Source organism: Chryseobacterium cheonjiense (genome assembly GCF_012927265.1).
Lineage (GTDB): Bacteria > Bacteroidota > Bacteroidia > Flavobacteriales > Weeksellaceae > Chryseobacterium > Chryseobacterium cheonjiense.
Genome location: NZ_JABBGF010000004.1, coordinates 57,672 through 115,342 on the forward strand (window position 1 = coordinate 57,672; position 57,671 = coordinate 115,342).

Genomic DNA, 57,671 nt, shown 5'->3' on the forward strand with positions numbered 1-57,671 from the left:
TGTGGCGGACAGTGCAATTCGTTCGGGCAGAAATGAATGGCCTGATCTTCAATTTTCACCAATTCCGTTCCGCATTCCGGGCAATGTCTGATGTATTCTATTTCTTTGCTTTCGGCAGTTCTTTTTTCTTTATTTACGCCTACGATTTTAGGAATAATTTCACCTCCTTTTTCTACATACACGAAATCATGTTCATGAAGGTCGAGTTTTTTAATGATATCTTCATTGTGGAGAGAAGCTCTTTTAACAATGGTTCCTGCCAACAATACGGGCTTAAGATTGGCAACGGGAGTAATGGCGCCGGTTCTTCCCACCTGATAAGTAACGGTCTGTAATTCTGTTTCTACTTTTTCCGCTTTGAATTTATAAGCCATCGCCCAACGTGGAGATTTTGCCGTGTAGCCAAGCTGTCGCTGTTGTTTTAGGGAATTTACTTTTAAAACGATCCCGTCGATTTCAAAAGGAAGATTGTGTCTTTCAATGTCCCAGTATGTAATAAATTCTTTTACCTCAGCAAGTGTTTTACAAAGTTTAGCCTGTTGTGATGTTTTGAAACCCCAGGATTTTGCTTTTTCCAAAAGTTCCCAGTGCGATTCGGCAGGGATTTCTTCGGAAATGTATTGATATAACACTGAGGAAAGTCCGCGTTTTCTTACCTCGCCGCTGTCCTGCATTTTAAGACTTCCGCTGGCGGTATTTCTTGGGTTCATGAAGGGATCCAGGCCGTCTTCTTCACGCTGCTTATTGATTTTATCGAAATTTTTCCGTGTTAAATAAATTTCGCCACGCATGAAAAATTGAGCAGGAAAATCACCTTTCAGCTTTAATGGAATATCTGAAATAGTACGGACATTCGCTGTAATCTCATCACCCTGAAAGCCGTCGCCCCGTGTTACAGCCTGAAAAAGTTTTCCATTCTCATACAAAATAGAAATAGAAGCTCCGTCGTATTTCAGCTCGGCTACAAATTCTACAGGTTCGTCAATCGCTTTAATAATTCTTTTTTCCCAGTCTTCCAGATCGTCGAAATCATAGGAATTGTCGAGAGAATACATTCTGAATTTATGCTGAACGGTAGGAAACACTTTTGTAATTCCGCCGCCTACCCTCATGGTGGGAGAGTTTTCGTCATAGAATTCAGGGTATTTTGCTTCCAGATCGCGTAGTTCTTCCAGCAGCATATCAAAATCATAGTCTGTGATCGTAGGAGTATCAAGAAGATAATAGTCTTCGTTATGCTGGTGAAGTTCCTTCCGGAGATCTTCTATTTTTTGCTGTATGTTTTCGGACATCGGGTTTTTATCTTTTAGCAAAAATAATTAAATACAATTTAAAAAAATAAGAGATTTACACATTCCGGGAAAATTAAAAAGGCTTAACATATTTCAACGGTTTGACTATCTATCAGATAAATTTTGCGTTTATAATTATTTAACATCGTGTTCCTAAATAATTAAAAAAATGTTAAAACTCCCTTAAACAGACTGTTCTCAAAGTCAGGATACATTTGCATGCAGCTAATTTGAAAAAATGAGAAAAGTAAAGATTGTATTGGGATTATTATTCCTGAGTTTCGGGACACTGGCATATGCGCAGACTACACAGGCCTCTATTGTAGGAAAAGTGACCGGGGCCGGAAGAGCGCCACAGGAAAAAATAAAAGTGACGATTATTAATGAATCGACGGGTTTCAAAACAGAAACGGAAACCAACTCAAAGGGAGAGTATATATTTAAAGAAATCCCTCTGGGAGGTCCTTACACGGTAATAGTGAATGAGGAGAAAAGAGAAGGCTATAATGTAAACTTTGGCGATCAGGTAACAGTAAATATGGATCTAGCGAACGAGAAATCCATTGAGGAAGTTATAGTCACAGGAAATCTTAAAAATAAAATCGGAAATTTAGGAGCTGCTACGGCAATTACCACCAAAAATATCGGAATATTGCCTGTTAACGGAAGAAACTTTACCAATTTGGCTGAGCTCTCACCTTTAAGCGGTAAAAACGGAAGTATTTCCGGACAGCTGAGCTCTTCTACCAATTTTACCATTGACGGGATGACCGCTAAAAACCCGACTTCTGCAGGGGCTACCACAAGCCGTAGTGGCGCGCCGTTTTCAATCTCGATTGAGGCGGTTCGTGAGTTTAAAGTAACAACCAACCAGTATGATGTAACACTGGGAAGGAGCGGCGGGGGAACCATAAGTGCTGTTACAAAGTCAGGAACCAACCAGTTTTCAGGAAGTGCATGGGAATATCTGAGAACGAACTGGCTTTCCAGCAAATACGACATCAGAGGAAATGAGATCCATAATGATTTTTCTACTTCTCAGTTCGGTTTTTCGCTTGGCGGACCGATTATCAAGAATAAACTTCATTTCTTCGTGGCTTGGGATCATCAGCTTGACTCACGACCGCTGCAGATTGCAGATATCAAATCGCATGACGATGAATTGAGGCTTAACACCACTACTGCTACTTTAAATAAGTTCTTAGATATTGCCAGAGCAAAATATGGTGTAGCAAATACCCCTCAGTTCGGAAGCTTCGACAAAGTAAGGAATTCTGATGCGGCATTTTTACGTCTGGACTGGCAGATTAACGACAAAAACTTATTGACATTAAGAAATAACTTTACCTACGATTTAAATAAAAACGGTCTAGGAGACAATACGGCAATCAATGCTTTTGAATCTTATGGAAATGATAAAAACCTGGATAACAGTTTATTATTAACATTAAGAACCAACCTGAAACCTAACATGACCAATGAATTAAAGGCTCAATACCTTTACACCGCTCAGGACAGTTACCAAAATGATGAATTAGGACACGCTCTTCCCAGAGCCATTGTTGAAAATATTGTTTCCAATATTGATGGTAAAGACAAAGCGACGAATATCCAGATTGGGGGACACCGTTTCGGGCAGGAAAGTTTCAGAAATAATGTTTTCCAGATTGTAGACAATTTATATTACAATACGGATAAGATTAAATATACTTTCGGAGCAGATTTGATGTACACGAATGCAAAATCTATTTATGGAAGTGAGGTGAACGGAAGATTCCATTTCAGGGAAAATCCTGCTGCGAATGGCGGAGATAATTTGTTTAATTTTAATAATCTCATTGCTTACAGATTTTACAGAGAAGTTCCTTTAATGGAAGATCCTTCGGTGAAATCCAATATTTACAATTTAGGGGTTTACGGACAGATTCAAACCAAAATTGCCAGAGGCTTGGATTTAATGGCAGGGTTACGATTGGATTACGGAGGGTATCCAAAGGCAAAACTTAATCAGAAGTTGTTTGATGAAATGGGAATCCGTACGGATAATCAGATCCAATCATTCATTATCCAGCCGAGATTCCAGTTTGATTGGAATATCAATGAAGGGAATAAAAATTTCTTAAAATTCGGAGCCGGTATTTTCTCGTCTGATATTAATAATTATATGATTATCAATAATCTTGTATTCGATGGAAAGCATTTGGCTACAGTGGATGTCAATCCTTCCCAGATTGGCTTAACGCCTGATTTCAACAGCTACAGAAATGATTACGGAACTGTTCCTACATTATCTCAGTATCAGCTTCCTACCATCAACTATACAGGAAAAGATGCGAAAATCCCTGTCGTTTATAAAGCAAATATTTCTTATACTCATTTCTTTAACGAAAGATTTAGGGCAGGAGTTGCGGCTTATATGGCTTTAGGGAGAAACAACTATTTCTATTATGACAGAAATATGGCCGCCAATCCATATTTCACTTTGGATAATGAAGGTGGAAGAGGAGTTTATGTTCCTGCTGCTTCAATTGCTGCCAATGGAACAATGAACTGGAAAGAAGGAAGAATCAACAAAAACTTTGGAAGAGTTCTTGAGCTGGTAAGCGATGGAAAGGTAAATCAATTCTCATTTGTGGCAGACACAAGTTACCGTTACTGGAGAGATGGGGAAATCACGGCAAGTTATACATGGGCGGATATTAAAGATAACACTTCTTATAACGGAAACGTAGCGAATTCAGCGACTTTATCCACTCCGGTTGCGGGTGATCCCCGGGATCTGAGAATGACCTATTCTGATAACCAATTCAGAAATAAAGTGGTCATCTACGGTAATTCACCGACGATTGCAGGATTTACTTTAGGGATTCGTTATGCAGGAATGGGAGGAACCCGTTTTTCTTTAACAGCAGGAGGAAACGTAAACGGGGATTTCGTTGACACCAATGATCTGGCCTATATTTTCCCGAATCTTACCCAGGCTTTGATTGACAATCCGGAAGTAGGAACGGCTTTAAAGAACTATATCACCGATTATAATAACAAGATCGCGGAAAGAAACGGCGGGAAAAACGGATTCTACGGAGTTTGGGATATTCGTGTGGCCAAGAAGATCAAATTTGAAAAGATTGGCGGATTTGAACTTTCGGTGGATATTTTCAACGTAGCCAACCTACTTAACAAAGAGAAAGGGATCAATAAATCTTACGGAAATACAGCTCTTTACAGAATCACAGGATTTGATCAGGCTACAAAGCAGCTTAAATACAGTCTCAATACAAGTGGTCTTGAACCGTTATCCGGAAATCCTTATCAGATTCAGATAGGAGCAAAATATACGTTCTAGAATATTGCAAAATGTGAATGGTCAATTGTGAATTTTTATCATTTAAATAAAATCATTTTAATGATTGACTTACAAAGCAAAATTGACCATTCGCTTTAATTTATTACCTTTATCTCAAAGTTGAAAGACTTTTAGTTTTACTATTTAATTTATATTATGAAAAAAGTTATCTTAGGGTTAGCAGTTGTAAGCACCGTTTTCATGAAGGCACAAACCCAGATTATCGCACACAGAGGATATTGGCAAACCCAGCCTCCGACTACAGAAAATTCTCTGAAATCACTTGAAAATGCTCAGAATCTGAAAATTTATGGTTCCGAATTCGATGTACGGATGACCAAAGACGGAATTTTGGTTGTAAATCACGATGAGCATCACGCAAAAATGGAAATTTCCGAAACAGATTTTAAAGAGCTGAAAAAAGTAAAGCTTTCCAACGGTGAAAACTTTCCTACATTAAAAGATTATCTTAAACAGGGAAAGAAGGATAAAGTCCTAAAGCTTATCGTTGAAATAAAACCCGATAAAACTGAGGAAAAAGAAAATGAGCTTACGGCAAAAACCATCAAAATGATTAAAGACATGAAGCTGGATGGGCAATGTGAATTTATCTCCTTCAGCTTAAACATCTGCAAAGAAATCAAAAAACTGGAACCGAAATTTAAAGTTCAGTATCTGAAAGGAGAACTTTCACCACAGCAGATCAAGGAAGAGGGACTAGACGGAATGGATTACCATTTCAGCGTGTTCCAAAAGAATCCAACTTGGATCGCCGAAGCAAAATCCTTAGGTTTAATAACAAATGCATGGACGGTAAATGATGCTGCAGTTTCTGATGAACTGAAAAAACAGGGCATTGGTTTTATTACCACCAACATTCCGGATCAGCTGAAATAAATAAGCTATAATAATACTGTAAAGTCTGTCTTTTGAGGCAGACTTTTTTTTATTTCCTTTTACGATTAATTACAAAAGCTCAATATTTATGGCAGATATGGTGTAATGTTATTTTATCAGGAAAAGACAATAAAGTTATGCAAATACTCTCGGAATACCGTATTAAAAATACTTAATCAGTTTAAACGGTTAGGAACCAAAGCTGTATAGATATTCGTTAAAGATAAATTAATATAGTGTTTAATAATTCTTTAATAAATGTTAAAATCAAGTTAAAACCATAACCGTAATGTCGGTTTAATTTTGCGCAAACAAAAAGGATATGCGTAAAGAGACACAAAAAGTACTGATATTATCACTATTGGGATTGGTGAGTGTAAATCTGGCGGCTCAGCAAAAAGCAAAAAGAGACACCATTAAAAACATTGACGAAGTAGTGGTAACAGCATTAGGTATCAAAAGGCAGGACAGGTCTTTAGGATATGTAGCGGAAACCATTAAATCTGATGAGTTGTTAAAAACTCAGAACAATAACTGGTCGCAGGCTCTTGAAGGTAAGGTTGCAGGACTTAAGATACAGACAGCAGGAGCGGGGCCATTGGGAAGCTCTATCATTAAACTACGAGGAGATATTTCCATGAATCCTGATCAGAATAATGCGCTTATCGTAGTAGACGGCGTGCCTCTGAACAATAATACTACAGGAACGGGTTTTTCGGCATACGGAGCAGGAGCCAAAGCAGATTTACCTATTGATTACGGAAACGGGATCAATACCATTAATCCTGAAGATATAGAATCTATTACTGTTCTTAAAGGATCTACAGCATCTGCCTTATACGGTTCAAGAGGAGCCGGCGGTGCAATTATGATCACAACGAAATCCGGAAAAAGCAAAAAAGGAAAAGTTCAGGTAAGCTTAAATTCATATTCAAGCTACGATACGGTGCTTAAATGGCCCGATTATCAATATGAATACGGTCAGGGAACATTACAAAAAGATACACAGGGTAACTTCTTCTACTCTTACGGTGCCTCTGCAGACGGAATCAACACCGGTTCTACCAGCAGTGCATTCGGTCCGAAATTCGCCGGGCAGTATTACTTCCAGTATGATCCGGATCTGGAAGGGCAGAGTGCCGAAAGAAAACTCTGGCAGCCTTACAAAGATAATATCAAAGGATTCTGGGAGACAGGAACCACTTTTTCGAACAATATTTCGGTAGAAGCATCCAATGAGAATACATCTTTCAGGTCATCTTTAACGTATTTAAAAAACGAATGGATGATGCCAAACACCGGTTTCGACAGGTTCAACGCTGCTTTTTCAGTGGATCATAATTTAAGTGAAAAATTAAAAATCGGGATCAAGTTAAACTACAGCAAAACAAAAAGTGACAATCTTCCTGCTACCGGATACAGTAACCAGTCGATTTCCTACTTCATGATTTTCCAGAATCCGAATGTAGATCTGTCATGGTACAGACCGATTTGGAAAAAAGGCAAGGAACAGGTTGATCAGGTACATCCGTTCAGTTCATTTATTGATAATCCTTATCTCATTGCTTATGAAATGCTGAATGGGGTCGATAAAAATTTTATCACCGGAAATGTTAACCTCAACTATAAGATTACCAAAAATCTGGATGTGATGGTACGATCCGGTATGGAGCTGAACAACGAACTCCGTACGCAGAAAAGACCGTGGAGTTCGGCCAACTATCTTCAGGGAATGTACAGGGAGCAGCACATCAGGTTGATGGATTTGAATAATGATGTTTTGTTCACCTACAGAAATTCATTCAACGATTTTGACTTCAGCGCTTCTGCCGGGGGAAATATCCGTTACACGGAATATATCATGAATGATTATATTGCAGAGGGACTTCTGAAACCGGGAGTATATACCTTGCCAAACGGTATTTCAAACATTTCAAAATTCGCAAGACCTAATGACAAACAGGTAAACAGTGCCTATGCTTTAGCAACATTAAGCTATAAAAATAAAATATTCCTGGATCTTACTGCAAGAAATGACTGGAGCAGCACCCTTCCGAAAGAAAACAGATCTTATTTCTATCCTTCAGCGGCGACTTCATTTATTCTTTCAGATATTTTTAACTTATCTTCTAATACTTTAAATTACTGGAAATTAAGAGCTTCCTGGTCTAAAGTGGGAAATGATACCGATCCTTACCAGCTTATCCAGTACTATAATAACAGTGATTTTGCAGGATCTGTAGAATCTCCGTCTCTGTATCCGAATCCGAACCTGAGACCGAATATGATCACCAATATTGAAGGCGGAATGGATTTTACCATTCTTAAAAACAGAATCAATTATACCATCACGGCTTATCAGAATAACTCTAAAGATCAGATTATCAGAATTCCTACTTTATGGGAAACAGGATACAGCACCAAAGTAATCAATGCCGGTGAAGTAAGAAACAGAGGCCTTGAAATGACATTGAACGCTTATGCCGTGAAAAATAAAAAATTCTCCTGGAGTATTAATGCCAACTGGTCTATGAACAGGAATAAAATTCTCTCCCTGCCGGAGGAATTCAACGGCGAACCGTATACCATGGGAAGTGTGGGAGGCGTAGTTTACTTCAATGCTTTCGTAGGAGGCTCACTGGGAGATATGTATGGCTACGGACTGATGTATGCTCCGGACGGACAGGTTATTTATAATTCAACGGATGGTCTTACTGCGAAACCAACCCAAATGAAAAAAATCGGCAATGCCTATCCAAAATGGAGAGCAGGAATCCAGAATGAATTCAGATATAAGGGGATTACCGTAAGTTTCTCATTTGACGGACAGTACAAAGGAATGGCTTATTCCCAGTCGCATCACAAAATGACAGAACAGGGGAAACTGGAACATACTTTATTCGGAAGAGAAAATCCGGGCGGTATGATCGTGGGTGAAGGGGTCGTGCAGAATGCGGACGGATCTTTCTCTCCAAATACCAAGCCTATTTTATTGTCGTCATATTACGCCGATTATTACAGAAGAGCCAACGTAGAAACCAATACTTTCGATACTTCTTTCATTAAACTTAGAGACGCAAGAATTGCCTATACTTTCTCTAAAAATGTTACTGATCAGCTTAAAATATCGGAACTCACACTCGCCTTATTCGGAAGAAACCTCTGGATGTGGACGAAGTTCCCGCTGTTTGATCCTGAAGTGGCAACCTTAAATGATAATCAGATCACTCCGGGAGTGGAAATGGGACAATTGCCGACAGCAAGAACGGTTGGTATTCAGCTTAATGTTAAATTTTAAAATCTTAAACATGAAAAAATTATTCTTACATACATTATTAATTGCAGCCATCGGTTCAGCCACAGTATCGTGCAGCAGAAGCCTTGATGAGGTAAATACCGACAACAGCAGGATCAGCGAACCTGTCGCATCAAAATTACTGGTGCCGATAGAATACAATATGGCAGCTGTGAATTATATGAGAGCCAATGATTTCACATTTGATCTTATGCAGATTTCCCTTGACTTTCCGAACGAAGGAAATACCCTCAGCAGATACAACATTACCGAAAATACCGGAGCAGGATTCTGGAACAACAGTTACAAATGGATCAAGCAGGTAAAAGACATGAAAATGGCCGCCGAAAGGGATAATGATCCCAATTATACAGCTATTGCCATGGTTCTTAATGCATGGATCTACTCCAATCTCACAGATACTTACGGCGACGTGCCGTTTTCCGAAGCGTCAAGTCTTGATGATGGCAATGCACAGCCGAAATTTGATAAGCAGAAAGATATTTATGTAAAGCTGTTGGATGATTTAAAGACTGCAAACACACTGTTCGTTACCACAAAAACGCTTACCGGTCCCGATATTTTTTATAAGGCTGAAAGTGATGCGAACGGAATTGTAAACTGGAAGAAATTCTGTAACTCGCTTTCATTGCGTTTGTTAACAAGGATTTTAAGCAAAAACGGAGAAGTAAATGTTACCGAGAGAATTCAGGAAATCATCAGTGACCCTGTTAAATTCCCTATTTTCCAGAATAACAGCGAAACAGCAAAGGTAAATGTGACAGGAGTAGCACCGCTTCTTCCTCCGATTACAAGACCGCAGGATTTTACTACGGGTAGAGTGGCTTCTGCATTTTTCGTAGAAACTTTAAAAGCCAATAATGACCCGAGAATGGCCATGTTTTTCGGACAGGCCAAAAGTATTCCCGGAAATGCCAACATCGGATACAAAGGAGCTCCGTCAGGATATGCATATGGTACCACTTTCGATTACCAGCCTTCCAATATGAACCAGAATCTTGCAAAAGCACCATTGAACATTTTGGTATATCCCTATGCCGAGTTGCAATTTACTCTTGCCGAACTGGCTTTTAAAGGAATCATCCCGGGAAATGCGCAAACTTATTATGAAAATGGAGTAAAAGCAGCAATCGAACAGTGGGGAGCAACAGTACCTGCCAATTATTTCACCAATCCGAATGTGGCCTACAATGGAACACTGGAAAGAATTATGCTTCAGAAATATGTCGCCTTGTTTTTTGTAGATCAGCAGCAGTGGTTCGAGAAAAAAAGAACCGGTTTCCCGATACTTCCGAACAACGGAGGATTGCTCAATAATGGTGTCCTGCCTTCAAGATTAATGTACCCGCCAAATCCGAGAATATTGAATACATCAAATTACCAGTCGGCAGTTCAGCAGATGGGAGGCGACAATATCAACGTAAAAGTCTGGTGGAATAAACCGTAAAGCTTATCAGTAGGGTCGGGCTTTAGCCCGATCTTTAAAAAAATAGTCAAAATTGGCTTTAGCCAAACTCAAATTTAAATATCAATCAAATGAATATAAAATTTTTAGTGCCGTGCCTGCTTATTTCAGCGATGGCATTCTCACAGGCTTCTGTTTCAGGATATGTATATGAAGACAGCAATAGAAATCAGAAAAAAGAAAACAGAGAAAAAGGAATTGAAGGAGTAGCCGTTTCCAACGGAATCCAGGTAATTCTTACAGATAAAAACGGAAGATACAGTCTTCCCATCCAGGAAGGTCAGTCGATTTTTGTGATCAAGCCTTCCGGATATATGACACCGGTAAATGCCAATAATTTACCTCAATATTATTATCAGTACAAGCCGAAGGGTTCACCTGCAGATTTTAAATACAAAGGATCTGCCCCAACAGGAGAACTTCCGAAGGAGATCAATTTTGCCTTACATAAACAAAACGAAAGCAAAAATTTTGACATCCTTGTTTTCGGTGATCCTCAGCCTTATACCGAGAAGCAATTGGATTATTTTAAAAGAGCCATTGTAAACGAAGTAAAAAGCACCAAGAAAAATGCGGTGTTGGGAATCAGTCTTGGGGATTTGGTAGGAGATAACCTTAGCCTCCAGAAACCTTATGCCGATGTAATGAAGGAAATCGGATTGCCTTGGTACAATGTGATGGGAAATCATGATATGAACTACGAAGCCAAAGAAGATCTTCTTTCTGATGAAACTTTTGAATCGAATTTCGGACCGGCAAATTATTCATTCAATTACGGAAATGTTCACTTTATTATTCTGGATGATATTTTGTACCCCGATCCGAGAGACGGGAAAGGATATTGGGGAGGTTTCCGTGAAGATCAGATGCAATTCATTGAAAATGATCTGAAATTGGTTGATAAAAACAAATTAATTGTTGTGTCCTTCCATATTCCATTAGAACACAAAAATGAAGATAATTTCAGAAATGCTGATCGTCAGAAATTATTTGATTTTTTAACACCATTTAAAAATACTTTGGTTCTATCGGCGCACACCCACATCCAGCAGCAGCTTTTTTACGGGAAAGAAGCGGGATGGAACGGTACGAAAGACCTTCACGAATACAACGTAGGAACTACCTGCGGCGACTGGTGGTCCGGAACATCGGACGATTTAGGCTTACCAACGTCTACGATGAGAGACGGAACCGCCAAAGGATATTCTTTTATCAGCTTTAAAGACAATGAATACAAGGTTAAATATAAAACTGCCGGAAAACCGGAAGATTATCAGATCAACATGTATGTTCCGAAAGTGATCCCTTTTCCTTCAAAAACATCTGCAAAAGTATTGGCCAATTTCTTCATGGGAAGCAAAAAAGATAAAGTTGAATACAGAATAGACGGCGATAAGTGGGAAGAAATGCAGTATGATGAAACAGTAGATCCTAGTTTTGCCATGTCGGTTTTCAAATGGGACACCACCAAAAATATTTTTCCGGGAAGAAGACCTTCCAACCCGGAAATATCAAAACATATCTGGACGGGCGATTTTTCCAAAAAACTTACTCTGGGAAAACACAAAGTTGAGGTGAGAGCAACGGATATGTATGGAAACCAGTTTTCAGCTTCAGAAGAATTTGAAGTACAGAATCAGATTCTTATCCCTTAATTTTTTTTTATTACTATACTTTCAAAGAAGCCGGCCCTTTTGGGTCGGTTTTAATTTTTGAAAATTAATTTTAACCTAACCTTCAAGGTTTTGGAAACCTTGAAGGTTATAATCTTATATATTTAACATAAAACATTTATTATATCAATCATTACAATAAGCCACTCTGTTTCTCTTTCCAAATCATCTTTCGTAAATTTGCATAACGAATAAAATAAATTCTTAAAAAATGAATATTAACGGAAAAAATGCCATCATTACCGGTGGAGGTAGAGGATTAGGTAAAGCAGTAGCTCTTGCGCTTGCCGCCGAAGGTGTGAATATCGGAATCACAGGAAGAAATGAAGAAAACCTGAAAATGACGGTTGACGAAATCCGTAAATTGGGAGTAAAAGCTGGATACGCCGTTTTCAGCATCGACAACGAAATACATGTAAAGGCAGGAATAGAATCTTTGGCAGAACAATTGGGCGGAATTGATATCCTGATCAACAATGCAGGAATCGGTGATTTCGGATCTATTGAAGAAATGCCTTCCGAAACCTGGGAACAGGTTATTAAAACCAATCTTTTCGGGGTATACTATGCAGCAAAAGCTGTATATCCTTTTATGAAATCAAAAGGAGAAGGCGATATCATTAACGTCGCCTCAACAGCGGGCTTAAAAGGAGGACCGAATATGTCGGCTTATGCCGCTTCAAAAGCAGCCGTTGTTTCCCTTTCGCAGTCGATGATGGCAGAATGGAGAAAACAGAATATCCGTGTCGTTACTCTTACGCCAAGCACAATTGCTTCGGATATGTCGATTCAGGGAGGTCTTACAGACGGAAATCCGGAAAAAGTATTGCAGCCGGAAGATTTTGCAGAATGGGTAAGGGATATTTTAAAAATGAACAGAAGAGCATTGATCGCAAACGGTTCGATTTTCTCTACAAATCCTTAAACAGTTGAAATTTAAAGTTTAATGTTTTAGGTTTAAAGTTTTTTTACTTAATCAAAAATAATTATAAGCGGACTAAGGTTCGCTTTTTTTTATGACAAGGTTGTCATTCTGAATGGGTTTTATGAACGTCGTTCAGTTTTTGCACATGAAAATATTCTCAACAATTTCAAAGATCTTTGTGTTTCTTCGGGTTAAAAAACAAAAGAACAATATTTCAATAAAATCAAAAAAGTAGTTTTATTTTTGCAACAAATTATTCACATGCAAAATTATTTAGAATTCAATTTCAAAATTTCTCCGCTTCAGCCTTGGAACGAAATATTAATGGCAGAACTTATTGAGATCGGTTTCGACAGCTTTACGGAAGAAATTGACGGGATTTTGGGATATATTCAGAAAGAATTATTTAATGAAGATGATCTGAAGGCATTGCCGCTTTTTCAGAATGAAGAGGTAAAAATAGAATATACGTTTCAGGAAATGCCGAATATCAACTGGAATGAAGAATGGGAAAAAAACTTTGAGCCGATCAATATTGATGATAAAGTACTGATCCGCGCCGAATTTCATGAATCGGTTCCGGGAATGCATGAAATTGTTATTCAGCCTAAAATGTCCTTCGGAACAGGGCATCATCCCACCACGCATCTCATGATCCAGCAGATGATGGATATGGATTTTAAAGATAAAAAAGTTCTCGATATGGGTTGCGGAACATCGGTTCTGGCCATTTATGCAAAACAGATCGGAGCCGGGGACACAAAAGCAATCGATATTGATGAATGGTCGGTAGAGAATTCAAAAGAAAATGCAGCAAGAAATAATGTGGGGCTGGATATCGAACTGGGAACGGCAGAAAATTTAGGCCAAGAAAATTATGATATTATTCTGGCTAATATCAACAGGAATATTTTGATTTCAGACATCCCGACTTATGTTTCGGTATTGAATGACGGCGGAAAATTATTGCTTTCCGGATTATGCTTCTTTGACGTAGATGATATTCTGGAAGTTTGCAGAGAAAACGGTCTGGAGCTTAAAAAACAGCTTCAGCGCGAAGAATGGGTAAGTTTATTGCTTGAAAAATAAACATCACAAATAGTATTATGAAATTCTTTTTTACTGCTCTTTTTTTATTTGTCCTTCAGATTTTTCATGCTCAGGAAGAAAATGATACATATGCAAACGGAGTTTTTGAGTTTGAAGAAAATAAGGTGCAGAAAATATTTACCGACTGGACGAGAATCAGGCAGTCTCCCAATGTCGATTCATCCGTTTTGGATTCTCTGCAGGCCAATCAGGAAGTTGTAATTCTTAAAAAAGAAAATTCTGTTTTGAAATTGGGTGAAAGATCAGCTAACTGGTATAAAATCTCCTACCAGAAAAACGGGAAAACTTCCGAAGGATATCTCTGGGGAGGAAATCTTTGTATCGGTTACCGAAATAAAAACGGATATGATTTTTTATTTGGTTTAGCGAAAACATTAAATAAGAAAAATCCTGGTTTCGAAGGTTCGATCCAACAGAATTATGCTTCTGTAAAGGTTTTGGAAGGAAGTATTCTTTTGGATGAAATTTCTTTCGAAACAGGCTCCGGAGAAAGCCTGAACTATGGAAATTTTGTCACCGAAAGCAACCATAAGCTTAAAAATGTTGAGCTGACCTTAAAAGCAACTGTTTCCGGTGAGGCATGCGGAATTCCGAGTTATGAACAATATATTCTGTTTACGAATAAAAAATTAGTTTCATTACCGCAATTAATGAATGTGGGTGATGCCGATGTGTATTATCATTCCGAAGAATTCATTTTTCCAAACGATAAAGCAGGAATTCCCAATGCTTTCATTTTTAAAATGGAGGAAATGGAAAAAGATGACAATGACCGTGAAAAGAAGAAGCATGCATCAGCAATTTATCTCTGGAACGGTAGTTCTTACAGAAAGAAATAATTATCTGTTTCCTAACAATACTTTTTTCAGATCTCCGGCTTCTTTAAAAAGCAAATACAGAATGTAAGACGCAAATACCATGATACCGATAATTGCGGCAGCAACTCCTAAAATAATGGATCCTGCTGAAAATTTATTTCTCCACATGATCCATAATCCGGAAAGGATAAGGTAGCAGGTAAAGTCAAGATTGAACTGGGCGTTCCATCCCGGAGTAAGAATATTTCCAAAGAATACACTAAACAGATCTGCTCCTTCTTTCTGGAAAGCCAGAACAGAGAATATCATTAATAAAATGATTTGGGAAAGCAATAATAATTTGAACACAAAATATTTTTTCATAAGATAAGAATTTAAGATTGAGCTGGCTTCCAAAGCGGGCCTGTAGCGATAATGAGAACAGTAATATTAATGAATACATTGCTGGTGTTTCCCGAAGCTGCAGAACCGGTGCTGTCCAATAAAAACCATGCGATGAGACCTGCCAGTACAGCCTTTCTTACTTCATTCGGCGCCTTGTCATACACCCATTTTCGCAGAAACCATATACATACTCCCCATCCGAACAGAAACCCTCCGGTAAGTGCAGATAAGAAACGTGTGGTAGAAGCGTCATAATTTTGTATGCCGTCCACAGGAAGGCTTAGTAAATCTAATGTCCATCTTGCGGGTTCTGAGGTTTCCGGCATAGATCCCAGAAAGAAAACCGGACCAAATGAACCGACTGTAATTGCTGTTATTTTAAGATAAAACTTATGGAATTGTTCCGTCATCTGTTAATTTTTATGCAAAATTAATCAGCAGGCTGTTAGGATTTTAGACGCTTCCGTACAATATTATTCGAAATTTTTGGCAATTTTTGCAAGATTTTCAAAATAGGAAGTCAGCCAGCTTGTCGTAAGATTTTCCTGATTAATGCGGAGGAAAAAATTCTCCAGGGCGAGTTCAAACAAGCCTTCCATCTGTCTGATGCTCAAAGCAAGATTAAGATCTTCTGACCAGATCCTTACGAAGTCTGTTCCAATAATCTGATTGGATTTGTCAAGCACTGTTTTATAATTTTCCCGATCCTGATTGAAACGCAGCTGTCTGTTGAATAATAAGTCGATCTTATGCTCGGTTAAAATATTTATTAATTCAGGATTGATTTTTTTTACAGCCTTTTCTTTATCTGCAATAATCCTGCACTGAAAAATATGAAATGCAAAAAGCTGATCCAAAAATAACTCGGTATCAGCAAAATGATGGTAAAATGAAGATTTGCTTACTCCCGTTATTTTGGCAAGCTTCTCTATCTTAAGTCCGTTTTCGCCATGTATTGCGAAGTTTTTATAACCTTCAAGAATCCAAATCTGTTTTCCCGGATTGCTATTTTTCGTATCAATATATTTTTCTGTCATTCAACTTTTGAACAAATGTCCGTCATTCAAATGTCATTGATTTTACTGACGGGCATTGGTATTAATTCAATGTGTAATGTACGGTAATTTTTGTATTCAACAATTTGGAAACCGGGCAGTTTGCTTCGGCATCTTTTACCAGTTCGTCGAATTTTGCAGGATCTATGCCTGTAACTTTTGCGAAAAGCGTAAGGTTGGATTGTGTAATGCTGCCGTCTTCCAGTACAATCTCGCATTCGGTTTTTAGCTCATCTGCCGCAAGACCTGCTGCCTGAATGTTAAAAGCCAGTTTCATGCTGAAGCATCCTGCATGTGCCGCTGCAATAAGTTCTTCAGGATTAGTGCCGATGCCATCTGCAAAACGGGAATTAAAGCCATATTGTGTATCATTTAATACGGTGCTTTGGGTGCTTAAACTTCCTTTTCCTTCCTTACCTGTTCCGCTCCATACTGCGGTTGATTTTCTTTTAATCTGCATACTATTCGTGTTTTTTATTTATATTTTTAATTAAATTAATTTATTTTGAAGCAAACCTCGAAATGATGATTCCCACGACAGCTACCATGTAAAACTGTCCTGCCATTCCGAAAAATGCTACAACCAGCCTGCTCATATCCGTTATCGGATAAATGTCACCAAAGCCAATACTGGTAAGCGTTATGAAGCTAAAATAAGATAATTCGTTATATACCTGAGAAATACTGTTTTGCGTAATCCCATGAAAAGATCCGCGAAAATTAAGCTCTATAAAAAGATAGGAAAACAGTGCGACCAGGCTTAGTATCATATAGCCACAAAAGGATCCTATAATCACGTTAATACGAATTTCCCTTGCCTTGGTAATCTGTCGCATCACTTCTATAAAAATAAACACATAATATAGAATAAAAAATACGGTAAGGAATTCGATAAACCATAAATTTTGGCTGAGAAATAAAAATCCTATGGGCATCAGAATGCTGATTAAACTAAAAATATTCTTGAGAACATTAATTCTTTTGCTTCTTTCTTTAAAGATTCCAAAGCACGCTGCTGCAATGAGAATCATATTGACCGGCCAGACATATTTCAGGAAAATCGTATTGTCGGGAAAAAGAATTTTATCAAAAAGCAAAAAAAGTAGGGCAGTTAACAAAAATTCAAACCTGTAATCACTGAGTCTCTGATGTATTCTTTTACTGTGCATTTATATAGCTCTCTATGGATCATACTGTTCACTATGACTGTCAAAAACCATAATAAAAACAGTGTTAATCAACTCTGTAATTGATAAATTTTAATGAATTACTCGCCTAATGCGGCTATAACGATTTTCGCTGTTTCACTGCCGCTGAAATTTTGTTGTCCGGTTACCAGATTCCCGTCTCTTACTGCAAAACCTTTCCATAAACCAGCTTGGATGTAATTGGCACCGATTGCTTTCATTTCATCTTCAATTCTCCAGGGCATAAGATGCTGATCTCTTGACAGGAGATTATAATCCCATACGGCATTATCTGCAAAATCTTCTTCCACATTGGCAAATCCGGTCATAGTTTTGCCTTTGGCTAAATATTCTCCATTACTAAGTTTCGCGTATTTAAGGATGGCAACACCGTGACATAGTGCTGCTGCTATTTTGCCGGCTTCGTAAAACGATACAAATTTCTGATGGAGGTCTGTTGCTTCCGCAAAGTTAAACATAGGAGCCTGTCCCCCGGCTACAACAATAGCATCAAATTTCGAAACGTCGATGTCAGAAACTTTTTTGGTATTTTCAACCAGGCTTTTTAAAGAAGGTGTGTGAATAAATCCCTGACTTATAAGGTCTGTTGAAGAATAACCGCTAGGATCATTAGGATCGCTCATAGAATCGGCTTCACATCTGCCTCCATTGGGAGAGAAGATCTCTATATGATAGCCTTTCTCTGAAAATTCATAATAGGGGTGGGTAAGCTCACTCCACCAAAAGCCAACCGGCCAACCGGTAGTTGTTGAAATGGCTGGATTGGCAATTACGATAGCAATTTTTTTCGGGTTCTCAGAACGAACCGCGTTCGTGTTTTTTAGGCTCATTTTGTTTTTTTACAGATACAAATTAATTACATATCTGCAATAAAACCAACAAGTGGTTCTTTTTGTAATAAGCTAACATTTTTGTAAGTAACAAGATTTAAAGCCTTTTCAATTTTTATAATTTTAATAATGTAATGGAATTGGCAAAATTTCTTTTATAATTAAGGATTGAAAATTAATCGGATACTGAAATTTCTCGTTCTCTTTGATATGCTTGCATCTTAGAATCATACTTTTCACTGTAAACAACAATCCAGTCTTTGGCATTAGAGGTAAATCCTCTATGATCGGAAAGATGTTTTCGTACTCTTTCTTGTAAGTTTTCACAAGAATGTCCGATATAATATTTATTTAGTGATTGAGAAAAAGGATATAACAATAACACATGGGAACTAATATAAACAAAAAACCTCATAACGAAAGCTATGAGGTTTTGTGAGCGCGAAAGGATTCGAACCTTTGACCGTCTGCTTAGAAGGCAGATGCTCTATCCAGCTGAGCTACGCACCCTAAAAAATAAAATTTAAAGTCGGGGCGGCAGGATTCGAACCTGCGACCTCCTGGTCCCAAACCAGGCGCGATGACCGGACTACGCTACGCCCCGATGAGATCATCTAAAACAGGTATATTACCTTGTTTTTTGTGGGTGCAAATATAGAGTCTTTTTTTGAATTATAAAAATAAAATCAGAATAATTTTTTAACAAAATCATTCCAGCAAATTTACATGATTAATAACCATTGTTTTATAGAAAATAATAATGAGAAAAATTTTACTTTCATTCTTTCTACCGGCAATACTTTCTATTGCTTTTAATTTCTATCCGGGTAAAATCAGCAAATACTTTTTAAAAAATAAAAATAGAACATATATATTTAGAACAACATTCTAATAACAGTATATGTATACATGAAATTGAAAATAAAGGTAAAAATTTACGGCAGCATTGCTTAAAATGAATGTAATGGAAGATGAAAAAGATTCTTTCCACTTTTTTCCAAGTAAGTATTTAAATCAGTAAATGACTGTAAATTAAAAGTTCACTAATCTGTCTTTAGTATACAGAATTTCAAGCTGCGATTAAATTTGTAAACAAAAAACCTCATAACAAAAGCTATGAGGTTCTGTGAACTTGGAAGGATTATCTTCGAACCGTCTGATACAAGATTTGAATTGGATTTTGAAATTAAATGTTTGATTATTAGATATTTGTGTTGGTGTTCGGAGAGTTCGAATCCTTTTGCGATATGTTGACGGGAGCGATTTTTCGAACTTTTGTCCTAATATTTTAAGAAGTATAATTGTCAATATATTGGTTTTCAGTATTTTGTGATTTGTAATTCAAGTTCGAATCCTCTTGCCATATTGATTTTTATTAAGTTTTCGGACTTTTATAATAGCTGAAATACATATTTAATAGATTGGAGTTGATAATAAATCAGCTCCAATTTTGTTTATAAAAGAAATGTATTTTTAATTACATGTTTTACAATTTCTTTTTTAACATGCAAGTGAGGGACTGGAACTTTCTTTGTTTTTAACCCTGTTAGAGCCGTTTTCAACCGATGCAGCATTTTGCAAGATTATGCCATAATCTTATTTTCCATGCCTAAAACTGCGCGTTTACGTCTCAACGGAAAGAGAGGGATTCTAACCCATCTCTTCCAAATTACTTTAAACCTATAAGGATGTTTTAAATTACTGCCATGAATTTGCTATAAGATATTTCAGCAGATTTAGGAAGTATATATTTCAGCGACTCCAAAGAACAACTTTTAATTTCTCAAAGGTACAAATTTTCATACTAGTGTTTTAAATATCTATGTAATTGATGAAAGAGGAGGTACTATTGTATCTTAAGGTTTTCCGAATTATTTTTTGTTTCTCCTATTTAGGATTAGCGAAACAGAATAAATATAGTAATTGTAAACCTGCTCTTCTAAAAATACATATATAGCCTGTAGACAGCGCTTAGCAAGATCTCTAAAGATCTTAAATTTACTCAGGACGTCAATAAAATGAGTTAATTAATACCTAAAAAGACGGGGTAGTACCCCATCCAATTTTTATAGATTATTTATTTCAAAGAGATGCTCAATTTGCCGCAGTTTACCTTCTTCCAATGTTGGTACAGATATAAATAATCTTTCTCGTGCCCGGCTAACCGCTACATAAAATATTCTGTGCTCCTCTGTTCTTAAGGTCTGACGAACCAAAAAATCAAAATGTTCCTCTTTTTTCAGAACCACCAGAACATTGTCAAATTCATCTCCTTTGGATTTATGAATGGTTTTACTTGGCGATCTTTCATTATCGATTCTTATGCAAACTGCTAGTTGCTGAAAAGAATAGCGTTCATAGAATTCCTTAGCCCTTCCTCTGGTGATGGCAGGAAAATTATTCCTTACATCAGTGCGCACATGATTGTAGAAATCCAAAAGCGGTTGATCGTGATATTCATCATATTTTGACAAAAGCTTTGAGAGTCCATCCAACGCCATAGCTTTTCGGTCATTTTTGTTTCTGATATGAAGGTAATTATACGACATTTCTTTCAAAGCATCTTTAAACCGCTTTTCTCTTGCAAATTCTGCGGCACTGATACAGGATAAAATTGCATTACGTCTATCAGAATTGTCAATCGCCTGTAAATCCTCTACAAGGTTGTGATCGGGTCTATCTGCTACCATTTGAGATCCGAGCTCGCGTGCAGTAATATTGTCCCATGAAAGGATGGTAAGGTTATCGCCACAAATTCCCTGTGCAAATTCACTTGCAAGTCTATAGTTTCCGATTAGGAGATTACATCTTTCACCTGTAACGTTTCTAAGAGGTTCCTGTCCCATGTCCTTTCGGATGTGGTTGAGGATGCCGACGATTTCATTTGTACTTCTTCGATTGTCGATAATTCTATAATCCTTTAAACCTTCCAAATGATAATCTGTAAACTGTGCGGGTTCTGCTCCCTGAAAGCTATAAATGGACTGGGCTATATCACCGATTATACCGGTAACAGTGCCACTCGCACCGATTAGTTTCAATATTCTGGCCTGGATAGGACTTGTGTCCTGAAATTCATCAATGAAGAAATAGGGATATTTTGTTTTCAGAACCTCTACGATGAAAGGGTAGCGCGTTAGTAGGATATAGGAAAAGTATAATACGTCTTCATGGTGAAGGACTCCTCTTGCCCAGAATAATTTTTTGTAGGACAGCAGATCAGTAGACAATATATTTAGGCAGTTTGCTGCTCCAAAATTTCTTCGTGTACCATTAGGCATAAAATAGTAAGCTTTACTATTATCTACTGATAGGACAATCTGATCACCATTTAATTTAGTCTATTGTTGAAAGCCAGTTTGCTAGCCCTGTCATAAAGTAAGGAAGAGCTTTTAATTGATTGAGCGTATACGGATTTCTGAGGTTAGGTGCTCCTGGGTGTTCATCTAGCCACTCGGTAATTTTGCTCCGACTGGCTCTATGTTCCTCATGACCGTCCATTTTTATAGCATTGAAGCCAAATTCTTCGGCAATGGATCCAATATATGGTTTTATGACATTGCTATAAAGAAAGGCATGTATCGTTGAAACTTCGATTCTGTCTGCACCGAACTGTAGCCTTTTTACGATCGTCTCGACGGCCACGTTTGTGTATGTAATACATGCAATTTTTTTTGTTGCACCAAATTTGTTGGAACTTTGAAGCAGATGGCGCATATGATTTACAAGCCAATGTGTTTTTCCTGCGCCAGGTCCTGCAAATATTCTAAAATGCTCCTCCGTATCTATAATGGTTTCTGAGGTAATTGTTGTTATTGGCATATCCAGTGAATTGCTTGTTGAATATAATCAGGTACATTAAAGATCTTTCGTGTTTTATCTTCTGGATTTACTGCCATTTCAGGAAGAAGAAGATTTTCTTCAAGCAATGTTGCCAGTTCCAACGCATTTTCACCCTTGCCTACGGACGAAAGATATCTAAATGCCAGTATTACCTCCTTTCTTTCTTGCTGCGTCCAAGTATTATCAGCTAAACCTTCAAGTGCTGCCCTGAATGTTCTTGAGGCTGGGCTATCCCTCATTCTATTGAGAAGATCAACTTCAGGGCGACCATCGTTGTACCATTGTATTAGATCATTTAATTCATCTTTGTTTGAAATCGACCGAGTTAGAAGGATATCATTCTGAAGGTTGGAAAGCATAAGTTCGTATTCAAATGTTTTTCCATTTTTATGGTTTTGGCCGAAAAACCTAATATTTGGATGAGCTTGGTAGGTCTCCAATTTGTCTTCTATATGATTACGATAATCATATAAAGCTGCGTTTTGACCTACATCAAAGGTGTAGCATTTCCCAAAGCTTCCGCCTGCCTTACGCTTTCTTTCCGGATCCCTGTCTTTTAATACTAATACCATTTTAGGTATCGTAAAAGGCCGGGTTGAATCAAAAATCTGTAGGAAATGATCGAAGTATCTTCCTCCCACTGGAACAATCGCAATATGGTGATCTGCAATATCAATATCGATATACTTCGTTAGTGTTGGAAGTAAGACCTGTTCTGCGAGTCCTTCAACAAAAATCACTTTTTGTGCAAACAGCATGTCGGACCTGGTTGCATCCAAGAACCTCTGAACGTAGGCTTTTGATTCCCGGCCTTCGTCATTATCTGCAAAGCATTTTCCTGGATATCCTGCTACGATCTCATTGCCCAGATTATGTAGACATATGATATCATCTAATGAAACAGCCGATGTTATCTGTGTTGAGTGCGTAGTCACAAAAATCTGTCTTACCTTTCGTTCAAGTCTGTTTTCCTTTAGAAATTTCAAGAACTTATACTGCATGGAAGGGTGAAGATGTGCTTCTGGCTCTTCGATAGCCAGTACTGGGAAAACCTTCGCATTGCTACCAAGATATTTTCCATCAGAATTTACCTGCATTTTTGCAAGTAGAAGAGACATGTAGATCAAGTTATTATAACCAAGCCCATTATGTGTAGCAGGGATTTTAATATCTAGCCCCGCGTAGCCAATTATTAGCTTTAGTGCGGAAAAAAGTTCAACTTCAGAAATTCCTCCGTCGAAGTCAGGAGTAGCGTTATTAAAAGTTGCACCTGTCTGCCTTGCATAATTTAATATCTGGTCTTTCCCTGCACGCATCCGGCGCTGGAGTTCCGTAATCAACGCAGCAGCCTGGTCTGAGAAGACCTGTTTTGCGGCTTTGATTTCCGCTACTTTTTCCTCATTTGACTTTACAGCCTCATCTGTTGATTTTATGTCGTAATCCAAAAAGAAATCCAGAATTTCACGTAGCATCGTGTTGCGGCCAGTAAACATGTCTCTTTCAACATCTCTTATTGCATTCAAAAACTGGAAATCAAATTTTTGTAAAGAATCTGAATCCGCTGTCTGTAGGAGGGTAGGATCTCCTCCGTAAATTTTGTAGGTATAGAACCTTAGATAATCCTGCTTAATAACCTGCCATGCTTTGTCTTTCGTTTCACAGTCTGCTAATGCAGTTTCATATTCATCGTGTTTATCTACTGGGAGGAAAAATCTATACGTCAATTTAGCCTCATAATCAGCATTCAGTACAGTTAGCCAATCTGATACAGTGACAAGATCTTCACTATTGGCGGGTTCATCGATACTTTTTTTGAATGTTAAAGTAATAGTTACAGCTGGCGGGTTATTTTTAAGTTGCTCCAATGTCAAGCTTTTAGAAAAATCGTCCATTTCAAGACGTCTGGAGCTTTCACTGTTGATGACCAGACTGATCGCTTTTATTAGGCTTGTCTTTCCGGAATTGTTATGGCCGATTATTACATTTACGCCATCATTGAATAAAATCTCATTATGAGGGAAATTACGAAATCCCTCAATTGATATTTTTGAAATATACATAGGTTAAATAGCTTTCTTATAAAAATAATTAAAATTTTTGAATTGAAAGCTATTTCCTGTCATTCTATTTGACTAAGAGCAAAAGAATAAGATATCAATGGTACTACAACTTTATATCGATAAGATTTCTCACGGTGAAATTGAAATTGCGATGTGAACGGACTCTAAACTTGATAATATTAGATCGTTAGAAAAACGATCTTCTTTCTAAGCTCCTCTGATATTGATTTATTTGACCAAAGAGATGTTAAGCGTCAGGGATTGCAATGGAAATCCTTTTCATGCTGAAAAGATTGGAAAGAAAAGCCCCCCGAAGAGGACGCCCTAATAAAGTTCTTTTTATTTTTGCAGAAACAAACGATCATGAAAATCCTAAAAAGCAGTTTTTTCAGACCTAGGAAATGCCAGCACGGTAATTTTGAGCTTTCCCCTGATAAAGGCAGGGAGATCCTGCAGACTTTTATAGACTTTGAGTCAGGACTTCTTGTGGTCAGTACCATCAAGGGCAAAGAGGATTCTTCAAAATCCGGCGTACAGTGTGAAGTAAAGCAGCATCTTATAAATCTACAGTCACTCCAAATTCTTTCCAGCGATGATTATAAGGAATACTTTGACTATGGCCTCAAAGAATCCTACAGCCTCGACGGAAAACTACGGCTTATCTCCCAAAGGATCCATGACAAAGTGAGGAATAATGATTTTTTTGCTGAGAAGCTCTACGATACAGAGATGGGAACACTTATCAGCTCAGGAGAATCCCTGGCGTTTACAGCAGATAGGAGAGAGAACCTGCTGGAAAGACATTATTCCACTTTAAAATTGCAAAAGGAATCCCAGCGCAAAGAGACGGAAAAATTAAGCTTATCCGATCTTGAATCCATTCATAAAGCTGTCCTCAAGAAGGAAGTACCAATTATTTCATTTTTCGATGAGTTTTACTGCTATAAACTGATCTATACCGGAAAGCATTTTGAAATCCTCAGATACAGTATAAATGACAGAGAGTCAGAAAGTATTCCGGCAAAGCTTAGCACCTTTTTAAATATCGAAGATTTCTGGAAAGAAATTACGGTAGACCCCAATTGGTTCAGGACACTTAGTATTGATCACCAGCAATCTCTGCAGCCTTTTGTGCTTTCAAGAGAAGTGATCGAAACTTTCAACAGCTTAAAAAAAGAAAAAGAGCTCAGCTATGGACAGCATGAAAAAATCTATGCATGGGAATCCGGACTTAAAAGCAGGGGAGGTCAAACAGTTCTGTTCAAACTGCACAAAAGAAGTGAAATATAATCCACGTTACCCTAAATATATCTGCAGTATCTGTTCATCGAAAGATAAATACAGTCCGGACCGAATGCTTCTTGAATTTTACAATACAGACCTATCCGGCGGACTGAAGATTGTTTATAAAGACATACACGGCAATGTACTGGGGGAAGATGACTCTAAATCTGAATTCCTCTGCCTGATCGATGGTAAAGATTTCATCGTGCAGGAAGCAAGGTTCGGCGGGATTGTCATCCAGAAGAAGTAAAACATTACTCTGATGAATTTATTAATGAAAAAGCCCTGGGCTGGGAACCCAAGGCTTTCTACTATATTAACCTATTTTATGAAAAGTAATACTAAAACAGTTATTACTGATTTTAGTTTTCCGCTAATTTTTTTTGACTCGAGGGATACGGTAAAATCTACCTTCAGGGTAAAACAGGCAAATATTTTTTGAATTATCCTTATAAAACAGAAGCCTACCCGGTGACAATCTATCAATTAATAAGTTTTTTAGCTTATTGTACTCCAGGAACAAAATGGGTATTTGTTGGAGAGCGTATCCTTAATGGGAAAGAAGAAGTACGGGCTTATATGAAAGAATTCTATTATGAGCCTCCTGTATTCAGCGTGGAAAAAACTATCGAAGATGGCGATTTTGTGATGGTGACCGGAGAAATCCGACTAAAAAATAAAGAAGGGAAATATGAGCATTTTGATTATTGTGATCTTTGGCGATTCGAGGATGGAAAGATAGCTGAGCTAAAAGCTTTTGTTATCAAGAAAAATAATTTTTAAAGATAGATTGCCTTAACACTTCTTGGGGATTGCGGGTAGCATGAGAACGTTGGAATTGTTCCATGCTATCGGTTATTATGGAAATGGAGAGAGTTACTATCAATTACTGAATAAGAAAAGTGAGGTTATTCTTAGGCTATTTACAGGACTTCCCTTAGAGAATGAAAATTTTAAAGACAATTAAAATCTTGGAATTTTGAAATTTTTATTTTGAAAGCCACCTGATCGGTGGCTTTTTGCATGACCTCTTCTATGCGCTCATACTCCATGACATCAACCATGATTTGAGCCCGCGATTTATAGTCCTTCAGTTCCATTATTTTCCGCGTTAGCGATAGGAGCGGCATCCTTTTGCTGGGCGAAAGATATAGCGGAAAGCGCTGCCGATGAGTGTTCGAAATCGGAACGCCCCGGTAAAACGAAATATAGATACTATCGTAATTATTATGATATCTACGTCTTCAATCAATAAAGATTTCATCTTGTTTTAAGTCCTCCGTCTATTACCAATAATTCACCGGTTACAAACTTTGATTCATCTGAAACAATACAGAATCGAATTGTTATTCTATTTCAAGGTTTCAAAGAATGATAATAATGGCAGAAGTAGTTCGAGTGGGGCTCCCTCTCTCGCTTAGGGAGACGTTTATTTTTTAACGTCTCTTTTTTTATATTTATTACCAGTGAAGGTGCTGTTTTTAAATTGACCAAAAGGTATTTTAGACAAAGGATCGATGAAGATGGATCGGATTTCGATAAAATAACGATGGCCCATTATGAGTAATTTATTTGTAAGATCAATCTTTATTTTGGACCTTTTATTTTGCTGTCTTCTTTCTGCCCAGGGTTCTTCAAAATATATAGAGCTGGAGTGGAAGAATGGAAGCGAAGAAGCAAAGAAAATTATGGTCAGTTCATCTTATTATGATACTATAGAAAATTGGTCTCCATTCAGTAGTGATATCAGTAATCGTACCTATTAGTTATAGGTGGACTGGGGCACGAAGAAAATGGATGTACTGTACCTAGAGGCATTTGCTAGAGTGAGCGGACTGATTATCTCTTAGAACAGGGCAAGCTGGAAATAGTATGCCATAATCATGAAATAAAGGCAGAAGATTATTGAAAATTCAACCTTTTTCAGGCTTTGGATAATGATTATTTCACTACATTTAAGCTCAACTATTAACACGATACTATTTAGAATTATGAACAAACTTGATGCTGTTATGGTAGAGGATTCATTTCTTCTTACAGCTCTACAAAATAAATCTGCGGAAAAATTGGCATTTAGTGATTATATGGATATTTTTCTTGCTTTCAAAAGATTAGTAAGCCAGCATGTCAAATTTATCTGCCAGGTTTTTCCTGAATACACACCACACGAGGAAGAGTTTCATCTTCGCCGTTTACTTGGTCTGGCCGAGGAGATTTTGGGACATGAACTTATTGAGCGGCTCAATGCGGCCGAGCTACTGATCCTGTGTCTGTCAATATTTGGACACGACTGGGGGATGGCTGTATCACAGGCCGAAAAAGATGCCATAGCAGACCGCCCCGGTAGCAGCCCTGAGGAATATGCGCTGCTCAATTCCGAGCATAACCGATTTGCCAGACATCTTGAAGTTTTTGGCGAAAAAACTGATAAGATTTCAGATTTCACATGGCAGGAATACATTAGGAAGACCCATGCGGAAAGAAGCGCACAACGAGTTAGAAAATACTTTAAGACGATTGATAATGGAATAGGAGAGGCAGCCGCGAGAGTGTGTATCGGACATTGGCTGGATTTCAAGGAGCTCAGGGATCAGGATGATTATCCATTGAATTATATTGTTAAGGGCGAACGGGTAAACCTCAGAGCGGTAGCTATCTATCTTCGCCTGATTGACCTTTTTGATATCACCAATGAACGCACACCTTATGCGATCTATAAATATACAGCACCACAGTCATACCGTTCCAAAATGGAGTGGTCAAAGCACTTCGCGATAAATTCTCTTGCCACTGTGGCATTTCAGAATGGGCGTCTGATACAGGTCGATGGGCAGACCAATGATTATAAGGTCTATGCCGAACTAGAGGATCTGCGAACTTTCTGCGTGGAGCAGCTTGTGGGCTGTAATGACTTGCTGAAAGATGATCCAAGCGAAAGATACTATCTTAATATTTTTGATATCAAGTGGAATGTTCGGGCATTGGGATTTGACCCTATCCTAATTAAATTTCAGTTCGATAGAACCAAAATGTTTGATGTACTTAGCGAAGAGATTTACAGTGGGGACAAATATGTATTTATCCGTGAGCTTGTTCAGAATTCAATTGATGCCATCCGCATGCGTAAGGAATGGATCGAAAAAAATACAGGTGCGACCGTGAGCAATTTTGGAAGAATTTCAATTGAGGTAGAAGACGCAGGGGATGATCTCTTGACCGTTTCTATTAAGGATGATGGAATCGGAATGGATCAGTATATCATTGAAAATTATCTGAGTATTGCCGGAAAAAGCTACTATGGAAGCGATGAATTCAAACAGCTGGGGTTGGAGATGGATCCGATTTCCAAATTTGGTGTGGGTATCCTGAGCTGTTTCATGGTTGCCGACAAGGTCCATATCAGTACCTTTAAAGATCCACACATTAAAAGTGACAGTAAGGTTATAAATATTGATATTCCCCACGTTGACCAGCAGTTCCGGGTATCTGCAACCAACCACGAGTATGAGCCAGTGGGAACCACAGTAACGGTTTATGTTTCAAAGAATAAGATCAGAGGCAAAGTTGATGAAGATCCACGGATTGATATCACTTCTTATCTGAAAAATCTTACGGGATATATTGATTTTCCGATATATATCAAGGAAGGAGGCAAAAGTACTGTTATTGTTGACCCGCTCGATAAAACAGATAGTTACCCTGGATATGAAGTTCACAGGTTGGATACCGCAGTTGATTTCAGCAAGATTTTTTTACCACAGAGCCTGAAACTTGCCAGGGAACATTTCACGGTAAAACAGATTTCGATCCATGATGATCTGAAAATGGAAGGGGTTACCGGATCCGTCAGTTTTATAATTCCGAAAGATCCATTTTTAAAAATTGCCGGTTATCCCAGCAACAAACCCGAATATTCACTGGTATTTCCAGGAAAGAGGACGCAAGACAGGATAGTAAAGATAAGATCCATCTGGAGTTCCTACAAGCACGCAAACCCTGGCAGAGATTATCCATATGGACAAAGTTCATATTCGACCGAACCTTACAAGGTTTACCTAGACGGAATTTTGGTTCCAAGAGCGATTCCGCCAACTTCCGTCGAGGGAGGTTCCTTTGAAGGACACCTGTCAGAGGATTTCTTTGATTATTATCCGATGGAAAGGTTTGTTGTTCCCCAATTGCACGTGCAGTTTATCAAAAATGATATCAGGCAGACAAATATTTCCAGGACCGAGATCAGGCAGCAGACATATTTTTGGGACGAGGCTTTAGCAAAGAAACTCTATCTGTATATCATTGAAATACATAAAGAAAAGCTTATGGATCCTGATCTGAAGAAAAGGATGATGTATATCAATTATCTGATTTTCTTTTATCGCGTCCCACTTAGCGTAATAATTAAATTCATCGGTCTGGAGAATGCCCCCCTGATGACTGTTAACGAGCAGGGAATCCTAAAATTTGATACATGGAAAAACCATATGGGCCGACCCGTCCATTTTCAACCGTCTTATACCTACTGGTTTAGGGAAATGGTCCTGAAGGAGTTTGACGAACGGCATAAATTGGACGAGAATCTGCTGGACTGGAGAGGAGATACCTTTGTTATCAGTGATATAAGCTATCCTGAGCTTTATAAGAAAAAAGGCTCAGTGCAGGCTATTACGGGAAGTCTTCTGGCTCAGTCTTATATATTCCTTAGCCACACTTTTTGTTCATTCCGCTTTGTGGAATCACCCTGGTTTGGTGGACCGCCACTGATCCAGGCCAGATGGGATCCTTCGGTAGCGACCTGTTCACCTGAATATTTCGAGATATTGACGAAGGCGGCAGAAAATATCGAGACCGTGGAAGAGGAATATTTCGGGCAGCTGCTATATGAGATCCGTGAAGAGCTTCATGAATATATCGATGTATTCCCACAGATCGGTCCATTTCAAGAGCCCTACGAAGATGCCATGGGTTATGGCACGGGAATACTAAATCAGCGACATCCTTTCACAAAAAGATTACTTCGGATTTTAGCGAACATCGCAGTTCTTGAACAAAAACCAATAGCAAGCTCGGCAGAACTTGCGCAATTGATAGACAAGGTCATGGAGTTGCCATTTTTTGATCATAATACTTATTTTGACCATGAATTTTTACTGCATGAGACCAATATGGTAATCGATGAGATCAATGTTATGATCGAAAGTGGACAGCTGATAAAAAATTATGAACCCCTGGAACATCTTTCGATTGAAGTTTTTGTGGAAGAGACGATTTTCGAGACGGAAAAAGGGAGTTACTATCAGTTTTTTAATATGAGTGACACAGAAGATTATGGTTTAAATCCTTTTTATTCACATTCGTTGTAAATGAATGTAAGTAATATGCTTCGTCTTTTTCCGTAATTGCTGCACTGTTTATAACGATACAATCTGTACTGTTTTTTTTGGTCTTTGTGGTTCTACCTGTGTAGCACAACACTGCAGAGATTCTGGAATTTGCGACTGAATGTGGCGAAATTTTCGGGATAGCTGGAGTTGAAGTAGGATATCAAAATAACGTAAAAATGATCAATATTTAAGAACATGCTTTTCTGGACGAAATGCTTAACAAACTTAGTGGGGAACAGAAACCTAATTTCGGAACAATGACGCCTCAGCACATGATCGAGCATCTTTCACTTTTTGGAAGATTTTCCAACGGAAATGAGCCACAGACAAGCTATTATACGAGTGAACAGGAGAGTCTCGTAAAGGAAAATGGTTATTAAAAAAAATATATGCCAAAAGACTTTAAGCACCCTGTTCTGCCCAAAGACATGCTTTTATTACTAAAGTGTTCAACATTGGCAGATGCCATTGGAGAATTGAATGTAGAGCTGGGGGAATTCAGGGAGTATTTCAGAAAGAATCCAGAGGTATACCCTGTAAATCCCATAATGGGTGAGCTGAACTTTAGTGAATGGGTGATATTTCACAACTGTTATTTTACACATCATTATAATCAATTTGGACTACTGTTCTATAAAGAAAAAGAAGTAAATTTGCTCAGGACAAAATAATGTGGACAAAACAGTCCGATGCCCAGTTTGGGTGCAAACAGGACTGTTCTTTAGATTTGGTGCCTCTTCTTGGGAAACTAGCGGTAGGTGCAATGATGATTGCAGCCGGCAGTGGTATGACTTTAAGCTGCTGGACGATGTTGATTGTTGGTTTAGGGAAGGCATAAACAAAAAAAAATAAGATAACTATGCCAGAATTCAGATTTTCATTACCTGCCATAACTGCGCTATATAACGATCAGCAACTGGCTTACAATCCAAGACACTCTGTGTTGGTAACGGGAGGACCGGGCAGCGGTAAGACAGTTGTTACCATTTTTAGGTTTTTAAGGGCTATCGGTGAGGAGCAGGAGATTATGCTTTTTACCTTTAACCGGACACTGATCTATACGATAAGAGGAATGTTAAAAGCAAGTGCCGAGGAACTTTTTGGTGAGCTTAATGAAGATCAGATTGATGATATTGTCAAAAATAGGCTGTCAACATTTTATCAGTGGCATAAGGACAACGTCGCTTATTTCAATGAAGATGAAGACAGCGATGTTATGGGTGAGAATTTTCGGAGGTATATCCGAAAAAAACGTAGTCAGCAAAAGTTTGATGAACTATTTTATGATGAGGGTCAGGATCTTCCGGGCAATGTTTACAATAATACTTTTGACCTGTCAGAAGTAGTAACGGTAGGAGCTGACAGGGCGCAGAATTATAGAGAATTTTATCCACCTGACGAGGTAGAAGACATCATTCTGGACAACCTGCGAAAGCAGTTTAGAGCTGACCAGCAATATCTTGGCGGAAACTACAGAAATACGAGACAGATATTTGATCTGGCGAAGAATTTTGTACCAGATGATCTCCGTGTTCAGGATATAGATTCTTCGGAACTGTCACCTGGTAACCGACCTGAGATCAGAATCGGACTTTCCCATGGGAAGCAGATGGATTTAATTATAGAAATTATTGAAAATAATCCAAACAGTAACATCGGAATCTTAGTTCACTTCGGAAACGAAGTGGAGACCATAAAAAATGAACTAATATCCAATGGGTACAGATGTGATGAAGACGCCCCGGTAGAAAAGTCCTTTTCGTATTATTATAACGAGATGAGTGCTGCGGATGAGGAAGTTTTAAAGCGAAAATTCCGGACACCTTTCATAACGACCTATGAATCATGTAAAGGTCTAGAATTTGATATCGTGATCATGGCTTTATTTGAGCTTTCCAACAAAGCAATGATAACTAAGAACAGAAGCGACAGATTTTATGCCACAAGAAGTCATTATTATGTTGCGGTGACAAGGGCCAGAAATGATATTTTCATTTTATGCAACAGAAAGCCAGATGTACTGGATTTTTATAATGAAAATGCCCAGCAGGATATCCTGGAGGGTTTATAGTAATTCAAAAAAGGAAGATTAAAAATGGCTAAAGGAAATAGAAGAAATAAACCCGTTGATAAGAAAGATACAAAAAAGCCGCAAGATAGCAGAAGCTTTTGGGAGAGGGCTATTTCGCCTAAAGATAAAGAAAACAAGAAGGCTTCAGATATAGAAGAAAGAAATGTCGATAGCGGGGAGCAGGTTGCTGGTCAGGCACAAATAGACCACGATATAACGACGGTAAGAGATGAAAAAAAGATATCCGTGGAATCTGAACAAGAGACGTTAGATAATGTTGGCAGGCCCATCATGCTGCAAGAAACGAATCACGGGCCCGAGAATGATGTAGATGACTCCGCTAGGGACTCCAAGACTGACAATGGTCAGGATGAGCAAAGTCAGAATTCTGAGCTCTTGACTATGCAGCAACAAACTGAAACCAAGGAGAACAAAGATGGATTATCAGATAGTGGGACTATGGAAGTTCGAAAGGAATTTTTACAAGGAAGTATTTCTTTTGATGTCGATCGAAATGATAAAGCAGATTATGGGCCTACTGATAAGAGATCAAAAACTGACCGAAATAACGTGGAAATGGACAAAATCAATTTTGATCTATCAAAACCTGTTTATGTGGAGATCCATAAAGGTAATATATTTCATTATTACACTTCGGGACTACTAATGCCTTCCAGTTATGTAAAGAACCGGGCGTTTACCGATATTCAGACTGTAAACGGAAACTTTCTTGTTCTGTCCAACAGTTCATCACATTCCTCAAGCGATCATATTCTACTGGAGATAGATGTATTACAGATAGAAAATCAGGATATTACGGTCTTTGATAATTTTGCGCTTTTGGCTGTACCATTGCCAGTTACCAGAATAAAAAAAATAATTGTTCAGAGCAATGATCTAAAAAGTGCTATTCTCAATGATTCGCTTCTGTTCAATGGAGGATTCATTCCTGAGGACATAATAATTGTCAGGGAGGTCGTTATCAGGCAGCAGTTCAACTTTAAAAGTTTAGAAAAAAAGGGAAGTGAAGATTATCAGTCAAAAATTGATAAATACGACCGAATTCTTGGCCTTTTGGCTTTTTTACGCAATTATGATCTTTTAACCGTTGATAAGAGCAAAGTATTTAGGAGTCTTTCTCAACATTTTTTCTATGCTATGCAGGTTCTGGATGAAGGATTCGGAGTTGAAATTGTACAGAAAAATACTATTTCGGAATTTTATAGTTACCTGTTCAATGAAAATTGTCCACCTGACAAATCGCTCTTGAAATGGCTTTTTGCAAGGGTTCAGATAGAGGAAAATTTTACCGATGCAGATACTTTGGACTTTGGGAAGATCCTGAAAGCCTCTGGCGAGGATTCGCCAGCTGTTAAACGTGTTCTTTCACTACTTGTGAGTAACGTTGAACGGAAAAAGGCGCTAAAGGAAGTTGAAGAGTCCAAGCAAAAATCGGCATTGCCGCTGTACGTATTTGCTTTCCTGAGAAATTACGGAAATCTTAACGGAATAGAGGTTGCCAGAAGGGATATCGCATCCGTTTATTCACGTTCATTCGGTGAATATGCATTTGCGGTTCTTGGATATTTTTATGGTTATAAAAATTTAAGAAACAGTGAGGAGCGACTTAGTTCCTCTAACCTTGCTTTATCCATGGTCAAAGGGAAACAGCCGATCAAATTCCAGCTGTCCACCCGTTTTGATTATGTGGTTATTGAACTAGTCTACCGTTTTGTATTTGAAAGTCTGGTCGGTATTACAGCTGAGACTATCAGGATTAGGGAGGATATTGAGGATGAAAAGGTAGGAAAGAAAATACCGGGCGAAAATTTCCCTGTTTTTGAAAAACTTCTTTACGGTAAACTTTACAGTAGTATATCGTTCGTTGATCCTTTTGAAAAGTTTATCGAACAGATTTCGTTTCTTCCACAGGAGATTCCGTTTTCATCAACATTTGGAACGTTCTGCCATAAAGCAAAAATAAAGATTCTACCGGTGAGCATAACTGAGCTTGGGGATGCCGCTTACTTCCTAGACCGTGTTTTTTTCGCCAAGAAGGATCTTTTACGTTACCTGTACGACAACAGGGACAAAATTGACATGGAGGAAATGCAGCTGAGAATTCAACTTGAAAAAAAAATAGTCAGTAGATAATGATTTTGCAGGATTTTCAAGATACAATTCTTCAGCTGAACGCACAGGAGATCATCGGGCACATCTCCATAAACAGAGCTAGTCTGAAGCTGATGTTCATCAACCTTGATGTCAATAGGGGAAATACGGATCTTGCAAATCAGATTCTGGTACTTTTAAGTACCATGCAGCTTGATGATCAGACCGAAGGATCCGAGGAAATACAGTTTTTATTCAAAGAACTGGGTTTTTATTTCAAGAGAGCAAATATACTTGCCTCGGTAATGAACTGTTCGAACCATATTGGTGAAAACATCTTTAAGAATAGACTCAGGGCATGGATGCACCATAGGCAGTATAGAGATGCGGAATCGCATTGTAGGCTTTTTGGGAAGTATCTTGAAAAACTATCATCGGCGATAACTGATGGGGTGGAGGATTACGAAAATGACGTACTACGTGATCTATACACCTATCACGTGCAGACTGCTGCTCTACTTGAGGGAAAAGGCAAAATAGCTGCACTACATACCTTCGAAGAACTCTTTGAAGATCCTGATTTGCTTCAACAGTATCCTATACTTGAGATCTACCAACAGAACCGCCAGCAGTTTACCGCAGAGATAGCGATCGAAGATGAAGTTAAAAAAATTTATGAGCCTTCTATTTTCACAGAAGCGCTGTTTAACAATAAGTTTCTTGATTATCTCCGTAACCATCCCAGAACGGAATGGCATGAGATTTTGCTGGGCTATGACCAGTATACCGTCAGGAAAAAGATCATTAATTTTGGGCAGGCACATTTTGATGATTTATATGGCCATCTGACCAGTAATGATATTGTTAAACTTTACTGTTATTTTAATATGCGCAAACATTACTACTCCTCCTTGTATTTGTTTGAGCGTTTCAACCATATAGCTCGATTTCATGGGACAAACGGCAGGATTAAGTTTATTGATGTAGGCTGTGGTCCGGCTACTTCGGGCATAGCATTGGTAGACCATCTCTATTCGGATAGTGGTGAACTTGTTTCTTTTGACTATTTTGGTGTCGATTATTATGGGTCGATGCGTGAGGAGGCTGAATACATGATGCAGAACAGCGCATATAACGATCAGGGTACGACGTTTTATCTTGCCGATCTTGCAGAACTGGGCTATGAGCTGCTAGACAACGCAAATAGCATTTATATAAATACCTGTTACCTGTTTGCAAGCGACAGTCTTAATGAGAATAAACTAGCAGAGGATGTGATGCACATTAGAAAATCTAAGCCTGATGTACCCTGTTACCTTCTGTTCCAGAACAGCACGGACCCTGCTAAAAATGTGAAATATAACAATTTTAAACGACTGCTGAGATATGTGGAGCCTCCCATATTTTCGACTACTGCAAGGGTCAGTTACAATAACAGAAGGAGCAGCATGTTTGGTCCGACACACGAGGATGTATACTTTGAAATTTTAGAATTAACTTAAAAATGTACGATTTATTTAATCCACTACCGGATGATATGGACAAAATCCCATCAATAAATGAAGGGATAGATTTAAGTGTAATCAGAGGACTTGGATATATTCCCAATTTTATCACAGGTGCAGAGGAAAAAAATCTTTTGGAGTCCATTAACAGGGAGCCATGGCTGAATGATTTAAAAAGACGTGTTCAGCACTATGGTTATAAATACGATTATCGTGCGCGCTCGTTGAATTATTCCATGTATCTTGGAGATCTCCCGGCATGGGTAGATCCTGTTGTTCATAAAATGCGGCGCAGAAATTTGATTGATCAGAATTTTGATCAGTTAATTGTTAATGAATATCTCCCAGGACAGGGTATTGCCGGGCACGTTGACTGTCAGCCATGTTTTGGAGAGACTATCTTTGCACTCAGTCTAGGGTCAACATGCCTAATGGATTTCATCAATATTGAAAGTAAAAATATAGTTTCACTTCTTTTGGAGCCTAGAAGCCTGTTGATTATGTCTGAGGAAGCCCGTTACAAATGGACACACGGTATCGCCGGGAGAAAGACTGACGTATATAAAGGACGTTCTTTTCCTAGGAAAAGCAGGGTTTCGCTGACTTTTAGGAAAGTTATTTTCTAAATTAGTTTTGGCTATTGCAGAGCTGTGGAAACCAAATTCAAAGAAACCGGATAAAAAAATAGCTACTAGATGCCTAATACATATTGTTTTTGGTCTAAATAATCAGTTCCGAATTAAAGGTGGTGATCAAACTAAAGTTTTCATTAAGGAATTAAGATTTAATTAGTCGAAATTGCCAATATAAATTGTGAGCTTCAAAATTTTATCATTTTGTAGATCATAGATTCCCTAAAAAACAATTCCTCAGGTATCTAGATCAGATTTACACATCACATTAACATTTAACGGGGACCTGATAAAAGCTGGATCGAATTCTTACTCAAAGACGGAAAACTGGTGAATGCCTTTGATTTTTTTAACATGGGATTGCACATTGACAGGTATAATACGCAACGTACATATGCACTTCAAAAATAAACGGATTATCGTTACTTAAAGTTAATACCTTTTATAGATGAAAGATGGTGTGCTGAGGCTAATCGGTGAATTTTCAATCAATTAAATATTTTTGATATTCAAAATTTGTTGATAATAAAAATGGATAGCCGTAATACTTTATTTTTTGTTTTTAATATATTTGTTTAAGAACATCTTTTTTAATCTATTACTAATACTTTTTTTAGCCATTTGAGTGAAAATTTAAAACCTGATTTCAACTTTGTGCGGGTTCTCAGTGAGAACGAAACCTATAAACTTCTTTTTCCTTCAAAAGAGGTGGGAATGGCGATTGTCATACTCTATGAGAGAATTGTCAATAAGGAATTTGATGACGACAAGTTCTCCGAAAAAGATATCCATACGGCATTTGAGGAAATTTATCAGACCAATATGCGGTATCCCAAAGAAGTGTACAGTGGTCATATTATGGATCTTCAGGAATATTTTTTGGATTATGACCAGGAAAAGCAAAAGTATTATTTTAAGGATTATGCCAATAAATTCTGTTTGCATGCAAAGGATACGCTGAAGGGCGCATTTAACCCCACAAGAATCCAGCAGATATGTTCCCATCTGAGTTCAACACTCAAAAATTCGGATGATCCCAGATTCTGGCTCGAGGAAACGTTTAAAAAATTTGAACCGGACCTCAGGGAGCAGCTTGATTTTTTGGACCGTCAGATTGTGCTGTCCGTTGAGGATTTAAAAAATGAGACGAATTTTTCGGATCATAGTTTTATTGATGTACTTGTAGCCACACAGGAGCGGTTGTCACAATCGCAAGCACATGTGCAGGAGCTCCGTTCGGCGTATTCAGAAACCAATAATATCCGTGCTACCTTGGATAATATAGATTTTACCGATCCGGTAATCAATGATCTTATCTTGGAGGTTCATGCGTGCCTGAGATACATCAATGACAGGCTCAATTCACTCGACCGGAAATTAGACCGTATTCAACCCAAGGTCCGCAAATTATTTTCCACATTGAATAAGCCTTCATTTAGTTCAAAAGTAGAGAAATTTATAATCCATCTTCTGAATGAAAGTGTTTTGGAGAATAGGAATATTGTTTTTCCCGGAAACATTAAGCCACCGCAACTGCACATCGATACACCTGAATTTACTATTGTAAGCAGAGATAAGGAGCTGTTTCCACCAAAGCCTAAGGAAAGAAAAACATATGTTCAAAATGAGGAAATCATACAGGAGAATGTAGAAAGGGTCAAAAGGGAAATCCGGGAGATGGAAGTTATTGACAAGTGGGAGAAACTGATATTTGCGGAGCTTGAATTAAAAGGCGAGATCAGATTATCAGCCTATTTTTTTGAGATACTGAGAGATTCCCAGAGCAGCCAGATCGCGGTAACTGTTTTGTTCAACGTTATAAAGCAGGTATATGCTAGTGAGGGGAAATTTAAACTGTTAACAGAAAAAACTCTGCAGAGGGATTCTGAACATAAAAATATTGGATTATGGAAAATGTCAATTATCAGGACATAATGCTCGATTTCCTCTATGATGAGGAAGCACGGGAAATTTTTGCCACAATTGATTATCAACTGAAGGATGGCGTGCATTTTCAGGATAGCGGGAGCCAGACCAGATATTTCGCCTATATACAGCGGAATATGAAAAGTCTCGTGAATTATTACCATAATTTTTTTGGTGTGCGCCTGAGTGAGGGGGGCGAGAGTCCGGATAATTACTTTTACTTGGATTTCTATGGAAATGACCGTGGGAAAATTTCCTCCAGGCACCGGAATATCCTTAAAAGTGAATATGTGATCATCGGCTTTATACTTTATAAAATCGTATATATTGACAATGATTTATTGCTCGACTCTGTCCAGCGACTAAAGGAAAAGATCCGGATCGACTATGATGATTATAAAAGGGGCATTTATTATCTGATCGCAAAATCAAAAAATATCGGTCCCGGCAATGTAAATGACGCGATGCTGGATTCCACGGTACAGTCAGCTCTGATCGAGTTCAAAAAGATCGGATGGCTGATCTTGGAAGGCGATGAATTCACCGTGCTACCGGCATTTGATAGGTTGATAAAGATTTATGAGGAATACATTCTGGATATTGATAACACGTTAAATGAACTGAAATGAAAGATTATCCGCGAATAAGAAGACTGTCAACATTAGGGATCATCAGGCATCAGCACTTTGACTATGAGTTCGGTCCTTTCAGAACGGATTTTGTCGGGGAAGGGGGCGCCGGTAAAAGTATGATTTCCGATCTACTTCAGCTGATCTTTGTTGGGGTGCGTTATTTCCATTCTCCCACCAAAGGCAGTGGTCCCAGAGAGGCTAAGACCCTGGTGTTACGATCGGAGGGAAAGGGTACGGATATGGGCTATGCATTTTTGAGCCTTGAGCTCAAAAAGAACCAATATGTGATCGTCGGGATATATCTGGAAAGTTCGGGCGCTGCAGAGATGTTCATTGTTCAGCAGGGGAATAATTTTGAAGCCGATACGAAGCTGGCAACGTTTGGCCAGCTGCTCGGTGTTGCTGAATTCCAGCGGGATAATTCCATTTTGCCCATCAATGAATTACGTGACCATATCATTGATAATTTTAACCTGACCTGTGAAAGCTGGGAGAGAACCCAGACCTACCATAAGATTTTATTTAACAATGATATTCTGCCGCTGGATCTTTCGGTAAGTAACCAGGCATTGCATAATTACGCAAGGATTGTTCAGGCTTTTTCGCGGGAATCGCTAGATATGGATAAGAGTGTCAGCTTGCAGTCTTTTCTGTTCGGTGATGAGAAAGAAAAAGAATTTTATAACAGGTTTGAAACCACGGTTGAGGAGCTGCAGGGTGATGAGAAGCAGTTTCAGGATAATGTCGCGGAAATAGATAAGCTTAAAATTAAGCAGCAGAAACTCAGTGATCTGCTCGATCTGAAGGTTTTAAAGGAGCGTCTTTTTAAAGACTATATCGAAGCCGAGTATGATTTCCTGGGCCAGCAACAAGATGGTCTATTTAAGGAGCTCGAAGAATTGATACTAAAATATGAAGAAAGCACCAGGCTCCTTCCACTTCTTGAATCTGTTCTTTTAAAAAAAATGGAGGAAATAGCACAAGAGCAACCTGTAATTGAGAAACGGGTTGAGGATGCTCTTGTTCTAACAAAGGAATGGACCGATAAACGTAAGAAAAGAGGTGATTTCTTGCGCTGGCTGGATGAGCTGGAAATTTCTGCCGAACAGGTTCTGGCCAAATACGACAGCTATCAGGAATCCAAGGATAATATCCGAAAGATAAATGAACTTGAAGCGCAGATTCAAAAGAATAAGATATCAACAAACCTGCTGGCCAATTATTCGGGAAAAGCAGTACTTGTACAGATCCAGCATAGTTGTGACCTATTGCAACAGGAAATCGAATTTAAAAATAAGCTTCGGTCCCTAAACAACCTGGATGAAGCCACTTCTATTGCCAGATGGGCTCTTGAAACAGACAGTGTTTTGAATCAGAGACAGGAGGGAATCATCAGGATGTTCCAGAATCAGGACATCAGGGTCGATCAACCGCAGGATAAGCTGTACAGATATCTTCCGTCGCCGGAGATATTGATTCACGGGGAGATTCCAGTTTATAGCGAAGATGAGCTTGGATTTTGGCTAAATCTCAATGGTGTTCTTGAATTTATTTCAAAAGATTTTGAACCTGTGTTCAATACCGGAAACAAAGATGACATTAAAAAATATTTCGAGGTCCAGACCAGTAACATTGCTAAGGATATACAGGGTTTAGAAAAGAGTTTAGCAGATTTAAGTGTTCTTTACAGGATTCTTGAAGAACTTGGAGATGCCGATGAATATGTTAAAGCCTGGGGGGCAAAGTGGGAGCTGGATGTGCAATTACAGTCTCATGAACTGTTTGCGTTAAAGAAAGATGAGCTTGTCGATCATTTCAATTTGGCGAATGATAGTGAAGTGCCAGCAAAAGCAATGCAGTATGAAAACTCCTACAAAACATTAAAAAAGGAAGAAAGTGAGTTGATAACCTTATCAAGCAATCTATCCCAACTGGAGAAATCTTTCATTGATGCCATATCCGATGAACAAGTTGTAGGCATAAAAAGTAAATGGCGTTTTGATTCTGCAGAGCAGCCTACTGTCCTTAATGATCTGGTCGATGCTTCAGATAATGCGAAGTTTTATGATGATTTTTTCGGGATTTACAAAAATCAGGAGAAGAATTATGCTGGTTCAGAAAGGATTAAAGAATTGGATCGACTGATAAATGAATTAAAGTCGAAGAGGAATGATGCATATGGTAAGTGTCCGGAAATCTTTGTTTCAACCTATGTTCCCAAGATCAGGCAATATGAGGAGGTTGAGCAATTACGTGAAGATTGTTCTGCAGCAGAAAATAAATATATCGTCAAATATAATGTCATTGCAGGGGAAAATTTAAACAATAATTTCAAAAGATTCGAGGATTCGGGAGATTTTCAGGCTTTGTGTGCAGAGATTTTACCTCCCGAAATTCTAAGTGATGAAAATATTTTGGAAAAAGATGTTATTGAAAAAATAGGAAAGTATCTGGCTGATATAAATTTAAAGAACAAGAAATTGAATTCGCGTAAGCTGAATAAACTGGCTTCGATTATTGAAGATGTCTGGCTTGAAGTCAGTACCCAGTTAAACATCGCACGGCAGATTCGGAATTTTCTGAACGATGATGAGAAAATAATCTCCGGCGGTCACAAGGCTACCTTGGCTGAGATAAAAGACAATTCACTTTCAGCCGACTGGATGCAAATCTTTGTTGAGAAGATTAAAAAAGATGCTGAGTTTGGATCTGACGAGACTTTATTTGAACAGGAGAAAGGGATTACAAATGAGCTTGAAAAGTATCACTCTTTAACCGATAAACTTCAGCAGGCCTATTACCGCTCGGGCGGTGACCGAAACCTTAGACCCAAAATAAAAGATCTCTTAAATCCCAAGTCGTATTATGGACTTAAATTTTCAATGGTAAACAGTTCCGGAAAGAAAAATGATGGAAGTAACAGTCAGACGTATTCTGCAATTGCGCTTTTGTGTATTGCCAAGTTAGCATTACTTGACAAAAAATCTGGCAGTAAAGACAAGGATGCAATTCGTTTTATGGCCATTGATGAAGCAGCAGGTTTGGGCAAAAACTTTGATATGCTATATAAAATAGCAGAGGCTAATGATTATCAGATTATTTCTATGTCAATATCTCCCCATAAGATAGATGCAGCCAAGCAGAATATCTACCTCCTGCATAATAGTGTGGAGGACGATGAGGTAAATTATGATCCTGTCCCAATATTTGGTCTACTTGAAAACGGAACAGTATGAGAACAGTAGAGTGGAAATATTTAAGAGGCCTCCATGAATTATATGTAGGTGGTAAAACAAGGTTAAAAATACTGAACAACAGTTATATTGAAAGGATCATTTTTACGCAAAAAAAGCTTGTAAGATATCAAAAAGGAAATCACTTAGTTCTCGAGTCCTCGAGTAGGTTTAAACCTTTTTATGAAAAAGAATTTTTGGAAACTTTTCTCTATTACAATAAGTTTTTTGAGGAATCAGGGCTGGAGAATAACAGTAAGAAAAATTTTACTGAACAAGATCTGAAGGCTTTAATATTTGTATTTTACAATAAACAAGAGATCAAAAAGAGGATGACCACCAGAAAAAAGCTTTCAGCGGAGCTTTTTAGAAAAGAAAACTCAAAGTATATCGAGAACAGGCCTTCTTTGGAGAAAGCGATACTGCAACTTTTAAAAGTAGATGCATTTCCTGAAAATGATCCAAAAAATCATCAATGGAGATGGGTCGTTGACTGCCTGGAGCCGCAGGTCATCGTACTGTGCGAAAATCTGGATTGCCTGAAGGTACCTGTTGAATACAAAAAGAGCAACATTGAACTCTGGTACGTTGGCGGTAATAATACGAAGCCCCTGCAGGACATTTCGGCAGATAAGCTGGGCCTGCCCATCTATTATTTTTGTGACTGGGATTATAACGGTCTAGATATCTATTGTCAGGTGAAAAATATTTTTAAAGAAAAAGGAAAAGATATAATACTCATTGAACCTCCTAAAAATGCTAAAAAATTACCGGTCGCGGTAAAACATCACAAAAGCAAATGGAGTCAGGAAAAGCAATTTTCAGGACTTGACCAGTCTCATTTTACGATTGGGCAGATTGAGGTAATTGATTCGCTTATTTCAAAAGATGAATGGATTGAGGAAGAATCTATTGATTTAATAGAATATTTAATATTCGCGTGTAGAAACTAATGACTCATTAATTTTAGTTTGTTAAGATTTTGTATGTTTTAACCAATATAAGGAGTTGTGACAAATTCGTGGCAGATAATTTTTTTTACTAAGTCATTGATTAATAATGTTTAATTGCATTAGATGGTAATCTCTACACAGATCCGAACCATCCTTTTCAGAATAGCATAAAATCCACTATTTTATTCATTTTCAAATTACTGCCATGATTCTGCAATAAATATAAATCATGCTATTATCTAGTAGAACAGAATATGACCGAAGCATAAAAATTTTTTGTTAAAATATGTATGTAAACTCGTCAAATAAATTGTTCTGTTTTTCGTTTAAATATATAGGAGTTCTAACTAAAGGACTTTAATTAATACCACGCTATGCAAGCCGTTTATCTGTACATACGAGTCAGTACTGATGAACAGGCTGTAAAAGGATATTCCCAACGCAGCCAGCTGGATCGACTTGTGCACTATTGTAAAGATCACAATCTCATTGTTACCAAAACTATTTTCGAAGACTATTCTGCGAAAACATTTAACCGACCGGAGTGGAACAAACTGTTCGCTGAACTTAAGCTCATTAAAAATCAATCTTCACTTATTCTCTTTACTTATTGGGATCGATTCAGCCGCAATATTATGGACGCTTATAAGATGTTAGAAAGATTGCAGAATATGAAAGTCTCCATTCAGGCAATTGAACAGCAGATAGACTTCTCAATCCCGGAAAGTAAAATTATGTTGGCAATGTATTGGGCTACTTCTGAAGTAGAAAACGATAAAAGAAGCCGTAATGTACGTTTGGGAATGCAAAAAGCAAGACTGGAAGGAAGATGGATCAATAAAGCTCCTCTAGGGTATAGAAATAAAATCACATCTGATGGAAAAAAATATATAGCCCTCTACGAACCGGAAGCATATATTATCCGTGAGGCTTTTACAGCTATAGTGAGACAAAATAAATATTGTTTAACTGAAATATACAAGGATGCGGTATCAAATGGGCTTAATTGTAGTAGAAGTGCTTTTTATCGGTTGGTAAGAAATCCTATTTATTGTGGTAAAATAAAAATTCCGGCATTTGAAGATAAACCTGAAAAAATTGTTGAGGGTACTCATGAGCGTCTTATACCTGTCGTTTTATTTGATCAGGTTCAAAGAATAATAAAAGACGCAGATTTAAACCATCCTATGAAACTAACTTCAAAAAGGATAGTCAATGAAAATTTAATTTTTAGAGGTGTCCTACAATGTCCTAATTGTGGAAATACGCTTACAGGAAGTGGATCGCAGGGACATACTAAAAAATATTATTATTATCACTGTATGGGACGCTGTTCATATCGGATAAGAGCTGACCTTATCAATTTGAGTTTTCTTTCATTCCTTAAGAAGAATAGAGTGGTAGAACCATTTTTAGAACTTGCCAATAGTATTTCAAAGGAAATTTACGGTGAAGAACATCATGATTATATTCAGAAAAAAGAGGAGATAAAGAAAGAAATGGAAAAATTGATTGATAGGGGATTCAATGCACAAAAGCTATTTTCAAATGGGAATATTGACTATGATGATTATATACTAATAAGAAGTCGTTGTCAGGAATCTTTAAAAGATAATACTGATAAATTGAGACAGCAGGCTTTAAAAATAGTGGCTGAAAAACATACAGAAAAGGGAACTGATTACATAATTAACCACTTAGGAGAGTTTTATGAAAATTCAGATACTATAACCAAACAGAGGATTATCAGGTTGTTTTTTCCGGAGAAAGTAAAAGTAATAGAAGGGAATATTGAAAAAATGCTATCAGAAAGTGTTAAGACTATATTTGGATTAACTGCTTCAGCTTCGAAAATAAAAGAAATCCATGGTCAGCAGACAGAGCAAGCAATAGTTGAATTTTTTAAAGAATTATATTTTTTAGGGTATGAACAAAACTTAAAAAATATCTAAAAATTGATTGATTAGTTTTTGATTTTTCAGAGTAAAGCTGATATTTTAAATTGCATTTATATAAAACACTGAAAAACAGTATTTTATCCGGGATTTGAAGTGTTCGAAATCCTGTATAGATAACGTGATGGGCTTGTCTTTTCGAACTTTTTGCTCCACATAAAAAAAATGATTTTGGTATTTATTTGATTTTCAGTTATTTAATATTTTTGAAAAAGTTCGAATCCTGTCAGGTTCGTAGCAACAATATGGAGCTTTAATCGAAAAATCCTCTAAAAAAGATAAAACATTTGTTTTTTAAGAAAAAATTTTTGCTTTAAAAAATATGGTAAAAGGGTGAAAAATACTCTAAATAGACTGAATAAGAAGTATTTATAAATAAAATGACACCATTTGGCCTAAATTGTCCTAATGGTGTCATTAAGTGAACTTGGAAGGATTATCTTCGAACCGTCTGATACAAGATTTGAATTGGATTTTGAAATTAAATATTTGATTATGAGTTGTTTGTGTAGGTTTTCGGAGAGTTCGAATCCTTTTGCGATATGTTGACGGGAGCAATTTTTCGAACTTTTGTCCTAATATTTTAAGAGCTCTAATTTTCAATATATTGGTTTTTAATACTTTATGATTTGTAATTCAAGTTCGAATCCTCTTGCCATAATGATTTTATTAAGTTATTTTGACTATTATAATAGTAAAAATAGGTAATTTTCAGCTTGGAGTTGATTTATTATCAACTCCAAGCTCGTTTATAAGAAATAATGTACTTTTATAAATTTAGCTAAAAATTTCCATAAAACTTTCTTAGTGCGTTTATCCTTAACAGTAACTTTTGCAACATTGTATGATTATTATTTGGATGAAAAGCCCTACTATGTTTTCATTTTCTCATTTTTGAGACTAATAAAGGAATTATTGAACTTTACTCAATTTTACCTTTATTTTTGTTTACGGGAAACCATATTTGAACTTTATGATGAAGCTGTTTTTGATCCAGCTATTCATTATAATAATGAGTAAGGATGCTACCCCTAGTTGGGCTGGCTATATTTTTTAATGAGAAGTACGCTATGTAAGGCACTTGAGAAATAAGTTTATTGGGTGAAGCAATTGATGATAAATATTTGCCTGAGATTGGAACAAGACGAAGACTTTCAATAAAAACTAATAATTTAGAATTTTAAAGACAAAAGCATATTTGAGTAAGGGTTCTGATAAATTGGCCAAGTACAAAGATGTAATCAAGGAATTAATAAGTTTATACCCCGAATATCACCCATTACAATGTATGCTTTATTGTTTACAATCGTATTAATGTTCAGTCTGAAAGGCGATAAAATATTAGAATTGCCAATGGATGTGATAAAAGTTGCCATACCCTTAATCATCTATTTTGTACTAATGTTTTTTGTTAGCTTCTATATCAATAAAACGCTGAAAGTTCCTTACGACAAAAATGCCTCAATAGCCTTTACAGCTACAGGCAACAATTTTGAATTGGCGATAGCAGTAGCAATAGCTGTTTTTGGCATTCACTCTCCGCAGGCATTTGTAGGCGTAATTGGTCCATTAATAGAAGTTCCCGTGCTTATTTTATTGGTAAAAGCCAGCTTGTGGCTAAAGAAGAGATATTGCAATAATTAGATTGATTTAAAAAGAAATCAGCACAAAGTTATAAAATTCAGAAATTTTTCTAAATTCAATTTTAACTTTGTATAAACTTTACAGTTTATATTTAATAATCACAAAAAAATAAATTCATAAATTTGTCTAAGTGAAAAATTGGAACAAACATATCACCATAGTTCTATGGCTATTTTGGGGATTTCTATTGGCTCCCAACATAAGCTATGCCTGTTCAAAAGCTCCAATTAAAACGGAACAACAGAAATTTTCAAAAAATCATCACGAGAAAGCAGAAAAAAAGGATTGTTGCAAAACCAAATCCTGTAAAAAATGTAAAGATGGAAATGGCTGCGGTGGTAATTGTAAGCATAACTCGTGTAAGTGCGGCGTTTCTTCACCAAATTCTTTAAGTGTACCAATCGCAATAGAATTAAAAGCAAAAAACTATTTTGCTGAAACCAAAAAGCAAAAATTCGGTTTCAAAGAAGCCTATTATTCTTCAGGCTTTTTCTCCATTTGGCTTCCCCCTAAAATAAGCTAAAATTATGACTTGACAGCCATAGGTACGTCTTGTCAAAAGCTGTTCCGGCTTTTTTTAATCCCTAATTTGTATCATTTATTTAAAATTTCAAACAGAAATGGGTTTGCTAATGCCCCATTTCTTAAAATGTAATTATTATGAAATCATTATCAAAAATAGTGATGGTAATCGCTGTATTACTATCATCAATAAACGGCTTCGCACAAATCAAGAATGCGAAAACAGAAACCGTAAAGATTTACGGAAATTGTGGTATGTGCAAAACCACCATCGAAAAAGCAGGTAACGTAAAAAAGGTAGCCAGTGTGGACTGGAACAAAGATACCAAGATGGCTACGCTCACCTATGACGGCGACAAAACAAATCAGGATGAAATCCTGAAACGTATCGCCTTAGCAGGTTATGATAGCGAGAAGTTCTTGGCGCCAGATGATGTATATGCAAAATTACCCGGTTGTTGCCAGTATGATAGAGCGTTGAAGCCAACTGCCAAAAACAAAGAGGCAGGAATGGATATGAACGCCGGGCATGGCAATCACAATCATAGTGAAATGACAGCACAGGGTAACAAGAATGCTACTCAAAATCAATCACAACTAAAACCTGTATTTGACAACTATTTTTCAGTTAAAGATGCTTTGATAAAAACAGATGCGGCGACCGCATCCGCCAAAGCTGCTGAATTGTCGGCATCCATTAAACCAGTTGATATGAGTAAGCTATCGGTAGAAGAGCATGCTGTTTGGATGAAAATAATGAAAGACTTAGCAGCCAATACAGAAAGTATATCAAAATCAAAAGATGTTGCAAAACAGAGAAATGCTTTTGCCAAACTCTCGGGCAATATTTACACATTGGCTAAAGTATCTAAACAGGATGTACCCGTTTATTATCAACATTGCCCAATGTATAATGGCGGAGCAAACTGGTTAAGCAAAGAGAATGCGGTTAAAAATCCGTATTACGGTTCACAAATGCTTACCTGTGGTAGTACAGTTGAAATTCTTGGCAAGTAAATCCTAAACTTACAATTATGAACAAGTACACTTGTCCTATGCACCCGCAGGTGCTAAAAGACGAACCGGGAAAATGCCCCCTTTGCAGCATGGCATTGGTTCCCATAGGCGGTACGTCAGCCTCTCATGAACACACATCAGGACATGGGCATTCGGGACATGCTCACCCTGACCATGCTAAAGAAAGTTTTGATAAACATGAGGGGCATCATACGGGCGATTTCCTCGCACGTTTTTGGGTAAGCCTCATCATTACAATTCCTATCCTGCTGCTGTCGCACATGATACAGCAGTGGTTAGGCTTTAGCTTTACTTTCAGTGGCGATAAGTATGTGCTGCTTGCGTTGGGTACGGTTATGTATATCTATGGAGGCTTGCCATTCCTAAAAGGAATGATTGGCGAGATAAAAGCCAAAGCCATAGGCATGATGACCCTTGTTGCCATCGCCATATCGGTAGCCTATATCTATTCGGTAGCCGTTGTGTTTGGTTTGCAGGGGATGGATTTCTTTTGGGAGTTAGCCACGCTTATTGACATTATGCTATTGGGGCATTGGCTCGAAATGCGTTCTCAAATGGCTGCATCGAGGGCATTACAGTCGTTGGTGGCTTTACTGCCTAATGATGTTACCGTGGAGCGGAACGGAGAAGCTGTAAAGATAAAGCTCGAAGACCTGCAAAGCGGTGAAACGGTTATCATAAAACCGGGAGAAAAAATTCCTGCCGATGGATTGGTACTGGAGGGGCTTTCGTACATCAATGAAAGTATGCTTACTGGAGAAAGTGTTCCGGTAAAAAAAGAAGCCAACAGTAAGGTTATTGCAGGCTCTATCAATGGCGATGGTGCGGTAAAAGTTAAGGTAACAGCGGTCGGAAAAGACAGTTACTTAAACAGGGTTATCAATCTTGTACAAGAGGCACAGGCTACCAAGTCCAATACACAAAACCTTGCGGACAAAGTAGCAAAATGGCTCACCTTTATTGCTATTGCCGTAGGCATAGGCACATTCATTTATTGGTATGCCAGCAATGGGGATATTGCTTTTGCATTAGAACGAATGGTTACTGTAATGGTAACAGCTTGCCCCCACGCATTGGGCGTAGCTATCCCTTTGGTGGTCGCTATTTCCACAACGCTATCGGCGACCAATGGGCTGCTTATCCGCAACCGCACGGCATTTGAAACGACCCGGAAGCTATCTACCATCATTTTTGATAAGACCGGAACGCTTACCAAAGGTTCCCACGCAGTAGAAAAGGTTTTCCCTTTAACAGATGAATATAATGCCGATGAGGTTATCCAGTATGCTGCCGCAGTACAGCAAAATTCAGAACACCATATCGCAAAAGGTATTATGGCTGCATTGAAAGAAAGGAGCCTCACCCTATGGAAGTCTGAAAACTTTAGCTATATGCAGGGCATAGGTGTAAAAGGTGTTGTAAACGGGAAAAATGTCGTAGCGGCGGGACCGAATTATTTCGCCGAAAAGCACCTTTCACTGCCCGAAATCCCAACTGAAATCAATCAGGAAGCCGAAACGGTAAACTTTGTTTTAATCGAAAATAAAGTAGCAGGTATCATCACTTTGGCAGACAGTATCCGTGAGGGTTCAAAGCAAGCTATTGACGACCTCAAACGATTGAATATCAAATCCTTTTTGCTTACAGGCGACAATGAAAAGATTGCTGCTGCGGTAGCTGGAAAATTGAGAATGGATGGGTATTTGGCAAATGTACTTCCGCACAATAAGCAGGAAAAAGTAAAGGAATTTCAAAACAAAGGTGAAGTTGTGGCAATGACAGGCGATGGCGTAAATGATGCTCCTGCGTTGGCACAGGCAGATGTTGGCATTGCCGTAGGTTCCGGTACAGACGTGGCAGCCGAAACTGCGGACATTATATTGGTGGACAGTGACCCCAGAGATGTGGTCAAACTGATTGACTTCGGCAAACTTACTTATAAAAAGATGGTACAAAACCTGATATGGGCGGTTGGCTACAACGTGGTAGCAATCCCTCTTGCCGCAGGTGTACTCTATCCGAAATTTATTTTAAGCCCGGCAATGGGTGCTGTACTGATGAGCATAAGTACCATTGTAGTGGCTATTAATGCAAGTTTATTAAAAATCAAAAAGTAAATAAAAATGAAAAATATAACAATATCAATCTTCGCTGTTATCACAGTATTTATAGCAGCTTCATGTAATCAGTCGTCAACTAAGAACAACGAGCTGTCCGAAAATAATACAACTGCCACTTCGGGCGAGCAGGCACCTTCTCAGTCAAAAGTGAATGACACAGTGCCCTTACCAGCTACGCCTGATACATCCATCGGTAAGAATGCAGGAGAAACAGCAACTGGTGGTTTTTCTATTGCGCCCATAGTGGCTGATTATCTGTCACTGAAGAACGCTCTTGTTTCAGACGATGCTAATGCTGCTGCCGATGCAGGTAAAAAGCTGTTTGCCACCCTGAATAAAGTGGACATGAAAACCGTCCCTGCCGATAATCACAAAAAATACATGGACATAACAGATGATATAAAGGAAAACGCAGAGCATATTGGCGACAATGCAGGTAAAATTGATCATCAGAGAGAGCATCTGGCATCATTAAGTGAAGATATCAGTGATCTTATTACGCTGTTCGGTTCTCCGCAGGCACTCTATCAGGATCATTGCCCAATGTTCAATGATGGCAAAGGAGCTATTTGGTTAAGCGAAAGCAAAGCAATCAAAAATCCTTATTACGGTTCAAAAATGATTACCTGCGGTATGGTGGAAAAAACCTTTAATTAATATGTCCTTAACGAAGAAAATCATATTGGGGTTGACTATTATCTTAATCGGCATACAGTTTTTTCAACCGTTACAGAACAAGTCGGATGAAGTGACAGCCTCTCATATTGAAAAGGTGTATGCCGTACCCCAAAATGTAAAGGCTGTCCTTGTCCAATCCTGCTACGACTGTCATAGCAACAATACCCATTATCCGTGGTATAGCCGCATCCAGCCGGGGTCATGGTATATGGCGCAGCATATCAAAAAAGGTAAGGAGGAACTCAACTTCAGCAACTTTGGGGAGTATTCCCCCCGCAAGCAGCGAAATAAGTTCAGGGCTATGGCGGGACAGGTCAAGGACGGAGAAATGCCCTTATCGTCATATACACTAATTCATCGCAATGCAGTATTGTCGCAAGAGGATAAGCAAGTTTTGGTGAAATGGTTTGGCGTAATGGAAGACAGTATTAAATAAAATTTTTAAAATCAATGAACAGATATAAGAATATACCCATAAAAATGCTGCAAACGGTATTGCTACTGCTTTGCGCACAAACCCTGTTTGCACAGAAAGTGGTGCATTACGAATTGTATGTAAAAGATACGCTTGTCAATTATGCAGGTAAGCAAAAAAGAGCGATTGCCGTAAACGGTCAAATCCCGATGCCTACGCTCACTTTCACCGAGGGTGATACAGCCGAAATTGTTGTTCATAATCAATTGAAAGAAAGCACATCGCTGCATTGGCACGGTGTATTTCTCCCCAACAAAGAAGACGGAGTTCCCTGGCTTACCCAAAAACCGATAGCTCCCGGGGCTACCTATACCTATCGTTTTCCTATTATACAAAGCGGAACGCACTGGTACCATTCGCATTCTGGATTACAGGAACAGATTGGGATGTACGGAAACTTTGTAATGAAGAAAAGAAAGGACGATAAGACGTTTAGAAAAGGAATAGATGATTTACCTGAAGTTCCCATTGTTTTAAGCGAATGGACCAACCTCAATCCAAAAAATATCAACAGAATGCTGCATAATGCCAACGACTGGGCGGCGATTAAGAAGAATTCAACACAGTCTTATGCAGAAGCCATTCGTGAGGGTTATTTTAAAACCAAGCTAAAAAACGAATGGAAACGTATGCTGGCAATGGATGTAAGCGATGTTTACTATGACAAAGTACTAATGAATGGAAACAATACCACAGATTTAAAAACCATCGATGGCAAATCATTGAAAGCAGGCGATAAAGTGAGGTTAAGAATATCCAACGGTGGAGCTTCTTCTTATTTCTGGTTGCGTTACGCAGGTGGAAAGATTACAGTAGTCGCTAATGACGGCAATGATGTAGAACCTGTAGATGTTGACCGGTTGATTATTGGTGTTTCAGAAACTTACGATGTTGTGGTTACGATTCCTGCCGATGGCGTGGCTTATGAATTTTTGGCAACAACCGAAGACCGAACACAGTCTGCAAGTTATTTTGTTGGAAATGGTGTTAAACAGTTGATTTCCCCTCTTCCCCGTCTTAAATATTTTGAAGGAATGAAAATGATGAACGGTATGATGAAAATGAACGGAGATCTGGATGATATGGGCATGAAGATGAGCCTGAACAAAATGGACATGAACGTAGTGATGTATCCCGAAATTACGGGACCAGCCGGAAAGAAAGAAGATCACAGCCAGCATAATATGGATATGGAATCTGGAATGAAAATGGACACCGACCCGAATAGATACAATGCAAATGCCCTGGGAGATATTACAACTCTAAATTATTCAATGTTGCAATCTCCATATAATACTACATTGCCAAAGGAGGCTCCTGTAAAAGAATTGAAATTTACACTAACCGGAAATATGAACCGCTATGTTTGGAGTATGGATAATAAAATCCTTTCCGAAACGGACAAGATACCCGTAAAAAAAGGTGAGGTTTTACGCATTACCATTTATAATAATTCGATGATGCGCCATCCGATGCACCTTCACGGGTTTGACTTCAGGGTAATAAATGGAAAAGGAGAAAAATCGCCGCTAAAAAACGTACTCGATATTATGCCGATGGAGACCGATACCATTGAATTCCTCGCAAATGAAGAAGGAGACTGGTTTTTCCATTGCCATATCCTTTATCATATGATGTCGGGTATGAACCGTGTTTTTTCGGTCGGTGATTATCAAAATCCAAATTTGCCAGACAAGAAACAAGCCTATAATATGTTGCAAAGAGAAAGCAATATGCCTCACTTTATGGCAGAAAATGATTTTGCGACCAATGGAAACGACGGTCAGGCTATGTTGCAGAATGCCCGATGGAGTTTGGGTACAGAATGGCGATTAGGCTACAACAGTATGCACGGTTATGAAGTGGAAACTCATCTTGGCAGATACATCGGAAAAATGCAGTGGCTGATGCCTTTTATTGGTTATGACTGGCGATACCGTAAAATGGGAATTGACCAGCAGGAAAAAAACCTGTTTGGCCAAACCAATGAGAAAGATACCCGAAGGGCCTTTAGTTTAGGTGTAATGTACACTTTACCAATGCTGGTCAATTTTCAGGCAGAGGTTTATCACGACGGTATTGTAAGATTGGCATTGATGCGTGAGGACATTCCGATTTCTAAGAGATTGAGAGGAGGATTTATGGTGAATACCGACAAAGAATATATGGGAGAACTCAAATACATTATCAATAAAAACATCGGAATCCGGGCTCATTATGATAGTGATATGGGATGGGGAGCCGGATTGTCACTTGTGTATTAATAATAATATTATAAGTTTTTGGATAATTATTTGATTTACTATAAATAAATGGAACTGCAATTGTTTCCACTGAAAATATAACAATTAGCTGTTCCATTTAATCAATTACAACTTTAAAATAGAATAAAATGGAAAATATGAATCACAAAAAACAAGATAATACTGTTTATAGAAAGCTTTTTTTTACACTGATAATTTCATTTATCATCATGTATCTCGTCATGTTTTTAAATGTTGACGAAATTGCTCATGTTTATATAAGTTTAACCCGAACGTACATGACATTGCTAATGGTGTCTCCGATGGCCGTGTTAATGATATTGATGATGGGCAATATGTATCATAATAAAAAACTTAATTCCATTATCATTGGTAGTGGAATTACTGTATTTATCGTTGCATTTATTTTTCTGCGAAATCAAACTTTCGTCAGCGATATTCAATATATGAAAGCAATGATTCCACATCATTCTTCTGCTATTATGACAAGCAAACATGCTGAGATCAAAGATCCAGAAGTGAAGATATTATCAGAAAATATCATAAAATCTCAAGAAGAAGAGATAAAAAAAATGAAGGAAAAAATTAAAGAACTACAGTAATACTAATGCATACAAATTTCTTAGAAAAACATTATACCAATCGTGTAGGTTGGCTACGAGCTTCAGTTCTTGGAGCAAATGACGGCATCTTATCTGTAACAAGTATTGCTATTGGTGTTGCAGCAGCCAGTTCAGAAAGAAATACGATTATTCTTGCCGCATTGGCGGGCTTGGTTTCCGGGGCAATGTCTATGGCCGCAGGAGAATATGTTTCTGTCAGTTCGCAGGCAGACACCGAAAAGGCCGACTTGTTGAGAGAAGAGAAAGAGTTAAAAGAAATGCCCGAAATGGAATTAGCAGAACTAGCAAAAATATATGAAAGTAGAGGCGTAAGTATGCAAACAGCTTTGCAGGTAGCAAAAGAATTGACCAATCACAATGCATTGGAGGCCCACGCCAAAGATGAACTGGGCATTAACGAAATTACACAGGCAAAACCCTTACAGGCAGCTTTAGCATCCTTTGCGTCTTTTACAGCGGGGGGGATTTTGCCTTTTATAGTTTCTATATTTGCTCCATTAAAAACAATGGTTTATTATCAATATACTTTGTCTATCGTGTTTTTGATGTTGCTGGGTGCAGTTACTGCAAAAACAGGAGGTTCAAAAATCATAGTTGCGGTTCTCAGAATGTGCTTTTGGGGAACAATAGCAATGGCTGCAACAGCTTTAGTCGGACATTTATTTGGGATAAAAAATATTTAAATAAGAATGAATACAGATAAAACTTCAACACAACACTGGAATACCATTTACCAAAGCAAAAACGAGAATGAAGTAAGCTGGTATCAAGAATATCCGAAAGCTTCCATTGAGTTGATAAAGGAATTAAACTTACCTCTTTCAGCACATATCATCGATATTGGTGGTGGAGAAAGCCATTTGGTAGATGTTCTTCTGGAGATGGGCTATACGAATATTTCTGTCCTAGATATTTCTGAAACTGCACTTCAAAAAAACCAAAACAGATTGGGAGAAAAAAGTAAGCTGGTAAATTGGATTGCAACTGATATTACTGAATTTATACCAAGACAAAAATATGACCTGTGGCATGACAGAGCGGCTTTTCATTTTTTAACGGCTGAAGAAAATGTCAAAAAATATGTTTCAATTGCTGAAAGGACTATCACTCAAGATGGATTTTTGATTATGGGAACATTCTCCGATAATGGTCCAACCAAATGCAGTGGTCTCGATACCAAACAATTTACCGAGGAATCACTGAAAAAAGTTTTTGAGAGATCTTTTGAGCTAAAGAGTTTCAAATATCTCGACCATTCTACACCTTTTAATACAATTCAGAATTTTTTATTTTGTACATTTCAAAGAAAATAAAATAGCAGATGTTTGATTTCAGATTGAAAGTATTTTTTACCGTTGCCAAAAGGCTCAACTTTACCAAAGCTTCGGAAGAACTGTATATCACACAGCCTGCAGTTACCAAGCACATTAAGGAGATTGAAAATTATTTCAAGGTAAAACTGTTTGACCGGAACGGAACAAAAATTAAACTTACACCCGCAGGCGAAACTTTATTACAGTATTCGGAACAGTTGTTTTCAATCTATCAGAATATGGAATTTGATCTCAATGCTTTTACTCAAAACAAATCAGGAACGCTGCGAATTGGCGCAAGTACTACCGCAGCACAATACCTGCTGCCTCCTATATTGGCAGCATTTCACCGTAAGTTCGACAAGGTAAAAGTTCAGTTGGTTACAGGAAACACAGAGCAAATAGAGATTGCTTTGCAGAATAAAAATATTGATTTAGGAATTATAGAAGGAAAATCGAGAAGCACCTTATTCAAATACTCCGCCTTTATAAAGGATGAACTCGTATTGGTTGCAAAAAATGGACATTCGATCTCAAAAAAATCATCTGTAAAAGTAGAAGATCTAATAAAGTATAGTTTTCTTTTACGTGAACCGGGTTCTGGGACACTTGAAGTCATTGCACACGCTCTCAAACAGTCTGGTATAAAAATAAGTAATCTCAATTTAGAAATGCAGTTGGACAGTTCGGAAAGCATCAAAATGTACCTGCTCAATTCAGAAGCCTTGGCTTTTCTTTCCATATATTCCATTTTCAAAGAACTAAAAAACAATGAATGTACTGTTGTAGAAGTAAAAGGACTAAGTATAGAACGAGAATTTAACTTTATTCAAAATCAGGGTGACAGCGAAAATCTTTCTGATTTGTTTATGAGATTTGCGATAAGTTATAACTTTAGGTAATGACAGATAACGAATAGCAATTTCTGCCAGACTTTCCAAATGATGACATTTGTATCATTAAAATATAAAGTCATTATGGAACAAGACACTCAAAAGCCCAATAAGCTTAATCGATTCAAAAGTCTTCTAGATCGAAGTATTACAACTCGTGAAGTTATTTTTTTGTTAGCAGTCGTATTCTGCCTA

General features: G+C 37.9%; 46 protein-coding genes, 2 tRNA genes and 1 pseudogene (2 of these 49 cut by a window edge). 36 read left to right on the forward strand and 13 right to left on the reverse strand.

Annotated elements, in window-relative coordinates; translation table 11 throughout:
* Window positions 1–1,292, reverse strand: partial view of an NAD-dependent DNA ligase LigA gene (ligA, locus tag HHL20_RS17980; RefSeq protein ID WP_169232564.1) — the 5' portion only. It extends 715 nt beyond the left edge of the window; only the first 1,292 of its 2,007 coding nucleotides appear in the window; the start codon lies at window positions 1,290–1,292; the stop codon falls past the left edge of the window.
* Window positions 1,293–1,530: 238 nt separating this feature from the next.
* On the opposite strand from ligA, the gene HHL20_RS17985 reads away from it, so the two are divergent.
* From HHL20_RS17985 to HHL20_RS18020, 8 genes are all read left to right on the forward strand, one after another.
* Window positions 1,531–4,638, forward strand: a complete 3,108-nt coding sequence (locus HHL20_RS17985) for a TonB-dependent receptor (RefSeq protein ID WP_169232565.1) — start codon at window positions 1,531–1,533, stop codon at window positions 4,636–4,638.
* Window positions 4,639–4,794: 156 nt separating this feature from the next.
* The gene (locus HHL20_RS17990; RefSeq protein WP_169232566.1) at window positions 4,795–5,535 is read left to right on the forward strand and encodes a glycerophosphodiester phosphodiesterase; all 741 of its coding nucleotides are present in this window, start codon (window positions 4,795–4,797) and stop codon (window positions 5,533–5,535) included.
* A 322-nt stretch (window positions 5,536–5,857) separates the two neighbouring features.
* Window positions 5,858–8,833: a SusC/RagA family TonB-linked outer membrane protein gene (locus tag HHL20_RS17995; RefSeq protein ID WP_169232567.1), complete on the forward strand. Its 2,976-nt coding sequence runs from the start codon at window positions 5,858–5,860 to the stop codon at window positions 8,831–8,833.
* A 10-nt stretch (window positions 8,834–8,843) separates the two neighbouring features.
* Window positions 8,844–10,298: a SusD/RagB family nutrient-binding outer membrane lipoprotein gene (locus HHL20_RS18000; protein WP_169232568.1), complete on the forward strand. Its 1,455-nt coding sequence runs from the start codon at window positions 8,844–8,846 to the stop codon at window positions 10,296–10,298.
* 89 nt (window positions 10,299–10,387) lie between these two features.
* The gene (locus tag HHL20_RS18005) at window positions 10,388–11,971 is read left to right on the forward strand and encodes a calcineurin-like phosphoesterase C-terminal domain-containing protein (RefSeq protein ID WP_169232569.1); all 1,584 of its coding nucleotides are present in this window, start codon (window positions 10,388–10,390) and stop codon (window positions 11,969–11,971) included.
* 229 nt (window positions 11,972–12,200) lie between these two features.
* Entirely contained in the window at window positions 12,201–12,914 is a 714-nt protein-coding gene (locus HHL20_RS18010; protein ID WP_169232570.1) for a 3-ketoacyl-ACP reductase, read from the forward strand.
* Window positions 12,915–13,175: 261 nt separating this feature from the next.
* Window positions 13,176–14,003 carry a 50S ribosomal protein L11 methyltransferase gene (gene prmA, locus HHL20_RS18015; protein ID WP_169232571.1) on the forward strand — a complete coding sequence of 276 codons (828 nt, stop codon included), beginning with the start codon at window positions 13,176–13,178 and terminating at the stop codon, window positions 14,001–14,003.
* A 17-nt stretch (window positions 14,004–14,020) separates the two neighbouring features.
* Window positions 14,021–14,863: an SH3 domain-containing protein gene (locus HHL20_RS18020; protein ID WP_169232572.1), complete on the forward strand. Its 843-nt coding sequence runs from the start codon at window positions 14,021–14,023 to the stop codon at window positions 14,861–14,863.
* Here the strand turns inward: HHL20_RS18020 and HHL20_RS18025 are convergent, their stop codons facing one another.
* From HHL20_RS18025 to HHL20_RS18080, 12 genes are all read right to left on the reverse strand, one after another.
* A complete protein-coding gene (locus HHL20_RS18025) occupies window positions 14,864–15,205 on the reverse strand; it encodes a hypothetical protein (RefSeq protein WP_169232573.1) in 342 nt (113 codons plus the stop codon).
* A gap of 11 nt (window positions 15,206–15,216) precedes the next feature.
* The gene (locus HHL20_RS18030; protein WP_169232574.1) at window positions 15,217–15,636 is read right to left on the reverse strand and encodes a hypothetical protein; all 420 of its coding nucleotides are present in this window, start codon (window positions 15,634–15,636) and stop codon (window positions 15,217–15,219) included.
* 63 nt (window positions 15,637–15,699) lie between these two features.
* On the reverse strand, window positions 15,700–16,263 hold the full coding sequence (locus HHL20_RS18035; RefSeq protein ID WP_169232575.1) for a TetR/AcrR family transcriptional regulator: 564 nt from the start codon (window positions 16,261–16,263) through the stop codon (window positions 15,700–15,702).
* A gap of 61 nt (window positions 16,264–16,324) precedes the next feature.
* Window positions 16,325–16,735 carry an OsmC family protein gene (locus HHL20_RS18040; RefSeq protein ID WP_317166059.1) on the reverse strand — a complete coding sequence of 137 codons (411 nt, stop codon included), beginning with the start codon at window positions 16,733–16,735 and terminating at the stop codon, window positions 16,325–16,327.
* A 46-nt stretch (window positions 16,736–16,781) separates the two neighbouring features.
* Window positions 16,782–17,450 (reverse strand): potassium channel family protein, encoded by a 669-nt coding sequence (locus HHL20_RS18045; protein ID WP_228463222.1) that lies wholly within the window; start codon window positions 17,448–17,450, stop codon window positions 16,782–16,784.
* 98 nt (window positions 17,451–17,548) lie between these two features.
* The gene (locus HHL20_RS18050) at window positions 17,549–18,319 is read right to left on the reverse strand and encodes a type 1 glutamine amidotransferase domain-containing protein (RefSeq protein ID WP_169232578.1); all 771 of its coding nucleotides are present in this window, start codon (window positions 18,317–18,319) and stop codon (window positions 17,549–17,551) included.
* A gap of 175 nt (window positions 18,320–18,494) precedes the next feature.
* Window positions 18,495–18,734 (reverse strand): GIY-YIG nuclease family protein, encoded by a 240-nt coding sequence (locus tag HHL20_RS18055; RefSeq protein WP_169232579.1) that lies wholly within the window; start codon window positions 18,732–18,734, stop codon window positions 18,495–18,497.
* A gap of 21 nt (window positions 18,735–18,755) precedes the next feature.
* Window positions 18,756–18,829 (reverse strand) — tRNA-Arg (locus tag HHL20_RS18060).
* Window positions 18,830–18,848: 19 nt separating this feature from the next.
* Window positions 18,849–18,923: transfer RNA gene (locus tag HHL20_RS18065), tRNA-Pro, on the reverse strand.
* A gap of 1,462 nt (window positions 18,924–20,385) precedes the next feature.
* The gene (locus tag HHL20_RS18070) at window positions 20,386–21,600 is read right to left on the reverse strand and encodes a UvrD-helicase domain-containing protein (protein WP_169232580.1); all 1,215 of its coding nucleotides are present in this window, start codon (window positions 21,598–21,600) and stop codon (window positions 20,386–20,388) included.
* Window positions 21,601–21,655: 55 nt separating this feature from the next.
* Window positions 21,656–22,141, reverse strand: coding sequence for a UvrD-helicase domain-containing protein (locus HHL20_RS18075; RefSeq protein ID WP_169232581.1), 486 nt, complete (start codon window positions 22,139–22,141; stop codon window positions 21,656–21,658).
* Window positions 22,132–24,222, reverse strand: a complete 2,091-nt coding sequence (locus HHL20_RS18080; protein WP_169232582.1) for an ATP-dependent nuclease — start codon at window positions 24,220–24,222, stop codon at window positions 22,132–22,134. Before HHL20_RS18080 ends, HHL20_RS18075 begins: the two co-directional genes overlap by 10 nt.
* Before the next feature lie 363 nt (window positions 24,223–24,585).
* Between HHL20_RS18080 and HHL20_RS18085 the strand changes: the two genes are divergently transcribed.
* The 28 genes and pseudogenes from HHL20_RS18085 to HHL20_RS18225 form a co-directional block, all read left to right on the forward strand.
* Window positions 24,586–25,512, forward strand: coding sequence for a hypothetical protein (locus HHL20_RS18085; RefSeq protein ID WP_169232583.1), 927 nt, complete (start codon window positions 24,586–24,588; stop codon window positions 25,510–25,512).
* Entirely contained in the window at window positions 25,502–25,756 is a 255-nt protein-coding gene (locus HHL20_RS18090) for a hypothetical protein (RefSeq protein WP_169232584.1), read from the forward strand. Before HHL20_RS18085 ends, HHL20_RS18090 begins: the two co-directional genes overlap by 11 nt.
* Before the next feature lie 188 nt (window positions 25,757–25,944).
* The gene (locus tag HHL20_RS18095) at window positions 25,945–26,289 is read left to right on the forward strand and encodes a nuclear transport factor 2 family protein (protein WP_169232585.1); all 345 of its coding nucleotides are present in this window, start codon (window positions 25,945–25,947) and stop codon (window positions 26,287–26,289) included.
* Window positions 26,290–27,065: 776 nt separating this feature from the next.
* The gene (locus HHL20_RS18105) at window positions 27,066–27,272 is read left to right on the forward strand and encodes a hypothetical protein (protein WP_169232587.1); all 207 of its coding nucleotides are present in this window, start codon (window positions 27,066–27,068) and stop codon (window positions 27,270–27,272) included.
* A gap of 225 nt (window positions 27,273–27,497) precedes the next feature.
* Window positions 27,498–30,866: an HD domain-containing protein gene (locus tag HHL20_RS18110; protein ID WP_169232588.1), complete on the forward strand. Its 3,369-nt coding sequence runs from the start codon at window positions 27,498–27,500 to the stop codon at window positions 30,864–30,866.
* A gap of 233 nt (window positions 30,867–31,099) precedes the next feature.
* Window positions 31,100–31,267 carry a hypothetical protein gene (locus tag HHL20_RS18115; protein ID WP_162304136.1) on the forward strand — a complete coding sequence of 56 codons (168 nt, stop codon included), beginning with the start codon at window positions 31,100–31,102 and terminating at the stop codon, window positions 31,265–31,267.
* A gap of 9 nt (window positions 31,268–31,276) precedes the next feature.
* Window positions 31,277–31,558, forward strand: a complete 282-nt coding sequence (locus HHL20_RS18120) for a hypothetical protein (RefSeq protein ID WP_169232589.1) — start codon at window positions 31,277–31,279, stop codon at window positions 31,556–31,558.
* 188 nt (window positions 31,559–31,746) lie between these two features.
* A complete protein-coding gene (locus tag HHL20_RS18125) occupies window positions 31,747–32,958 on the forward strand; it encodes a 3'-5' exonuclease (protein ID WP_169232590.1) in 1,212 nt (403 codons plus the stop codon).
* Window positions 32,959–32,982: 24 nt separating this feature from the next.
* A complete protein-coding gene (locus HHL20_RS18130) occupies window positions 32,983–35,112 on the forward strand; it encodes a hypothetical protein (RefSeq protein ID WP_169232591.1) in 2,130 nt (709 codons plus the stop codon).
* Window positions 35,112–36,572 (forward strand): hypothetical protein, encoded by a 1,461-nt coding sequence (locus HHL20_RS18135; protein WP_169232592.1) that lies wholly within the window; start codon window positions 35,112–35,114, stop codon window positions 36,570–36,572. Before HHL20_RS18130 ends, HHL20_RS18135 begins: the two co-directional genes overlap by 1 nt.
* Window positions 36,573–36,574: 2 nt before the next feature.
* Window positions 36,575–37,201 carry an alpha-ketoglutarate-dependent dioxygenase AlkB gene (locus HHL20_RS18140; protein ID WP_228463223.1) on the forward strand — a complete coding sequence of 209 codons (627 nt, stop codon included), beginning with the start codon at window positions 36,575–36,577 and terminating at the stop codon, window positions 37,199–37,201.
* 627 nt (window positions 37,202–37,828) lie between these two features.
* A complete protein-coding gene (locus HHL20_RS18145) occupies window positions 37,829–39,142 on the forward strand; it encodes a hypothetical protein (RefSeq protein WP_076596730.1) in 1,314 nt (437 codons plus the stop codon).
* Entirely contained in the window at window positions 39,115–39,762 is a 648-nt protein-coding gene (locus tag HHL20_RS18150; protein WP_073290867.1) for a condensin complex protein MksE, read from the forward strand. Before HHL20_RS18145 ends, HHL20_RS18150 begins: the two co-directional genes overlap by 28 nt.
* Window positions 39,759–43,001 carry a DNA repair protein Rad50 gene (locus tag HHL20_RS18155; RefSeq protein ID WP_169232593.1) on the forward strand — a complete coding sequence of 1,081 codons (3,243 nt, stop codon included), beginning with the start codon at window positions 39,759–39,761 and terminating at the stop codon, window positions 42,999–43,001. Before HHL20_RS18150 ends, HHL20_RS18155 begins: the two co-directional genes overlap by 4 nt.
* Window positions 42,998–43,951 carry a hypothetical protein gene (locus HHL20_RS18160; protein WP_169232594.1) on the forward strand — a complete coding sequence of 318 codons (954 nt, stop codon included), beginning with the start codon at window positions 42,998–43,000 and terminating at the stop codon, window positions 43,949–43,951. Before HHL20_RS18155 ends, HHL20_RS18160 begins: the two co-directional genes overlap by 4 nt.
* A gap of 374 nt (window positions 43,952–44,325) precedes the next feature.
* On the forward strand, window positions 44,326–45,903 hold the full coding sequence (locus HHL20_RS18165) for a recombinase family protein (RefSeq protein ID WP_169232595.1): 1,578 nt from the start codon (window positions 44,326–44,328) through the stop codon (window positions 45,901–45,903).
* Between the two features lie 1,257 nt (window positions 45,904–47,160).
* Window positions 47,161–47,550 (forward strand): annotated as a pseudogene (locus tag HHL20_RS18170) (arsenic resistance protein); the annotation flags it as partial.
* A 130-nt stretch (window positions 47,551–47,680) separates the two neighbouring features.
* Complete coding sequence (locus tag HHL20_RS18175; RefSeq protein WP_034722840.1) at window positions 47,681–48,073, forward strand: hypothetical protein; 393 nt, start codon at window positions 47,681–47,683, stop codon at window positions 48,071–48,073.
* Window positions 48,074–48,210: 137 nt separating this feature from the next.
* A complete protein-coding gene (locus HHL20_RS18180) occupies window positions 48,211–49,089 on the forward strand; it encodes a DUF3347 domain-containing protein (RefSeq protein WP_027374764.1) in 879 nt (292 codons plus the stop codon).
* A gap of 17 nt (window positions 49,090–49,106) precedes the next feature.
* Complete coding sequence (locus tag HHL20_RS18185; RefSeq protein WP_027374765.1) at window positions 49,107–51,227, forward strand: heavy metal translocating P-type ATPase; 2,121 nt, start codon at window positions 49,107–49,109, stop codon at window positions 51,225–51,227.
* 6 nt (window positions 51,228–51,233) lie between these two features.
* Entirely contained in the window at window positions 51,234–51,887 is a 654-nt protein-coding gene (locus tag HHL20_RS18190) for a DUF3347 domain-containing protein (RefSeq protein WP_027374766.1), read from the forward strand.
* Between the two features lies 1 nt (window position 51,888).
* On the forward strand, window positions 51,889–52,344 hold the full coding sequence (locus HHL20_RS18195; protein ID WP_027374767.1) for a heme-binding domain-containing protein: 456 nt from the start codon (window positions 51,889–51,891) through the stop codon (window positions 52,342–52,344).
* Window positions 52,345–52,358: 14 nt separating this feature from the next.
* Window positions 52,359–54,647, forward strand: coding sequence for a multicopper oxidase domain-containing protein (locus HHL20_RS18200; protein WP_027374768.1), 2,289 nt, complete (start codon window positions 52,359–52,361; stop codon window positions 54,645–54,647).
* 128 nt (window positions 54,648–54,775) lie between these two features.
* The gene (locus tag HHL20_RS18205) at window positions 54,776–55,249 is read left to right on the forward strand and encodes a DUF305 domain-containing protein (RefSeq protein ID WP_051585158.1); all 474 of its coding nucleotides are present in this window, start codon (window positions 54,776–54,778) and stop codon (window positions 55,247–55,249) included.
* Window positions 55,250–55,254: 5 nt separating this feature from the next.
* On the forward strand, window positions 55,255–55,953 hold the full coding sequence (locus tag HHL20_RS18210; RefSeq protein ID WP_027374770.1) for a VIT1/CCC1 transporter family protein: 699 nt from the start codon (window positions 55,255–55,257) through the stop codon (window positions 55,951–55,953).
* A 6-nt stretch (window positions 55,954–55,959) separates the two neighbouring features.
* Window positions 55,960–56,583, forward strand: a complete 624-nt coding sequence (locus HHL20_RS18215; protein ID WP_027374771.1) for a class I SAM-dependent methyltransferase — start codon at window positions 55,960–55,962, stop codon at window positions 56,581–56,583.
* A gap of 8 nt (window positions 56,584–56,591) precedes the next feature.
* Window positions 56,592–57,485: a LysR family transcriptional regulator gene (locus tag HHL20_RS18220; RefSeq protein WP_042723205.1), complete on the forward strand. Its 894-nt coding sequence runs from the start codon at window positions 56,592–56,594 to the stop codon at window positions 57,483–57,485.
* A 75-nt stretch (window positions 57,486–57,560) separates the two neighbouring features.
* Window positions 57,561–57,671, forward strand: the beginning of a protein-coding gene (locus tag HHL20_RS18225; protein WP_027374773.1) for a YeiH family protein. It continues 876 nt past the right edge of the window; 111 of the gene's 987 nt are visible here — the first part of the coding sequence; it begins with the start codon at window positions 57,561–57,563; its stop codon lies beyond the right edge, outside the window.

Coding starts and splice junctions, on each gene's coding strand:
- HHL20_RS18050 (WP_169232578.1), bottom strand. CDS start 18,319: ATGAGCCTAAAAAACACGAACGCGGTTCGTTCTGAGAACCCGAAAAAA.
- HHL20_RS18010 (WP_169232570.1), top strand. CDS start 12,201: ATGAATATTAACGGAAAAAATGCCATCATTACCGGTGGAGGTAGAGGA.
- HHL20_RS18165 (WP_169232595.1), top strand. CDS start 44,326: ATGCAAGCCGTTTATCTGTACATACGAGTCAGTACTGATGAACAGGCT.
- HHL20_RS18215 (WP_027374771.1), top strand. CDS start 55,960: ATGAATACAGATAAAACTTCAACACAACACTGGAATACCATTTACCAA.
- HHL20_RS18130 (WP_169232591.1), top strand. CDS start 32,983: ATGGCTAAAGGAAATAGAAGAAATAAACCCGTTGATAAGAAAGATACA.
- HHL20_RS17990 (WP_169232566.1), top strand. CDS start 4,795: ATGAAAAAAGTTATCTTAGGGTTAGCAGTTGTAAGCACCGTTTTCATG.
- HHL20_RS18135 (WP_169232592.1), top strand. CDS start 35,112: ATGATTTTGCAGGATTTTCAAGATACAATTCTTCAGCTGAACGCACAG.
- HHL20_RS18025 (WP_169232573.1), bottom strand. CDS start 15,205: ATGAAAAAATATTTTGTGTTCAAATTATTATTGCTTTCCCAAATCATT.
- HHL20_RS18075 (WP_169232581.1), bottom strand. CDS start 22,141: ATGCCAATAACAACAATTACCTCAGAAACCATTATAGATACGGAGGAG.
- HHL20_RS18030 (WP_169232574.1), bottom strand. CDS start 15,636: ATGACGGAACAATTCCATAAGTTTTATCTTAAAATAACAGCAATTACA.
- HHL20_RS18220 (WP_042723205.1), top strand. CDS start 56,592: ATGTTTGATTTCAGATTGAAAGTATTTTTTACCGTTGCCAAAAGGCTC.
- HHL20_RS17985 (WP_169232565.1), top strand. CDS start 1,531: ATGAGAAAAGTAAAGATTGTATTGGGATTATTATTCCTGAGTTTCGGG.
- HHL20_RS17995 (WP_169232567.1), top strand. CDS start 5,858: ATGCGTAAAGAGACACAAAAAGTACTGATATTATCACTATTGGGATTG.
- HHL20_RS18080 (WP_169232582.1), bottom strand. CDS start 24,222: ATGTATATTTCAAAAATATCAATTGAGGGATTTCGTAATTTCCCTCAT.
- HHL20_RS18115 (WP_162304136.1), top strand. CDS start 31,100: ATGCTTAACAAACTTAGTGGGGAACAGAAACCTAATTTCGGAACAATG.
- HHL20_RS18005 (WP_169232569.1), top strand. CDS start 10,388: ATGAATATAAAATTTTTAGTGCCGTGCCTGCTTATTTCAGCGATGGCA.
- HHL20_RS18055 (WP_169232579.1), bottom strand. CDS start 18,734: ATGAGGTTTTTTGTTTATATTAGTTCCCATGTGTTATTGTTATATCCT.
- HHL20_RS18105 (WP_169232587.1), top strand. CDS start 27,066: ATGAGTAATTTATTTGTAAGATCAATCTTTATTTTGGACCTTTTATTT.
- HHL20_RS18070 (WP_169232580.1), bottom strand. CDS start 21,600: ATGCCTAATGGTACACGAAGAAATTTTGGAGCAGCAAACTGCCTAAAT.
- HHL20_RS18160 (WP_169232594.1), top strand. CDS start 42,998: ATGAGAACAGTAGAGTGGAAATATTTAAGAGGCCTCCATGAATTATAT.
- HHL20_RS18085 (WP_169232583.1), top strand. CDS start 24,586: ATGAAAATCCTAAAAAGCAGTTTTTTCAGACCTAGGAAATGCCAGCAC.
- HHL20_RS18035 (WP_169232575.1), bottom strand. CDS start 16,263: ATGACAGAAAAATATATTGATACGAAAAATAGCAATCCGGGAAAACAG.
- HHL20_RS18020 (WP_169232572.1), top strand. CDS start 14,021: ATGAAATTCTTTTTTACTGCTCTTTTTTTATTTGTCCTTCAGATTTTT.
- HHL20_RS18155 (WP_169232593.1), top strand. CDS start 39,759: ATGAAAGATTATCCGCGAATAAGAAGACTGTCAACATTAGGGATCATC.
- HHL20_RS18150 (WP_073290867.1), top strand. CDS start 39,115: ATGGAAAATGTCAATTATCAGGACATAATGCTCGATTTCCTCTATGAT.
- HHL20_RS18190 (WP_027374766.1), top strand. CDS start 51,234: ATGAAAAATATAACAATATCAATCTTCGCTGTTATCACAGTATTTATA.
- HHL20_RS18180 (WP_027374764.1), top strand. CDS start 48,211: ATGAAATCATTATCAAAAATAGTGATGGTAATCGCTGTATTACTATCA.
- HHL20_RS18140 (WP_228463223.1), top strand. CDS start 36,575: ATGTACGATTTATTTAATCCACTACCGGATGATATGGACAAAATCCCA.
- HHL20_RS18185 (WP_027374765.1), top strand. CDS start 49,107: ATGAACAAGTACACTTGTCCTATGCACCCGCAGGTGCTAAAAGACGAA.
- HHL20_RS18045 (WP_228463222.1), bottom strand. CDS start 17,450: ATGCACAGTAAAAGAATACATCAGAGACTCAGTGATTACAGGTTTGAA.
- HHL20_RS18210 (WP_027374770.1), top strand. CDS start 55,255: ATGCATACAAATTTCTTAGAAAAACATTATACCAATCGTGTAGGTTGG.
- HHL20_RS18125 (WP_169232590.1), top strand. CDS start 31,747: ATGCCAGAATTCAGATTTTCATTACCTGCCATAACTGCGCTATATAAC.
- HHL20_RS18120 (WP_169232589.1), top strand. CDS start 31,277: ATGCCAAAAGACTTTAAGCACCCTGTTCTGCCCAAAGACATGCTTTTA.
- HHL20_RS18195 (WP_027374767.1), top strand. CDS start 51,889: ATGTCCTTAACGAAGAAAATCATATTGGGGTTGACTATTATCTTAATC.
- HHL20_RS18110 (WP_169232588.1), top strand. CDS start 27,498: ATGAACAAACTTGATGCTGTTATGGTAGAGGATTCATTTCTTCTTACA.
- HHL20_RS18205 (WP_051585158.1), top strand. CDS start 54,776: ATGGAAAATATGAATCACAAAAAACAAGATAATACTGTTTATAGAAAG.
- prmA (WP_169232571.1), top strand. CDS start 13,176: ATGCAAAATTATTTAGAATTCAATTTCAAAATTTCTCCGCTTCAGCCT.
- HHL20_RS18200 (WP_027374768.1), top strand. CDS start 52,359: ATGAACAGATATAAGAATATACCCATAAAAATGCTGCAAACGGTATTG.
- HHL20_RS18000 (WP_169232568.1), top strand. CDS start 8,844: ATGAAAAAATTATTCTTACATACATTATTAATTGCAGCCATCGGTTCA.